Genomic DNA, 55165 nt, shown 5'->3' on the forward strand with positions numbered 1-55165 from the left:
CTCGATCACGAGCTGGCGGTCTTTCACGGGCTGGTGGCGCGGCCCGAGCGGCGCTGCCTGCTGATCGGGGCCGAGAGCCTCGTGTTCCTCTGCCCGCCCCGGATCGGGCTCGATCTCGCGCCGGGCACGCCGTTCTCGCTGTTTCCGATGGGAGAGGTCGGCTGCGTCTCGCAAGGGCTGCGCTGGCCCACCGCTGGCATCGATTTCGCGCCCGCGCGGCGGGTCGGGACGTCGAACGAGGTGACGGGGCCGGTGACGCTGCGCTGCGACGCGCCGCTGATGCTCGGCCTTGCGCCGCGCGCGGCGCTCGACGCGGTGATCGCGGCGCTGCTTGCCGCGCCGCGCGGCTGGCCCGCCCGCTAGGCGCGAGGTCAGCCCGGCGCGCGGGCTTGCGGGCTTTGCAAAGCCGCCTTCAGCCGTTATCTGCACGGACATCCCGCCACCGCGCCAATCGTCAGGAACCGCCAGTGACCGAAGCCTTCGAAACCCCCGGCCCCGTGGAGCGCGACTGGTCGGACGCGATCAGCCCGATCGACGAGATCATCGCCGACGCCCGCAACGGGCGCATGTTCATCCTCGTCGACCACGAGGACCGCGAGAACGAGGGCGATCTCGTGATCCCCGCACAGATGGCGACGCCCGACGCGATCAACTTCATGGCCACCCATGGCCGCGGCCTGATCTGCCTGTCGCTGCCGCGCGACCGGATCGACGCGCTGGGCCTGCCCTTGATGTCGACCAACAACTCCTCGCGCCACGAGACCGCCTTCACCGTGTCGATCGAGGCGCGCGAGGGCGTGTCGACCGGCATCTCGGCGCAGGACCGCGCGCTCACCGTCGCCGTCGCCATCGACGGCACCAAGACCGCCGCCGACATCGCGACGCCCGGCCACGTCTTTCCGCTGCGCGCCCGCGAGGGCGGGGTGCTGGTCCGGGCGGGCCACACCGAGGCGGCGGTCGATATCTCGCGTCTCGCGGGGCTCAACCCGTCGGGCGTGATCTGCGAGATCATGAAGGAGGACGGGACCATGGCCCGTCTGCCCGATCTCGTCGCCTTCGCGCAGCGCCACAACCTCAAGATCGGCACGATCAGCGACCTGATCGCCTATCGCCGCCGCCACGACAATCTCGTGAAGCTGCGCGACGAGCAGCAAATCCAGTCCGAATTCGGCGGCGACTGGACCTTGCGCGTCTATACCGACACCACGCAGGGCGCCGAGCATATCGCGCTCATCAAGGGCGACATTTCGGGCGACGCGCCGGTGCTGACCCGGATGCACACGCTCGACCCGATGCTCGACGTGGTGGGCACCGGCCCCAAGGGCCGGGCGCGCGAATTCGGCGATGCCATGCAGGCGATCGCCGACGAAGGCCGCGGCGTGCTGGTGCTCTTGCGCGATCTGCACATGAAGCTCGCCACCACCGAAGAGCATTCGCCGCACGTGCTGCGCCAATACGGTCTCGGCGCGCAGATCCTCTCCTCGCTCGGCCTGTCGAAGATCGTGCTGCTGACCAATTCCCCCAAACCCCGCGTGGTCGGGCTCGATGCCTACGGGCTCGAGATCACCGACACCCGCAAGATCTCGGAGATCGGATGATGGCCGGCCCCACCCACCACGCGCTCGCGCGTCCCGAATTCGACGACGGCCCGAAGATCCTCATCGTCGTCGCCCCCTATTACAAGGACATCGCCGACGGGCTCGTCGCCGGTGCCATGGCCGAGATCGAGGCCGCCGGTGGCAGCTACGAGGTCACGGAGATGCCCGGCGCGCTGGAGCTGCCCACCGCCATCGGCATCGCCGCGCGGATGGGCGAATATGACGGCTTCGTCGCACTTGGCTGCGTGATCCGCGGCGAGACCACGCATTACGACACCGTGTGCAACGACAGCTCGCGCGGGCTGACGCTTCTGGGGCTGCAGGGGCTGTGCATCGGCAACGGCATCCTGACGGTCGAGAATTACGAACAGGCCGCGGTGCGCGCCGACCCGGACGGCCAGAACAAGGGCGGCGGCGCGGCGGCGGCGGCGCTGCACCTGGTGGCGCTGTCGCGCCGGCTGGGGCGCAAGGACAAGGGGCTCGGCTTTACCGCCGACCGGCTGGGAGAGGGCTGATGGCCGAATCGAACACCCAAAAGCGCCGGATGCGTTCCGCCTCGCGCATGTATGCCGTGCAGGCGCTGTTCCAGATGGAGGCCTCCGAGCAGTCCGTCGACCGCGTCATGCGCGAATTCGAAACGCATCGCTTCGGCGCCGTCTACGAGGAAGGCGAATGGGAGGAGGGCGATCTGGCCACCTTCCGCGGCCTGATGGAGGGCGCGGTCGAGGAGCAGGCCGCGATCGACCAGATGACGCATCGCGCGCTGGTCGCGAAATGGCCGATCGCCCGGATCGACCCGACCTTGCGCGCGCTGTTTCGTGCCGCGGGCGCCGAGATGCTCGGCAAGGTGACGCCGCCCAAGGTGGTGATCGTCGAGTTCGTGGAGATCGCCAAGGCGTTCTACCCCGATGGCCGCGAGCCGAAGTTCGTCAACGCGGTGCTCGATCACATGGCGCGCGAGGCCCGGCCCGAGGCGTTCTGAACGCCCGGCCCCGATCAAGGCGCCGGATGCAATCGAAAGAGGGGCGTGGCCGATGGCCGCGCCCCTTGCCTTGTGGGCCGGTTCTTCTGGGGGAAAGCGCGGCCCGGCTGCCGGCGATCCGCGTTTCGGGCATCGCCCGGGGCGATGGCCGCGCCGGAAAGGTTCGGGCTGGGGAAAAGTGGCGGGAACCGCAGCGACCGTAGGGGTGAGAATTCCCGGGGACCTGTGTATACAGGTGGGCGCCAGGTAAACGAACCAGGGTCCGCACAGAGCCAGCTCCCGTGGAATTGCTTAAGGCCTCTGGAATTTGACCCCTTGGCACGAGAAGAGCAGAACCCGCCGCGACCACACCTAGGATCGCACGCCGGGCATGACAAGGGGCCGCGGCCGGTCTTTCGTGGCTTGCGGCGTGTTGCCCGATTGTTCATGATGGCGCCCATGCCGGATGATTGGGACGATTGGGACGAGAGCCCGCGCCGCGCGGCGGCCTTGCCCGAAGATGCGCTGTCGGCGGAGGCGCTGGCGCGCCCGCGCGCCGAGCCGCAGCCGGGCCAGCTTCTCGCGCGGGGCGTCTGTCGCCATCTGCTGGGCCATGGTTTCGTGACGGTCGAGGAGTTCGTGCCCGCGCCGGGGCTTCGGGTCGACGTGATGGCGATGGGGCCCAAGGGCGAGATCTGGGTGATCGAATGCAAATCCTCGCGCGCCGATTTCACCTCGGACCGCAAATGGCAGGGCTATCTCGAATATTGCGACCGCTATTTCTGGGCGGTGGACGACGCGTTCCCGCTGGAGCTTCTGCCCGAGGAGACGGGGGTCATCGTCGCCGACGGCTATGACGCGGAGATCGTGACCATGGCGCCCGAGGCCCGGCTCGCGGGCGCCCGGCGCAAATCGATGCTGCAGAAATTCGCGCGCCATGCCGCGCTGCGCTGGCACAAGGCGCGCGATCCGGCGATCAGCCTTTCTTCTTGACCGAGCGCGCGGCGCGCGCGGCGGCCATGATCTCCTCGGCGATGTCATCGGCCTCGTCGGGGTCGAAATCCATCGGGATCTCGGTCGCCCCGGCTTCGATGAACAGCCGCACCATGCCCTGATCGGTCGGGCCGATCTGCAGATTCGCCTCGATGTCGCGTTCGGTGTCGATGCCCATGTCGGTTCCTTTCAAAGCTGAACCTGTCCCTAGCGCCGCCGCGCCCGCCGGGCAAGACGGGCGACCTTGCGGCAAAGCGGGCCGCAAGGGCCGGGGAGGGGGTTGCAATCCCGCGCGCGCGGCGCTAATTCCGCCCCAGTGCCGCCTTAGCTCAGTTGGTTAGAGCGCTGGATTGTGGATCCAGAGGTCTCCTGTTCAAGCCAGGAAGGCGGTACCACCTCCCTCTCCCCCGGAATCGCGAAGATGTGACCGCATCGCCCTGACGCGGAATGCGGCGCACGCCCATATCTGCGGAGTGCGGCGCCACGCTGCCGCATCGTGGCCCGAGGGCCGCTTCCCCATGTTGGACGGACGGCCCGGACGGGCGCGTCACCGGCAATGCAGGGGAGGACGTGCATGACACATCGACATCATTGGCAGGACTGGATCTATGCGGCGATCGGCGCATGGCTGGTCGTATCGCCCTGGTTTCTGGGGATGGCGGGGGGCGCGCTTTGGGTGCTCGTGGCGCTCGGGGCGATCGTGGTCGCGCTGGCCGCCACCGCGATGATGCGCGAAAGCGCGCAGGACGGGGCCGATTTCGCGGTCGCCGTCTTCGCGGTGCTGATCGTGGCCACGCCTTGGGTGCTGGGCTTTTCCGGCACCGGCATCGCGGCCTGGAACCCGGTGATCTGCGGGCTGGTGCTCGCGGTCGCGGCGTTGTGGACCCACCTGATGCCGCATGAAGGCGGTCACGCCTGACACCGCCCGGCCGCGCGGGGCCTACTCCGCGCGGTCGATCTCGATGCTTTGCCGGAACGCGCCGTCGCGCGCGTAGACCAGCACCCGGTCGTCGGTCGTGACCACCGCGATCCAGTCGGCGCCTTGGGTGAACGCCATGGGCGCGGCCCCCTCGGGCAGGGCGATCCGCTCGGGCAGCGGCAGCGCCTCGGCATTCAGGCGGATGACAAGCGCCGCGATCAGCACTAGGAAGCCTGCGATCATCACGCCCGCCAGAGCGATCACCAGCCATTTGAGCCATTTCAGCTCGGGCGGGATCTTGACCGGGCCGTCTGTCTCGGGAGCCTGCATGGCCGATCTCTCCACTGTCGTCCGCTTCATCATCGCCGAAGATCCGCCGGCGCGTCTTGATAAGGCGCTGGCCCGCGATGTGCCAGAGGCGGCCACGCTGTCGCGGTCGCGCATCGCAAGGCTCCTGGCCGAGGGTGCGGTGCGGGTGGATGGCGTCGTGGCCACCGACGCCAAATCCGCCGTCGCCGAGGGGGCCGAGATCGAGATCACCGTGCCGCAGGCCGCCGAAAGCCATATCGGCGCGCAGGAGATTCCGCTGAGCGTGGTCTGGGAGGATCACGATCTCATCGTCATCGACAAGCCCGCGGGCATGGTGGTGCACCCCGCGCCCGGTTCGCCCGACGGCACGCTGGTCAACGCGCTGATCCATCATTGCGGCGACGATCTGTCGGGGGTGGGCGGCGCCAAGCGGCCCGGCATCGTGCACCGCATCGACAAGGACACCTCCGGTCTTCTGGTCGTGGCCAAGACCGACCGCGCGCATCAGGGGCTCGCGCTGCAGTTCGAGAAGCACACCGCCGAGCGGCACTACCTCGCGCTGTGCCACGGCGTGCCCGACCCCAACGACCCGCGGCTGCGCGGCGTGAAGGGGGCAAGCTTCGAGACCGGCTCGGTGCTCAAGATCCAGACCATGCTGGGCCGCCACCGCACCGACCGGCAGCGGCAGGCGGTGAGCTTCGATCAGGGCCGCCACGCGGTGACGCGCGCCAAGGTGGTGGAGGCTTTTGCGGGCGCGGCATTGGTCGAATGCCGGCTGGAAACCGGGCGCACCCACCAGATCCGGGTGCACATGTCGCATGTCGGGCACGCGCTGATTGGCGACCCGGTCTATGGCGGGCGGCGCAAGCTGTCGGAAAAGACCCATGGCGCGGCCGCGGTGACGCTGGCCGCCGGGTTCGGGCGGCAGGCGCTGCATGCGGCGAGCCTGGGCTTCACCCATCCCGCCACGGGCGAGCGGCTGCGATTCGACAGCCCGCTGCCCGCCGACATGGCGGAACTCCTCGCCGCGCTGCGCGGTTAGGGGCCGTAACGAAATTCACATATGATCGAGCCGTCCGCCTGCCCTCTCGCGCAGGGGGTGCGGTTCGGTTCATCATTGCACAAGGCTGATGCGATGGCGGTGCTTGCCCCTGCGGGGGCGAACCCGTATCGCTGACCGACCCAAGAGACATCCGAAAGGAGGGGCCCATGGCAGAGACCTATACGAATCTTCCCGCCCCGTCGCCGGAGCAGGGGCTGAACCGCTACCTGCAGGAAATCCGCAAGTTCCCGATGCTGGAGCCCGAGCAGGAATACATGCTGGCCAAGCGCTGGGTCGACCACGAGGACGCCAGCGCCGCGCACCAGCTCGTCACCTCGCATCTGCGGCTCGCCGCCAAGATCGCGATGGGCTATCGCGGCTATGGGCTGCCGCAGGCCGAGGTGATTTCCGAGGCGAATGTCGGCCTGATGCAGGCGGTGAAGAAGTTCGACCCCGAAAAGGGCTTTCGCCTCGCGACCTACGCGATGTGGTGGATCCGCGCCTCGATCCAGGAATACGTGCTGCGGTCGTGGTCGATGGTCAAGCTCGGCACCACCTCGGGCCAGAAGAAGCTGTTCTTCAACCTGCGCAAGGCCAAGGCGCGTCTGGGCGCGCTCGAAGAGGGCGACCTGCGCCCCGAGAACGTCAAGCGCATCGCCACCGATCTCGGCGTGACCGAGGACGAGGTCGTCTCGATGAACCGGCGCATGTCGGGCGGCGACGCCTCGCTCAATGCCATGGTCGGCTCCGAAAGCGACAGCGCCACCCAGTGGCAGGACTGGCTCGAGGATGACAGCGCCGACCAGGCGACCGATTACGAGGAGCGCGACGAGCTCGACGCCCGGCGCGAGCTGATGGCCGAGGCGATGGGCGTGCTCAACGAGCGCGAACGCGACATTCTCGTGCAGCGGCGCCTGCAGGACGAGGCGGTGACGCTCGAGGACCTGTCGGGGCAGTACGAGGTCAGCCGCGAGCGGATCCGCCAGATCGAGGTGCGTGCCTTCGAAAAGCTGCAAAAGCGGATGCAGGAGCTGGCGCGCGAGCGCGGAATGCTGGAACGCTCGTAAACGCGTTGCACTCGGGCGCCCGTGGATTACCCTTCCCCGCGAGACCGGGGAGGGGTTTTTTCTTTCCGGCAGGCAGGGAAAGACCGCGATGACCGAACCGATCCGCTGGGGCGTGCTGGGCGCCTCGAAATTCGCGCTGGGCGCCATGGCCCGCGCGATCCATTCCGCCGAAGGCTCGGAGTTCGCCGCGCTGGCCACCTCGTCGCCGGACAAGGCCGCACCGTTTCGCGCGTTCCAGCCGCGCCTCAGGCTGCATGCCGACTACCAGTCGCTGCTCGACGATCCCGAGATCGACGCGGTCTACATCCCGCTGCCGAACGCCATGCATGTCGAATGGACGCTCAAGGCGCTCGATGCGGGCAAGCACGTGCTGTGCGAAAAGCCGCTCGCCATGAAGGCCGAGGCGTTCGACGCGGTGATCGCCAGGCGCGACGCCACCGGGCTGATGGCGGCCGAGGCCTACATGATCGTGCATCACCCGCAATGGGTGCGCGCGCGCGATCTGGTGCAGGGCGGCGCGATCGGCGCGCTGCGCCATGTCGATGCGACGTTCAGCTTCAACAACGCCGCCCAGACCGACAACATCCGCAACAAGCCCGAAACCGGCGGCGGCGGGCTGCCCGATATCGGCGTCTATGCCTTCGGCTCGGTCCGTTTCGTCACCGGGCAGGAGCCGCAGACGATCCACCATGCCAATATCCGCTACGAGAACGACGTCGACGTCTATGCGCATGTCGCCGCCGGTTTCGAGGGATTCGACTATTCGGGCATGGTGTCGATGCGGCTGTTCCCGCGCCAGGAGGTGACGTTCCACGGCGAGGAGGGCGTGCTCAGGATGCTGTGCCCGTTCAACGCCAACACCTTCGGGCAGGCCGAGCTGACGCTGGAGACCGAGGGCAAGCGCGTGCTGCATGAACGCTGGCCGGGCGTCGATCATTACAAGCTCCAGGTCGAGGCCTTTACCGCCGCGGTCCATGGCGCCGATTACGCCTGCCCGCTGGAGTTCAGCCGGGGCACGCAGGCGATGATCGACATGGTCTATGCGGCGGGCGGTCGCGGGAACGGCTGACAGGGCCGGCGGTTGAACCGGGACACATCACCGGAGGCAACCGCGATGGCAGATCCCAGGACAATCCTCGTGCTCGGCGCGCATGGCGTGACGGGCCGGGAAATCGTGACACAGGCGGTGGCGCGGGGCCATCGCGTCCGCGCCGCCGAAATGGAATGGCCCGACGACGCGCCCCCGGCGGGGCCGAATGTCGAGCGCGTGACCGCGAACGTGATCGAGGACGATCTCGGCCCCGTCGTCGATGGGGTCGACGCGGTGATCTCTGCGCTTGGCGTGCCGGGCGATCCGGCGACTCTGCTGGACCCGCCGCCTCTCTACACCACCGGCACGCGCAACCTGATCGACGCGATGGAGGCGCGGGGCGTCTCGCGTCTCGTGACGATCTCGGCCAGCTTCGTCGTTACCCATGATCGCGGCCCCGCGCTGTTTCGCACCACTGCGATCCCGGCGCTGACCCGCGTGCTCCAGCAGATGCGCGACATGGAAGAGATGCTGCGCGCGAGCCGCCTCGACTGGACCGCGGTGCGCCCCGGCTGGCTGCTGCCCGAGCCCCTGACCGGCGATTACGTGGTGGTGCCCGACGTGATCCCCGAGGATCTGATCCGCACCCGCCACGCCGATCTGGCGCAGTTCATGCTGCATTGCACGGAGACGGGCGAGTGGTCGCGCCAGACCCCGGCCATCGCGCGGGCGGAGGCCGAGGCGCTGAGTTCGTCCTTCGAGGTGGTCAAGGAAATGCTGGCCTGACCGGCCAGATGAAACGGGCCGGGCGCGCGACGCGCCCGGCCCGCGGCAAGAAGGCTCAGCCCTCCATCTTCTCCAGCTCGTCGATCATGCCCTCGATCATCGACAGCCCCTTGTCCCAGAAGGCCGGGTCGGAGGCGTCGAGGCCGAAGGGCGCCAGAAGCTCCTTGTGGTGCTTTGAGCCGCCCGCCTTCAGCATTTCGAAATACTTCTCCTGGAAGTCCTCGCCGCCCTCTTCGTAGACCGCGTAGAGCGCGTTCACGAGCCCGTCGCCGAAGGCGTAGGCATAGACGTAGAAGGGCGAATGCACGAAGTGCGGGATATAGGCCCAGAAGCTCTCATAGCCCGGTGCGAAGTCGAAGACCGGCCCGAGGCTCTCGGCCTGAACGCTCATCCACAGCGCGTCGATGTCGTCCGGCGTCAGCTCCCCCTGCGCGCGCGCGGCGTGCAGCTTGCACTCGAAATCGTAAAACGCGATCTGGCGCACGACCGTGTTGATCATGTCCTCGACCTTGCCGGCGAGCAGCACCTTGCGCTCGTTGGTGTCCTTGGCCTTGGCGAGCAGCTTGCGGAAGGTCAGCATTTCGCCGAACACCGACGCCGTCTCGGCCAGCGTCAGCGGGGTGGAGGAGAGAAGCTCGCCCTGACCCGCCGCGAGGCGCTGATGCACGCCGTGGCCCAGCTCATGCGCCAGCGTCATCACGTCGCGCGGTTTGCCCAGGTAGTTCAGCATCACGTAAGGGTGCACGGTCGAGACGGTCGGATGCGCGAAGGCGCCCGGCGCCTTGCCCGGCTTCACCGCCGCGTCGGTCCAGCCCTCGTCGAAGAAGGGTTTCGCCAGCTCGGCCATGCGCGGGTCGAAATCGCCGTAAGCCTCCTCGACCATGGCGCGCGCCTCGTCCCAGCCGACGATCCGGTCGGTCTCCATCGGCAGCGGCGCGTTGCGGTCCCAGACCTGCATCCGCTCGAGCCCGAGCCATTTCGCCTTGAGCGCGTAGTAGCGGTGCGACAGGCGCGGATAGGCCGCGACCACCGCGTCGCGCAGCGCCTCGACCACCTCGGGTTCGACATGGTTGGCGAGGTGGCGCCCGGTCTGCGGCGTCGGCATGCCGCGCCAGCGATCCTCGATCTCCTTTTCCTTGGCGAGCGTGTTGTGCACGCGCGAGAACAGGCGGATCTGCGTCTTGAACACCCGCGCCAGCTCGCGCATCGCGGCCTCGCGCTTGGTGCGGTCCTGCTCGGTCAGAAGGTTGAGCGTGCCCTCGATCCCCAGCTCCTCGCCATCGACGGTGAAGGTCAGCCCGGCGATGGTCTCGTCGAACACCTTGTTCCACGCGGCGGCGCCGACGCTCGACTGGTCGTGCAGGAACTTCTCCAGCTCGTCGGAAAGCTGGTAGGGCTTCATCGCGCGCATCCGCTCGAAGACGGGGCGGTAGCGGTTCAGCTCCTGGCTCTGGCCGAGCAGGGTTTCGAGCCGATCCTCGTCGAGCCGGTTGAATTCCAGCCCGTAGAAGACAAGCGGGGTGGTATAGGCGGTGATCCGGTCCTGGCAGTCCGACATGAACTTGGCGCGTTCGCTATCGGTGGTCTGCTGGTAGTAGCGCAGCCCCGCATAGGACATGATCCGGCCCGCGACGATGTCGATGCGCTCGTAGCGCTGCACCGCCTCGAGCAGCCCGGCCGCGTCGAGTGTGGCGAGCTTGCCCTCGTAATCGGCGGCGAACGCAGCGCAGGCCTTTTCCAGCCAGTCGATGTCGTTCTTGATCTCGGCGCTGTCGGGCGCGGGGTAAAGATCGGTCAGGTCCCATTCCGGCAGGTTGCCCAAGGGGCGGCCCCCGGTCTCGGTCGCGGCGTCGAAGCGGGGCTGTCGGGTCATGATCTGGCCTTCTCGTGAATTCATGGATGAAAGAGATATGGGTAGCTCGGGGGCGTCTCAACCCGTGTCAGCCATCCATCGCGGCATCGGGCAGGGCGCGCGCCTTTTGAAACGTGGCCTGCGCCTCGTCGAGATCGCCCTCGGCGGCGGTCTCGACCCGCTGGTCGGCATTGACGGTAAAGCACAGATCGGCGCGCACCGGGTAGTGATCCGAGCCGATGCCGCCCAGCACCTCGAAATCGGCCATGGCGAGGCCCTGTTGCCACAGGATCTGGTCGAGCGGCCATTTCATCCACCACGAATTGGCGTCGAAGCTGGGCATCGGGCCGCGCCCGGCGCGCGGGTCGATCAGCCGCCCCAGCCGCAGCGTGCGGCGCGCGGTCCGCTCCCACGGCGTGGCGTTGAAATCGCCCGCCACCAGCGCTGGCAGCACGCCGTCACGCGCGCCCATCGCCGCCTCCAGCATGGTCGCGTCGCGCAGCGTCGAGGGCTGGCCCAGCTGCGGCGGGCGGGGATGCACGCCGAACACCCGCAGCTTGCCCGCAGGGTGCGCCAGCACCCCGTCGAAAAGCGGCGTGTCGGCGCCGAAGGGAAAGCGCATCTGCGCGCTGTCGAAGGGATGACGCGAAAACACGTGCATGCCGTAATAGGTGGCGTCGGAAGGGATGTCCTGTTCGTGGTGGGCGTAATCGGCGTCGAGCGCGGCGAGCGCCTCGTCCCACCATTCATTGGTCTCCAGCACGAAGAACAGGTCGGGGTTCTCGTCGCGGGCGAGCGCGATCACCTCACCGACCTGCCGGTTCGAGCGCTGGACATTGGCCACGATGACGCTGAGCCGTTCCTCGGGCGCGCAGCTCGCCTCGCCCGGATCCATCTTCGCGGCGAGCGGCTGGTAGGGCCAGAGCCGCCAGCCGTGATAGGCGAGTGCGGCGATGGCCAGCACCGTCATCCAGCGCGCGGCGCCGTGGCCGATGCCGCCCAGCGCCACCATGAGGGTCCAGACCAGCACGATGGCGGCGGCGAATTGCAGGCGCGGGAAATCGAGATAGCGCACCCACCACGCGTCGGTCTCCAGCAGCGGCAGCAGCGAGGCCATGGCGAGCAGGGCGAGGATGATCCCCGCGATCACGGCGGCGGCATGTCTCATGCGGCGCTGTCTCCCCCATAGGCGGCGAGCATGTCCCGAAGATCCTCCAGCGTGTTGATCTCGTCGAGCGGCTTGTCATGGCGCCAGCGCAGCATGCGCGGAAAGCGCAAGGCGACGCCGGATTTGTGGCGCGGGCTGGGCTGGATGCCTTCGAAGCCGATCTCGAAGACGTGCTCGGGTTTCACGTGACGCACCGGGCCATAGCGTTCGAGCGTGTTCTTGCGCACCCATGCGGTGATCTGGCGGAACTCGGCATCGGTCAGCCCGCTATAGGCCTTGGTGAAGGGCACCAGCCCGTTGCCGTCCTTCACCGCGAAGGTGAAATCGGTGAACATGTTGGCGCGCCGTCCCGATCCGGCCTGCGCATAGACCATGACGGCGTCGATGGTGAGCGGGTCGACCTTCCACTTCCACCAGTCGCCCTTCTTGCGCCCCGCCAGATAGGGGCTGTCCGCACGCTTCAGCATCAGCCCCTCGGCCATCAGCTCGCGCGAACGGGCGCGCTCGCGGGCGAGCTGGTCGAGGCTTTCGACCGGCACCAGAGGCGAAAGCCGGAACGGCGCCTCTGGCGGCAGGCCGCGGCCCAGCGCGTCGAGCCGGGCGCGCCGTTCGGCGAAGGGCAGGGCGCGGATGTCCTCGCCGTCCTGCTCCAACAGGTCGTAGCCCATGAGGATCGCTGGCGCCTCGGTCAGAAGCTTCTTCGGCACGGTCTTGCGGCCGATGCGCTTTTGCAGCGCGTTGAATGACAGCGGCACCTCGTCGCCCCAGCCCAGCACCTCGCCGTCGATCACCGTGCCCATGGGCAGGAAATCCTTCATGCGCGCCAGTTCGGGGAACCGGTCTGTCATCAGCTCTTCGCCGCGCGACCAGAGGTGATGATCGCCGCCGCGCAGGATCAGCTGGCCGCGGATGCCGTCCCATTTGCGCTCGGCCATCCAGTCGCCCGGATCGCCCAGCTCCTCGGGGTCGTCGAGCTGGTAGGCGAGGTAGAAGGGATAGGGGCGCGACAGGCTGGCGGTCGGGTCGGGCGCGTGGACGAGGCTGTGCCAAGTGATGTCGTCGGGCGTCCACGATCCCATCAGCCGATGCGTGAGCTCCGCCTCGTCGATGCCGGTGGCCTGCGACAGCGCCCTTGTCATCAGCTTCTGGCTGACGCCGACGCGAAAGCCCCCGGTGAGCAGCTTGGTGAACAACAACCGCTCGGTCGGGCCGAGCCTGTCCCATGCGGCGAGGATGCCCGCCTTGCGCGCGGCCTCGTCCTGTTTCGACAGGCGGCGGATCTCGCCGATCCAGTGGCTGAGCGGCCGGTCCTCCTCGGCCTCGGCGGGCGGCAGCACGAGCGAGATCGTCTCCGCCAGATCGCCGACGATGGGATAGGCCTCCTCGAACAGCCATAGCGGGATGCCCGCCCGCTCGGCGGCCCATTCGCGCAGCACGGTGGCGGTGATGGTGCGGCGCGGGCGGCGGCCCGAGAAAAGTGCGATGGTCCAGAGCCTGTCGGCGTCGGGCGCCTCGCGGAAATACTCGGCCATCGCCGCCACCTTCTTGGTGGTGCGGGTGGTCTGATCGACGGCGCGGAAAAGCTCGGCAAAGCGCTTCATGCCGTCTCGCCCTCGCTCTCGGCGTCGAAATTCTCGCCGGAGTACTCGGTCGAGACGATGGCGGCGTCATACCCTTCGCTCTCCAGCCAACGGCGAAAGACGGTCGTGTAGCCATGGGTGACAAAGATGCGCGACGCGCCTGTTTCGCGGATCGCGGCGTTCAGCCCCGGCCAATCGGCATGGTCCGACATGATGAAGCCCCGGTCCGCCGCCCGCCTGCGCCGCACGCCCCGAAGCGCCATCCAGCCGCTGGCAAAGGCAGTGGAGGCGGGCTTGCCCGGCAGGTTGAAGCGCCGCGACCACGGGCCGCCCAAGCCCGAGGGCGTGGCGACGACGAGCCCGCCCGCGAGCGATTTGAGATCGGTGTCGGGCGTCACCCGGATCGTGTCGGGCAGCTTGATGCCTTGGGCGCGCAGCACCGCGTTGGTGTTTTCCACCGCGCCATGGGTCAGGATCGGGCCGATCGAGGGATCGGCGAGCGTGAGGATCCGCTGGGCCTTGCCCAGCGCATAGGCGCCGATGAGCGAGAACCGCCCCTCTGCGGCGTTGGCGGCCCACCAGGCATTGAGATCGGCGGCCAGCGCGTCCTGCGGCGTCCATTTGAACACCGGCAGGCCGAAGGTGGATTCGGTGATGAAGGCGTCGCACTTCACCGGCTCGAACGGCGTGGAAAGCCCGTCATCGACGGTCTTGTAATCGCCCGAGGCGACCCAGACCTCGCCTTTGCGCTCGACCCGGATCTGCGCCGAGCCGGGGACGTGGCCCGCCGGGTGGAACGACACGGTGACATCGCCGATGCTGCGCGTCTCGCCATAGCGGATCGTGTCGAGGGAAATGTCGCCCAGGCGATGCCGCATCACCGGCGCGGCGATGTCGGTGGCAAGGTAGCGTCGCATCCCCTCATGCGCGTGATCGGCATGGCCGTGGGTGACGAGCGCGCGGTCGACCGGGTGCCACGGGTCGATATAAAAATCGCCCGCTTCGCAATAGATGCCCCGGTCGGTGAAGGTCAGAAGATCGGCCATGATCCCGAGGGTAGCGCGGGCGCCGGAACCGGGTAGGGCGTATTTGGGGAGTGATGAAAGGACAAGCGGCCCGCCCGGCCTTTCACCATTCCCAAAATACGCCGGGGGGCGGCGCAGCCGCGGGGGCAGCGCCCCCTCGCGGCTCAGGCCACTTCGCTCAGCGCGGGTTTGGGCGTGATGCCCAGCGCGTGGCAGACATCGCGCGTCAGGTCCGGCTTGTTGAGCGTATAGAAATGCAGATGCTCCACCCCGCCCGCGATCAGCTTGTCGCACAGCTCGGTCGCCAGCGCCGTGGCCAGAAGGTCGGCCTCGGCCTGATCGGCGGCGTGGTCGAAACCGTCGGCCACGACCTGCGGGATCGAGGTGCCGCACATGGCGGCGAATTTGCGCGCGCCCTTCCAGTTCTCGATCGGCAGGATGCCGGGGATGATCGGCGCGTCGATCCCCGCCTTCACGCAGGCATCGCGAAACCTAAAGAAGGTGTCCGCCTCGAAGAAGAACTGCGTGATCGCGCTATGCGCGCCCGCGTCGAACTTGCGCTTGAGGTGCTCGACATCGGCCAGCGCGTGACCGGCATCGGGATGCGGCTCGGGATAGGCGCCGACGCGGATGCGGAAATTGCCGCGCTTCGCCAGCGCCTCGATCAGCTCGACCGAGCCCGCGAAACCCTCGGGATGGGCGCGAAACCCGCCCGAGCCTTTCGGCGGATCGCCCCGGAGCGCGACGATCTCCGCGACGCCCGCCTTGGCGTAGCCGTCGACGATCTCCATCGTCTCGGCCCGGGTCGCGTCGACGCAGGTCAGATGCGCCGCGACCCGCAGATCGGTCTTCTTGTGGATCGCGTCCACCGCCTCATGCGTCAGCTTGCGGGTCGTGCCGCCCGCGCCATAGGTCACGGAGACGAACTCCGGTCCCATCGGCGCCAGCGCCTGCACCGTGTCCCAAAGACGGAATGAACCTTCGATGTTCTTCGGCGGAAAGAATTCGAAACTGACGGCGGGGCGGGTCATGGACGGTCTCCTATGGGCTGTGGACCTTGTCGCAGATGGGGGGACGTGAGACAAATTCATAACCCTCACGACAATGATGAGTTTCACTTGCACATCGAGTTCCGCCACCTGCGCACCATCAAGGCGATCCACGACACCGGCGGTCTGGCGCGGGCGGCCGACCTTCTGAACATCACGCAATCGGCGCTGAGCCACCAGATCAAGGGCATCGAGGATCAGGCCGGGGTCGAGCTCTTCGTGCGCCGCTCCAAGCCGCTCAAGCTTTCGGCGGCGGGGATGAAGCTTCTGGCCGCGGCCGAGGACATCCTGCCGCGCGTCGCTGATCTCGAGGCCGAGTTCGCCGGGCTGATCGCGGGCAAGTCCGGGCGCATGCATATCGCGATCGAGTGCCACGCCTGTTTCGAATGGCTGCTCCCGGTGCTGGAGCAGTTCCGTAAGGCCTGGCCCGAGGTCGATGTCGACATCCGCCCCGGTCTCGCCTTCGACGCGCTGCCGGCGCTGAGGCGCGAGATGGTCGATCTGGTGATCTCGTCGGATCCCGAGCCGCTGCCCGAGACCGATTTCACGCCGCTGTTCGATTACGAGCCGGTCTTCGTCGCCTCCTCGGCCAATCCGCTGGCCGCGAAGGACTTCGTCGAGGCGCGCGATTTCGCGGACCAGACGCTGATCAGCTACCCGGTGGAGCGGACCCGGCTCGATGTCTTCACCGAGCTTCTGATCCCCGCGCGGGTGGAGCCCGCGGCGATCCGGCAGGTGGAGCTGACGGCGGTGATCCTGCTGCTCGTGGCCTCCAATCGCGGCGTCGCGGTGCTGCCCGATTGGGTGGTGCGGCAGCTGCGGCACAACGCCGATTTCGTGACCCGGCCCCTGACCGCCCAGGGCAAGACACGCAGGCTTTTCGCCGCGACCCGCGCGGATGACACCGCGCGGCCTTACATCGCGCATTTCACCCGTCTGGCGCGTCAGGAGGCGGTGAAGCTGCAAAGGGGCTAGGCGGGCCGCCGCTTGGCCCCTTGCCGCGATGGCGCTGAGCGGCTATGGCCGCTTGATCCGTGACATCTCAGGGCCCCGAAGGGCCTGACAGCCCAAAGCCTCAGGAGGCCCCGATGGCCCGTTCCGCCAATCTCAACGTGATGATGAAGACCGCCCGCCGCGCCGGTCGCGCGCTGCTCAAGGACTTCGCCGAGGTCGAGCAGCTGCAGGTCTCGACCAAGGGGCCGGGCGATTTCGTCACCCGCGCCGACCGCCAGGCCGAGCAGACCATCCGCGAGGCGCTGATGGAGGCGCGGCCCTCCTATGGCTTCCTGGGCGAAGAGGGCGGCCCGGTCGAGGGCGAGGATCCGACCCGGCGCTGGATCGTCGACCCGCTTGATGGCACCACGAACTACCTGCACGGCATGCCGCACTGGGCGATCTCGATCGCGCTGGAGCACAAGGGCAAGATCGTCGCCGGCGTGATCTACGATCCGGTCAAGGACGAGATGTTCCACGCCGAGAAGGGCGAGGGCGCATGGCTCAACGAAGGCCGGTTGCGGGTGTCGGCGCGGCATCGTCTCGTCGAATCGATCTTCTCGACCGGCGTGCCCTGCGCCGGGCGCCGCACGCTGCCCGCGATGATCCAGGATCTCGCGCGGATCGCCCCCGAGGTCGCGGGGCTGCGCCAATACGGCTCCTCCGCGCTCAACATGGCCTATGTCGCCGCCGGGCGCACCGAAGGCTACTGGGAGCGCGAGACCAGGATCTGGGACATCGCGGCGGGCATGATCATCGCCACCGAGGCCGGGGGCTTCGTCGGTGCGATCCGCGAAGGCCACGATCCGCTGGAGCATGGCGACGTGGTCGTGGCCAATGCCGACATCTTCGAGAAATTCGCCAAGCTGGTCCGCGCCCGCGCGGCCTGATCCTCATGGCCGGGCGCCGGGTCACCGCGCCCGGCCATGAAGGGGCGGGCAGGGGGCGCGATGGCCGCTGCGGTATGCGGCGGCACCCCATGCGTGCGCGTCCAGAAGGCCGGGCCGCCCCGGCGCAGCCAGACCGGCAGCGTCAGCGCCAGACCGGCCGCGAAGCCGCCCGCATGGGCCCAGTAGGCCACCCCGCCCGTGCTCGCGTCCATGCCGATCCCGCCCAGCACCTGCAGCCCGAACCACACCACCAGCACCGCCCAGGCCGGGACCGGCACCAGCTTCAGGATCACGATCAGGAAGACGAGGATGTCGATCCGCGCGCGCGGGAACAGCAACAGATAACCGCCCATCACCCCGGCGATCGCGCCCGAGGCGCCGATGGTCGGGATCGGCGAAAAGGGTTCGGCCCCGAACTGCGCGAGATTGGCGGCCACGCCCGAGGCGAGGTAGAAGCCGAGATAGGCGCCATGGCCCATCTGCTCTTCGAGGTTGTCGCCGAAGATGAACAGAAACAGCATGTTGCCCGCAAGGTGCAGCAAGCCGCCATGCAAGAACAGCGCGCTGACCAGCGCCACCGGGTTCTCGGCCTGCGACAGCCGCGCCGGGATCATCGCCCAGTCGTAGTACAGCCGGGCGAGATCCGCGCCGGTGTCGAGCGTGACCACCATCCACAGATAGATCGCGACGTTGATCGCGATCAGGCTCCAGGTGACCCAGGGCCGCGCCTGCGCGGGGTTGTGGTCGCGGATCGGAAACATGCGGGGGGCCCTTGGCTCAAGCTCGGCGCGGCGCGGGCCGCGGCCGCAGCATGGCGCATGATCCGCCGCTCCGCCATGGCCCTTTGGCCGTGGCGCGCGTGGCTGGCCGCCCGAAGGCGGCCGGTTCGAGGCGCCGGGCACCGGCATCCCGTTGCGCTTGTGCTTTACCGTCCCGCTTGCGCGTCGTAAGCCTGCCTTCGGGCCCGCGTGGTGGAATGGTAGACACACGAGACTTAAAATCTCCTGCCCTCAGGGCGTGCCGGTTCGAATCCGGCCGCGGGTACCACGATACGGGCAGAGCAGAGGAGCGCCACATGACCGGTGTCACGCTGATTTCGACGGGCGGCACCATCGCCTCGCGCCATTCCGAGCAAGACGGCGCCGTCACCGCATCGCTCGCCGGCGCGGCGCTGATGGGCATGCTGCACGATCCGCTCGACGGGATCGATGTCCGGGTGCAGGAATTCCGCGAGCTCAACAGCTTCGCGCTCACCCTCGCGGATGCGCATGGGCTCGTTGCCGCGATCCGCACGGCTCTCGACGCGCCCGACTGCGCGGGCGTCGTCGTCACCCACGGCACCGACACGATGGAGGAAAGCGCCTATCTCGCCGATATCCTCGTGGCGGGGGACAAGCCGGTCGTGTTCACCGGCGCGCAGCGCCACGCGGGCGATCCCGACAGCGACGGGCCGCGCAACATCGCCGACGCGATCCGGGTGGCGGCGGCGCCGCAGGCCCGCGGCATCGGCGCGGTGATCCTGTTCGAGGGCGAAATCCACGCCGCGCGCGACGTGACCAAGGCGCATACCTCGCGCACCGACACCTTCCGCTCGCCCGGCGCGGGCAAGCTGGGCGAGGTCGATCTTGGCGAGGTGCATCTCTACCGCCATCCGGGCGCGCGCCGCATCGTCGCCGATGCCGGCCTGGCCGAGGGGGTCGAACTGCTGAAGCTCGGTCTCGGGGCCACGCCCGCCTTGCTGGAGTTCTGCGCGCAGTCCGGCGCGCCCGGCGTCGTGATCGAGGGCTTTGGCCGGGGCAACGCGCCTCGCGGCTTCGCGCCGGTCGTGGCGCGGCTGACGCAGGCCGGGGTGCCGGTGCTTCTGGCGTCGCGCTGCTTCGAGGGGCGCACGCGCGCGGTCTACGGGGCCGATAGCGGCGGCACCACGCTGGTCGAGGCGGGCGCGCTGATGACCGGCACGCTGCCGGGGCTCAAGTCGCGGCTGCTGCTGGCGGCGCTGCTGGGGCAGGGGGCGGGGCGGGACGAGATCGCCGCGGCGCTCCTGCGCGCCTAGCCCAGCGGAAAGGCCGCTTCGAAGCAAAAACCCTCCGGGTCGAAGTCGAAGCTGACGTCGGCCCCCAGCTCGGCCCGGAGCACCTGGCCGATCATCTTGGTGCCAAAGCCGCTCCGGGCCGGCGCCACCACCGGCGGGCCGCCGCGTTCGCGCCATGACAGGCGCAGCCGGTGTCCCGGCTCCAGCGCGACATCGACCTGCACATGGCCCGCGGCGCAGGACAGCGCGCCGTATTTCAGCGCGTTGGTCACCAGCTCGTGAAACGCCATGGAGAGCGACGTGGCCTGCCGCGCCGACAGCCGGATCTCGGGGCCGGTGACGCGCAGCCGCGCCGCGCCGCCCGCCTCGCGGCGCGTGAAGTCGAGCAGGTCGCGCAGCTCGGCCTCCGCGCCGTCATTGCCGGTGAGCGCGTCATGCGCCTGCGACAGCGCCTTCAGCCGCGACACGAACTGCTCGGCATCGGGGCGGGCAAGGGTCTGCCGGGCGATGCCCGCGACCACGCCGAGCGTGTTCTTCACCCGGTGGCGCATCTCGTCGAACATGACCCGAAGCTGCCGCTCGGCGCTTTGGCGGCGGGTGATGTCGCGCAGGATCACCGACCAGCTTTCCTGCCCCGGCAGGCCGGTCTCGCCGATCGGGGTGAGCGTCACCTCGAAGACCGATCCGTCGGCATGGCTGGCCTCGAACAGGATCTCCGCCGTTTCCGGCGCCTGCGCGACCGTGCGCGCGAACCAGCCGGGCTGGGCGTCGAAGGCGATCGCCTCGTCGACCGGGCGGCCCTGTGCGGCGGTCTCGTCGGGGCCCAGAAGCCGCGCGGCGCTGGCATTCCAGCTGCGCAACCGGCCCGCGCCGTCGACCCGCAGGATGGCGTTGGGCGACCGGCGCACGATCGCGGCCAGTTCGTCGGCCTCGCGCTTTGCGCGGCGCAGCTCTTCTTCATAGGCGCGCCGTTCACGCGCATCGAAGATGGTGTAGTCGAACCGGGTGAAGCCGCCATCCGCGTCGCGCCGCGCCACGCCGCTGATCAAGACCGGCAGGGGTGGCCCGTCCGCGACCTGCAGCGCGCAGGAAATCTCGCGCACGAAGCCCTGCAGCCGCATCATCGGCGCGAGGTGGGTTTCGTAATACATCCGCCCCGGCAGGGTAAGCATTTCGGGCAGGCTGCGCGGCGCGTCCCCGTTCCGGCCGCCGGGGTCGAGCCAGCCCGCCAGCGTGGCGTTGACATATCGCAGCCGCCCGTCAGGATCGGTCACCGCGATGCCGCAGGGCGCGTCCTCGATCAGCTCGGCGGCGGCATCGAGGTGGCGAGGCCCGGCACCGGCGGTCATCAGCCCTGTCCGAGATAACCGCGCATTTCCGTCACCACGATGTCCGGGACGGTCATGTGCGGGCAGTGGCCCGTGGCCGGGATCACCCGCAGGGTCGTGCCCGGCACGCTGTCGCGCATCCATTCCGCCACCGGCATCGGCACCAGCGCGTCGTCGTCGCAATGCAGGATCAGCGACGGGTGCCGCGCGCGCTCAAAGGCGCCGCGCTGGTCGGCGAAGAAGGTGACATGACCGAAATGCCGCGCGATGGCCGGGTCGGTGCGGCAGAAACTCCGGGTCAGCTCCTCGGCGGCGGGGGCGCCGGCGGGCTGGCCCGCGATGGTCGGCGCCATCTGCGCCGACCAGCCGAGATGGTTCTCGTCGAGAAAGCCCACCAGACCTTCGAGATCCTCGCACGAAAAACCGCCCCGGTAGCCCTGCGTGGCGTCATCGAGAAAGGACGGGCTGGGCGAAACCATCACCAGCCGCGACACGCGCTCCGGCGCGCGGGCGGCGGCGAGCAGCGCGATGCTGGCGCCGACCGAATGGCCGACCAGCACCGCGCCAGAGAGGTCAAGCTCGGCGAGGATCTCCCACAGATCCTCGGCATGGGCGTCGAGATCGGCGTAGCGATGCGGCGCATAGGCCGACAGGTCGGATTGCCCCATGCCGGTCAGGTCGTAGGTGACGACCTTGCGGCTGTCCTCGAAGGCCGGGGCGACCTGCCGCCACATCGTCCCGTCGCAGCCGAAGCCGTGAACGAAGACGATCGGCGCGCCGTCATCCTGCCCGGTCGTCACGACGTTGTTGCGCTCGGTCGCTGTCGTTTCCATGGCCTGCCTGTCCTGTCCCTGGGGCCATGTTAGGCCAGCCATGGGGGGAATTCCACGCCTCGCGCAGGGGAAAGGACCGATCGCGGCGGAGCGGGATCAGATCAGGCTCTGGTCGCGCGCCATCATCGCGGCATGGGTGCGGTTGCGCGCGCCGAGCTTGCGGCACAGCGTCTTGACGTGCAGCTTGACGGTCACCTCCTGGATGTCGCGGTCGATGGCGATCTCCTTGTTGGACTTGCCCTGCGTCAGCCCTTCGAGCACCTGCCGTTCGCGCGGGGTGAGCAGCCCGTCGGCGGCGGATTTCTCGTCCGGGGCGCTCATGAAGTCGATCGGGGCATAGGTTTCGCCCATCACCATGAACTTCACCGCGTTGACGAGCGAGCGGGCCGCCATGGTCTTGGGCAGGAAACCCGCCGCCCCGGCGGCGAGCGCGGCCTCGGCGATGCGGCGGTCGGCGCTGCCGGAGATCAGCGCCACCGGGTTGCCGCCCGCCGCCTCGAGCGCGCGGCGCAGCCCTTCGAGCCCCTGCATGCCCGGCATCATGTAGTCGAGCAGCACCAGCTCGAACGGCCCGTCGCGGCGCAGCGTGGCCATCGCCTCGCTGTGGCTGCCGGCCTGGGCCACCCGCATGCCGCCATCGTTCTCGAGATAGGTGGCCAGCATTTCCCGGACGAGATCATGGTCGTCGGCGATCAGGATGCGCATCTGGTTCTCCGCTTGCGGTTGTCGGCGTCTGTCCTAGTCATGCCTCAATATCCTTTCCGAAATCCGGTTATTTCGTGACGAATGGCCGATCCGAAGCAAATGACGATGCGTCCCGGCGTGTTGAATCGTGCAAGATCGGCGATCCTGTACAATTGGAGATAGAACGAAGATCGAACCTACCCCATCGCATAGGATACATGTGCGGATGCAACATGGTTTGAAAAGGCGCAACCGCGCAATCTTGCGGGACCGCAACCGAGGGGTGATTCGACATGTTCAAGGCCTTGAAACCCGCCCTGACCGCCCTCTTCGTGCTGGCCGCGCCGGGTCTCGCGGCGGCACAACCGGACGGGATCGCCCTGACGCTCAGCAGCCCCGAATTGGGGGTGACGTCGCTCGATCTTGCGGCGCTCGACGCCATGCCGCAGGAAAGCTTCGTCACCGGCACGATCTGGACCGATGGCGACGCGCAGTTCTCGGGCGTGCCGCTGGCGGCGCTGCTCGACCGGATGGGGGTCGACCCCGAGGCCGGCACGGTGGAGCTGGTGGCGCTCAACGACTACCGGATCGAGATCCCGATCGACGAGATCGACGATACCGCGCCGATCGTGGCGACGCGGGTGAACGGCGCGGTGATGCCGGTGCGCGAAAAGGGGCCCTACTGGGTGGTCTATCCCTATGATCTCGCGCCGCGCTACCGCACCGAGACGACCTTCGCGCGCAGCATCTGGCAGTTGGCGCAGGTGAACGTCGCGGACTGAACCCGCCGGGCTGCGCGGGCGGCCGTGGGGGAGGGCGTCGGGCCAACCGGCCGGGACCGCCTTTCGCGTGGTTGCGCCGACGCCGGGCTAAGGGCATCTTCGCGCCGAATCGGCCCGGGAGGACGCCCATGACCCATCTTCTCCATCGCTCCACGCGTATCCAGCCGCGCCGCGCCGTCGCGGCGCAGGGGCTCACCATCACCGACAGCGAGGGGCGCGATTACATCGACGCCTGCGGCGGTGCCGCCGTCTCCTGTCTCGGCCATGGCCACCCGGAGGTGATCGCGGCGCTGCACCGGCAGGCCGACACGGTTGCCTATGCGCATACCGGCTTCTTCACCACCGAGGCCGCCGAGGCGCTGGGCGACCGGCTGGTGGCCGACGCGCCCGACGGGATCGGCCATGCCTATCTCGTCTCGGGCGGCTCCGAGGCGGTCGAGGCGGCGCTCAAGCTCGCGCGGCAATACGCGACCGAGCGCGGCGAAGATGGCCGCCGCCACGTGATCGCCCGGCGCCAGAGCTACCACGGCAACACGCTGGGCGCGCTGGCGGCGGGCGGCAATGAATGGCGCCGGGCGCAGTTCAGGCCGCTCCTGATGGAGACGCATCACATCGCGCCCTGCTTTGCCTATCGCGAGCAGGAAGAGGGCGAGAGCGAGGCGGAGTATGCCGCCCGCGCGGCGGGCGAGCTGGAGGCCAAGATCCGGGAACTCGGCCCCGAAAGCGTCCTGGCCTTCGTGGCCGAGCCGGTGGTCGGCGCCACGGCGGGGGCGGTGCCGCCGGTGGGCGATTACTTCAAGCGGATCCGCGAGATCTGCGACCGGCACGGGGTGCTCCTGATCCTCGACGAGGTGATGTGCGGCATGGGCCGGACCGGCACGCTGCATGCCTGCGAGCAGGAGGGCATCGCGCCCGACCTGATGACCGTGGCCAAGGGGCTTGGCGGCGGCTACCAGCCGATCGGCGCGGTGCTGCTGAGCCAGAAGATCTTCGACGCGATCTCCGGCGGCTCGGGCTTCTTCCAGCATGGCCATACCTATATGGGCCACCCGATGGCGGCGGCGGCGGCCTTGGCGGTGCAGGAAGTGATCGCGCGCGACGATCTGCTCGCCAATGTGCGCGAGATGGGCGGGCATCTGCGCGACCGGCTGACCGAAGGCTTTGGCGCCCATCCGCATGTCGGTGACATCCGGGGGCGGGGGCTGTTCCAGGCGATCGAGCTGGTGGCCGACCGCGAGACCAAGGCGCCGTTCGATCCCGGCCTGAAGCTGCACGCCCGGATCAAGGCGGCGGCGATGGAAGAGGGGCTCATGGTCTACCCGATGGGCGGCACGATCGACGGGGTGCGCGGCGATCACGTGCTTCTGGCCCCGCCCTTCATCGTCGAGCGCGCCGATATCGACCGCATCGTCGCGCGGCTGGGCCGCGCCGTGGACCATGCGCTCGGAGAGATCGCATGAGCGATCTCGTCCCCCTGAGCGATGCCGACTGGCCCGGCGGCATCGCCGACATGCTGCCCGGCTTTGCCGGCCGGCTCGATATCTACCGCGTCATGGCGCATCACCCGCGGCTTTTGCGCGCGTGGTCCGACCTGCGCCAGCACGTGGTGGTCGACACCACGCTCGGGCTGGAGCGCAGCGAGGTGGTGATCCTGCGCACCGGGGTCCGGCACGGCTCGGATTACGAATGGGGCCACCATGTCAGCCGCGCGCGCAAGCTCGGCATGGCCGAGGCGCGCATCGCCTCGATCAAGGGCCCGCTGGAGGAGATGACGCCGGAGGACGCGACCCTCGCGGGGGCGGTGGACGCGCTGCTGGAGCGCTCGCGCCTTACGCCCGCGCAGCAGGCCGGGGTGGAGGCGCTGGTCGGGCGCGAGGGGATGTTCGACCTGATGGCGACGGTCGGGTTCTACACGGTGCTGGCCTTCATCGCCAACAGCGCGGGATTGACGCTCGACGCCAACATCCGGGCCGAATTGGAGAAAACGCCCGCGCCGTAACCTGTTGACAGCGACAGGCTGTTGACTTTCACGGGAGGGGCCGCAGGCTTAGGCGGACCAATCGCCAAGGCGACCAACGAAAATCAAGAGACCAATAGGGAGAGAGCCCATGAAACAGTATCTCGTCGGAGCCGCGACCGCGCTGACGCTCGCCGCGGGTGGCGCTGCCGCGCAGGACGGCCAGAAATTCATCTCGATCGGCACCGGTGGCGTCACCGGCGTCTATTACCCGACCGGCGGCGCGATCTGCCGCCTGGTGAACCGTGGCCGCGCCGATCACGGCATCCGCTGCGGCGTCGAATCGACCGGCGGGTCGGTCTACAACATCAACGCCGTGCGCTCGGGCGAGCTCGAATTCGGCGTGGCCCAGTCCGACTGGCAGTTCCACGCGATCGAAGGCACCTCGCAGTTCGAGGAGCAGGGCGCGTTCGAAGATCTGCGCGCGGTGTTCTCGGTCCATCCCGAGCCCTTCACCGTCGTCGCCCGCGCCGATGCCGGCATCGAGACCTTCGAGGATCTCAAGGGCAAGCGCGTCAATGTCGGCAACCCCGGCTCGGGCCAGCGCGGCACCATGGAGGTGCTGATGGGCGCCATGGGCTGGACCATGGACGACTTCCAGCTCACCTCCGAGCTGCAGGCCGCCGAGCAGAGCCAGGCGCTGTGCGACAACAACATCGACGCGATGGTCTACACCGTCGGCCACCCCTCGGGCTCGATCCAGGAGGCGACCACCGCCTGCGACGCGGTGCTGGTGGAGGTTTCGGGCGAGGCCGTCGACACGCTGGTCGGGGAAAACCCCTACTACCGCACCGCCACCATCCCGGGCGGCATGTATCGCGGCAATGACGAGGACACCGCGACCTTCGGCGTCGGCGCGACCTTCGTCTCCTCGGCCACCGTGCCCGACGACGTGGTCTACGAGACCGTGAAGGCGGTGTTCGAGAACTTCGACCAGTTCAAGGGCCTGCACCCGGCCTTCGCGAACCTGACCAAGGAAGAGATGGTCGCCGATGGTCTCTCCGCGCCGCTGCATGCGGGCGCCGAGAAATACTACCGCGAGGCCGGCCTGCTCGAATGAGCGGCGCGTCACGCTGAATGACCTGCCGGGGCGTATCATCGCGCGCCCCGGCCTTGGCCGTCCGGGGGGCGGTTTTTTCTGTTTCATCGATTGAGGGGGACGCGTCCGATGGCCGACCAGCGCGAGGACCGGGATGACCGGCAATATTCGGATGACGATCTTCAGGACCTCGTCACGAGCACGGATTCGGGCGCCCGCGCGCCGGTGAACCGGGCCACCGCGACGCTGATCGCGGTCACCGCGCTCACATGGTCGCTGTTCCAGCTCTGGATCGCGCAGCCGCAGCTGTGGTTCGGCGCCTACCTGCCGGTGCTCAACTCCTCGCAGACGCGGCCCATCCACCTGATGTTCGCGATCTTTCTCGCCTTTCTCGCCTATCCGGCCTTCAAGTCGAGCCCGCGCGACCGCATTCCGCTGATCGACTGGGGGCTCGCGCTCGTCGGTGCCTTCTGCGCCTTCTACGTCTTCTGGTTTTCCGACCACCTGGCCATGACCGCGCGCTCGGGCCTGCCGACGCAGGTGCAGGTGATCATCGGCTCGGTCGGCCTCGTGGTGCTGCTCGAAGCCTCGCGCCGGGCGCTGGGACCGGCGCTGACCATCGTCGGCTCGCTGTTTCTCGCCTATGCCTATTTCGGGACCGGCTGGCTGATCCCCGACCTGGTCGAGCATGAAGGGCTCTCCTTCACCTCGCTGATCAATGCGCAGTGGCTGGATACGGCGGGCGTCTTCGGCATCCCGCTCGGCGTCTCCACCGCCTTCGTGTTCCTGTTCGTGCTGTTCGGCTCGCTCTTGGACAAGGCAGGCGCGGGCAACTACTTCATCCAGCTCGCCTTCGCGGGGCTGGGCCACCTGCGCGGCGGCCCGGCCAAGGCGGCCGTGGTCGGCTCGGCCATGACCGGTCTCATCTCCGGCTCCTCGATCGCCAACGTGGTCACCACCGGCACCTTCACCATCCCGCTGATGAAGCGGGTGGGCTTCTCGCGCGAGCAGGCGGGCGCGGTCGAGGTGGCCTCCTCGGTCAACGGCCAGATCATGCCCCCGGTGATGGGCGCCGCCGCCTTCCTGATGGTCGAGTTCATCGGCATTTCCTATATCGAGGTGATCAAGCACGCCTTCATCCCGGCGGTGATCTCCTACATCGCGCTGGTCTACATCGTGCACCTGGAGGCGCTGAAACGCGGCATGCCGGCGCTTGGCGAAAGCAAGAGCTTCGCGGGAATGATCGTGAAATTCGCGATCGGCTTCGTCGTGGCCGGCGTCGCCTTCACCGCGCTGATCTATGGCGTCGACGCGCTTGAGGCAGCGCTGCCCTCGCTCACCGCGCCGATCATGATGCTGGTGCTGGCGGCGGTCTATCTGGGGCTGCTGCGGGTCGCGGCGAAACGCCCCGACCTGGCGCTGGACGACCCCTCCGACGAGGAGATCAGGCTGCCCACCGTGGGGGAGGTCTATGCGACCGGGCTGCATTACGTGCTGCCGATCCTGGTGCTGGTCTGGTTCCTGATGGTGGAGCGGCAGAGCCCGGCCAAGTCGGCCTTCTATGCGACCTGCCTGATGCTGATCATCATCGTCACCCAGCGTCCGCTCAAGGCACTGTTCCGCGGGCAGGGCGGCGAGATCGCGCATGAATTCGGCGCGGGCTTTCACGACCTGCGCGACGGCCTGATCGCGGGCGCGCGCAACATGATCGGCATCGGCGTCGCCACCGCGGCCGCCGGCATCATCGTCGCCACCGTCACCAAGACCCCGATCGGCACCGAGCTTGCCGGTCTCGTCGAACAGCTGTCGGGCGGCATCCTGATCCTGATGCTGGTCTTCGTCGGGCTGTTCTCGCTGATCCTCGGCATGGGGCTGCCGACCACCGCGAACTACATCGTGGTGTCGTCGCTGATGGCCTCGGTCGTGGTCAATCTCGGCGCGCAGGAGGGGCTGATCGTGCCGCTGATCGCGGCGCATCTGTTCGTGTTCTACTTCGGCATCATGGCCGACGTGACGCCGCCCGTGGGTCTTGCGAGCTTCGCCGCCGCCGCCGTGTCGGGCGGCGATCCGATCAAGACCGGCTTCACCGCCTTCTTCTACTCCCTGCGCACCGTCGCGCTGCCGTTCCTGTTCATCTACAACCCGGCGCTGATCCTGTACGGGATCGATCTCGGGACGTGGTTCGGCATCGGTCAGGCGGCGTTCATCTTCGTGGTGGCGACGATCGCGATGCTGCTCTTTGCCGCCGCGACGCAGGGCTATTTCCTCGCGCCGTCGAAGATCCACGAATCCGCGGCGCTTCTGGTGGTGGCCTTCACGCTGTTCGTGCCGGGCTTCTGGCTGAACCAGATCCAGAGCCCGTTCCAGACCTACCAGCCCGCCGAGTTCGAGACCGCCGTGGCCGAGGCCGATCCGGGCGACCGGCTGCGGCTCAGGATCGAGGGGCCGGACTTCAATTCGGGCGAGATCACCGAGACGACGCTGGTCATGGACATCACGGGCGATGGCGGCGCCGCCGAGCGGATCGACGCGTCGGGGCTGCTGCTGTTCCCCGAAGACGGCGTGGTGCGGCTCGACGAGCCGATGTTCGGCACGCCCGCGGCCGAAAAGCTGGCCGATTTCGACTTCTACGCCGACGCGCCGGTGCAGATCGCGCAGGTGCAGGCCCCGCGCGAGCGGATCAGCAAGTACGTGTTCTACATCCCGGCGCTTCTGTTGCTGGGGGTCGTGGTGCTGCTGCAACGCCGCCGCCAGACCGTTCCGGCCTTCTGAACCGATCCCGGGCGCGGCAGACCGCGCCCGGGACGCCCGACCCGCGGGGTCAGCCTTGCGTGCCCGCCGCCTGTGGGCCGCCTTGCGCGCAGATCCGTTCGAAGCCGGGGGTGCCCGGCGCCTGCAGCGCCGCGAGACGGCCATCGCTTTCGAACTGGCTTTCGGTCTCGACCGGCGCGCGCGGCCCCACAAGGTGCCAGCGCGCCCCGGTCACGGCCCGGCCGATCGCCTCGGCCTCGCGGTTGCGCGCGGAGTCGATGAGGGGAAACAGGTCATAGGCCAGCACCGGCACCCGCCCCGACAGGCGCAGCGTCACCGCGTCGATCCGGCCGACCGACCCCAGATAGAGCGATGGCGCGCCGTCGGGCATCGCGACCGGCCACAGCCGCAGCTGGGTGCGCGGCACCGTGCCGCGCGCCTTTTGCCAGGCCATGTCGGTGGCGATGCCGTCGAGCAGGATGGACGAGGCGGGGGGCAGGCCCTCGAAGGTCAGCTTCAGCACCTCGACCGCGTCGAGATCGTCGCCCGCATAGGTGCGGTTGCGCAGCCAGCCCAGCGCGCGCAGCAGCGTCGCCGGGTCGTCGAAGCCGATCAGCGCGAGATTCACGGGCTGCGCGGCATGCAGCGGCGTGTCGCCGGTGCGCGCCACCAGCGTCTCATCCAGCGCGCGGCAGGCCAGCGACAGCGGCAGCGGCGCGACCCGGTTGGCCGCCTGCGCCCGCCCGGTGAGCGAGCCGAGATTGACCGCGACGAACATCGCCAGCGCCAAAAGCCCGGCATAGGCCACGCGCAGCGGCAGCGCATGCCGCGCCCGGCGCAGGATCAGCGCGGTGCCCACCAGCAGCATCAGCGCCAGCCCGATCGACACCCAGTAGGGGCCGAGCCAGACCAGCAGCGGCTCTTCGGGCTGCAGCCCGAGCGCGGCGAGGCCGCGCGCCGACACATAGCCGATGGCCACGTATTGCGACACGGCCAGCACCGCGCCCAGCCCCGAGACCACGACATAGGTGCGCGGCCGCATGCCCCAGGCCCCGGCCAGCACCTGGCTCAGCGTGGCGATGGGCCAGATCAGCTGCGCGATCACCACGAAGGGCGCGCCGCGCCGCTCGAACAGGCTCTGGGCGCGGTGCATGGCGGCGGGGGCGGCGTTCATCCGTGCCAGCACCCGCGCCCCGGCGGTGCGGCCAAGCCAGAACGAGCCCTGCGCGCCGATCCACGCGCCCAGCATGCAGGCCAGGATCGAGGTCCATCCACCATCGGGGATCTGCGTGCCGAGATAGACATAGACCGGCTCGGTGGGCACGAAGACGCTGATCACCGGCAGCTGGTTGATCATCGTCGCCAGCAACAGCGCCGGTATGCCCCAGGACATCATGCAGTGACCCCTTTTCCGTGTCGCGCGACGGCATCGCGTCACCGAATGGATCTCTACAATCTCGGCGCGGCGCGCGCATCCCCCGCGCGGGGGCGGGCGGCGGAACGGTGCAGGCTTGCACAGGTCGGGGCGGCAGAAGACGGGGCTGCGGCATCGTCCGCGCCCGCGAAACCGGTGCCGTGACGATTGTAACGCCATGCAATAGACTGTATTTTGCCGACAAATCAGCGATGAATTGATGATAAGGATACGACATGTCGGAAAAACGCCGGATCGTTTCGTCGCGCCATCTCGCCGAAGGCGAGGGATGGGAGACCTCCGAGGTCGAATATGGCCTGATCATCGCCTACAACGCGTTTCACCGCTGGATGACGCGCTGCATGGCCGCCGCGGGCAACAGCGACCTGACGCCGCTCGAGATCCTCGTGCTGCACAACGTCAATCACCGCGGCAAGGACAAGCGGCTCGGCGATATCTGCTTCCTGCTCAACATCGAGGACAGCCACACCGTCAACTACGCGCTGAAAAAGCTGGTGCGGATGGAGCTGATCTCCTCCGAGAAGCGCGGCAAGGAGGTGTTCTACCGCACCTCCCCGGCCGGGCAGGCGCTGTGCGAGGCGTATCGGACGGTGCGGCAGCGCTGCCTGATCGACGGCATGAGCAATTTCGACCTGAGCGGAGACGAGCTGCGCGAGATCGCCTCCAGCCTGCGGTCGTTGTCGGGGCAGTACGACCAGGCCAGCCGCGCCGCCGCCTCGCTCTAGTTCGACATCAGCTCGGGCAGCACCGTGACGATGCCCGGAAAGATGCTGATCAGCGCCACGCCCAGGAGCAGCAGCAGGAAGAACGGAAAGGCCGCCATCGCGATCTTGAGGATGTCGAACTTGGTCATCGACTGGATCACGAAGAGGTTGAAGCCGACCGGCGGGGTGATCTGGCTCATCTCCACCACGATCACGAGGTAGATGCCGAACCACAGCGGGTCGATGCCCACGGCCGAGATCATCGGCATGATGATCGAGGTGGTCAGCACCACCACCGAGATTCCGTCGAGAAAGCAGCCCAGCACGATGAAGAACAGCGTCAGCGCGACCAGGAGCGCGGTGACCGACAGCCCCATCCCGCCGATCCATTCGGCGAGGTTGCGCGGCAGCCCGGTAAAGCCCATCGCCACCGACAGATAGGCCGCGCCCAGCAGGATAAAGGCGATCATGCACGAGGTGCGGGTGGCCGACATCAGCGCCTCGCCGAACAGCTTGATGCTGAACGACCCCGACGCCCAGGCGAGGATCACCGACAGCACCACGCCGAGCGCCGCGGCGTCGGTGGGCGAGGCGAGACCGGTGTAGATCGAGCCGATCACGCCGATGATCAGGAGCGCCACCGGGATCAGGTTCTTCGAGGCGGAGAGCTTTTCGCGAAAGCTGAACTGGCGCACCTCTTCGGGGATCAGGTCGGGGTTCATCCAGGCGCGCAGCCCGACATAGCCCGCGAAAAGCGAGATCAGCATCAGCCCGGGCAGGATGCCGGCGATGAACAGCCGCCCGATCGACTGCTCGGTCGCCACGCCGTAGACGATCAGGATGATCGAGGGCGGGATCAGAAGGCCCAGCGTCGCCGACCCCGCCAGCGTGCCGATGATCAGGCTCTCGGGGTAGCCGCGCTTGGTCAGCTCGGGTACCGACATCCGGCCGATCGTCGCGGCCGTGGCGGCCGAGGAGCCCGACACGGCGGCGAAGATCGCGCAGCCGAAGACGTTGACATGCAGCAATCGCCCCGGCGCGCGGGTGAGCCACGGCGCGAGCCCCGAGAACATGTCCTGTGACAGCCGCGATCGCAGCAGGATCTCGCCCATCAGGATGAACAGCGGCAGCGCGGTCAGCGCCCAGCTGTGCGAATGCCCCCAGAATGTCGTGGCCAGCACCAGCCCCGAGGGCGCGTTGGAAAAGGCGGTCATCGCCACGAAGGCGACGGCGCCGAGCGAAATGGCGACCCACAGCCCCGCGCCGAGGCACAACAGCATGACGCCGAGCAGGACCAGGGCGATCAACGGATCAGACATGTCACACCTCGTCCGGGCTGTTCAGGGTCGGTTTGCGCAGCCGGAAGAGATCGGCGAGCGTGTGCAAGAGCGCCACCAGCAGCAGCGCGAGCCCCACGGCCATCACGCTTTGCGGCACCCAAAGCGGCACCGGCACGATGCCGCTCGACACGTCGCCGTAATGAAAGCTCTCCAGCACCAGCGCCACGCCGTACCACAGCGCCAGCCCGACAAAGGCGGCCCCCGCCACCAGCGCGGCGGCCTCGGCCAGAAGCGTGCCGCCTTGCGGCAGGCGCTGCACGAAAAGGTTGACCCGCACATGCCCGCCCGAGCGCAGCGTGTAAGCCATCGCCAGAAAGGTCGACGAGGCAAGCATGAAGCCCGCGAAATCCGCATAGGAGGGGATCGTCGATGGCAGCAGGCCGGGGCTCAGCCGCCCGATCGCGTTGAGCACGATCTGCAGGCTGACCAGCAGGCAGATCGCGAGGATCAGCAATGCGCTGACCAGCCCCGCGGCCTTGTAAATTCTGTCGAGTAGGTTGTTCATGTCGGACGCCTCCCCTGTCCTGATGAGCATACGAAGCGACCGGCGGCGCGCCGCGCCGCCGATCCGAGCCGGAAAACTCAGTTCTCGTAGGCTGACATGACGCTCAGCGCGGCGTCGGAGGCGTCGGCCTTCCAGCTTTCGAGCATCTCGCTGCCGATGCCTTTCAGCCCGTCGAGCAGCGCGGCGCTGGGCTCGTAGACGGTGATGCCGTTTTCGGCCAGGGCGGCGGTCTGCTGCTCGGCCTCGGTGGCCGACATCTCCCAGCCGCGGGTCTCGGCGGTGGCGGCGGCGGCCAGAACGGCCTCCTGCGTCGCCTCGTCGAGCCGGTCGAAGACGCGCTGGTTCACCACCACGATGTTCTTGGGGATCCAGGCGTTGATCGGGCTGTAATGCGACACGAAATCCCAGGCGGTGGAGTTCACGCCGGTGGAGGGCGAGGTGATCATCGCCTCGACCTGCCCGGTCGAGAAAGCCTGCGGGATGTCGGAGGCCTCGACCTGCACCGGCGCGGCACCGGCCTTGGCCGTGAACTCCTCGAGCACGGCGTTGTAGGCGCGGAAGCGCAGGCCGTTGAGATCCTCGACCGTCTCGATTTCGCCGTTGGTATAGAGCCCCTGCGCCGGCCATGCGACGGAGAAGAGCGGCATGAGACCCTGCTCGGCCAGAAGCTCGGCGATCACCGGCTTCTGCGCCGCCCACAGCGCCTGCGCCTCTTCGTAGGAGGTGGCGAGGAAGGGCTGGCTGTCGAGCCCGTAGGCCAGATCCTCGTTCGAGAGCTGCGACAGGAAGAACTCGCCGATCGGCACCTGCCGCGAGCGCACGGCGTTCTTGATCTCGGCATGCGGGATCAAGGATCCGGCGGAATGGATCGTGATGTCGAGCCCGCCATCGGTGGCGGCGCGGACGTCGTCGGCGAACTGCATGATGTTCTGGGTGTGGAAGGTGCTGTCGCCGTAAGGCGTCGGCATGTCCCAGTTCTGGGCCGAGGCGGCGCCGGCGATGGTCATCGCGGCAAGGAAACCGAATGCGTGCTTCATGGTCTTCTCCCTGTTGGTCTGGCCGCCGAATCTCGACGATCACATAACGTTGACAATTTGTCAGCGTTCTGCTCATAAAGCAACACTTATTGGAATCGGAGGGGGCGCGGCGCAATTATGGCACAGAAAGCTTGGCAGTTCTGGGTGGACCGTGGTGGCACGTTCACGGACATCGTCGCGAAACGACCTGACGGGAGCCTGAAGACCCACAAGCTCCTGTCCGAGAATCCCGAGGTCTACCCCGATGCCGCCGTGCACGGGATCCGCGAAATCCTCGGTCTGGCATCCGGTGACGCGATCGCGCCGGGCACGATTTCGGCGGTGAAGATGGGCACCACCGTGGCGACCAACGCGCTTTTGGAGCGCAAGGGCGAGCGCACGGTGCTGTTCATCACCAAGGGGCTGAAGGATCTTCTGCGGATCGGCTACCAGAACCGCCCGCGGCTGTTCGATCTCAACATCCAACTGCCCGAGCTGCTTTATGACGATGTGATCGAGGTCGAGGAGCGGCTCGACGCGGATGGCCGCGTCGTCACCGCGCTCGACGAGGCGCAGGCCCGCGCGGCGCTCAAACGCGCCCACGAGGCGGGCTTTCGTTCCATCGCCATCGCGTTGATGCACAGCTACCGCTTCCCCGATCACGAAACCCGGCTGGGCGAAATGGCGCGCGAGGCGGGCTTTGGCCAAGTCTCGCTCAGCCACGAGGCCAGCCCGCTGATCAAGCTGGTGGGCCGCGGTGACACGGCGGTGGTCGACGCCTATCTCTCGCCGATCCTGCGCCGCTACGTCGACCAGGTGGCAAGCGCGCTCGACGCGGCACGCGGCGGCTGCGAGCGGCTGATGTTCATGCAATCCAATGGCGGTCTCACCGATGCCTCGCTGTTTCATGGCCGCGACGCGATCCTGTCGGGCCCGGCGGGCGGCGTGGTCGGCATGGTGCGCACGGCGGCCGATCTCGGGCTCGACCGGCTGATCGGCTTCGACATGGGCGGCACCTCGACCGATGTGTGCCACTATGCCGGTGAATACGAACGCTCCTTCGAGACCGAGGTGGCGGGGGTGCGGATGCGCGCGCCGATGATGTCGATCCACACGGTCGCGGCGGGCGGCGGCTCGATCCTGAGCTACCGCGACGGGCGGATGCAGGTCGGCCCCGAAAGCGCGGGCGCCAATCCCGGACCCGCCGCCTATCGGCGCGGCGGCCCGCTCACCGTGACAGACTGCAACGTGCTTCTGGGCAAGCTGCAGCCCGACCATTTCCCCGCCGTGTTCGGCCCCGAGGCCAACGAGCCGCTCGACGTCGACGCGGTGCGCGCGAAATTCGCGGCGCTGGCCGCCGAGATCGGCGGCGACCGCTCGGTCGAGGAGGTCGCCGAAGGCTTCCTGCGGATCGCGGTGGAAAACATGGCCAACGCGATCAAGAAGATCTCCGTGCAGCGCGGCTATGACGTGACCAAGTACACGATGAACTGCTTTGGCGGCGCGGGCGGGCAGCATGCCTGCCTCGTGGCCGACGCGCTGGGCATGGAAAGCATCTTCATCCACCCCTTCGCGGGCGTCTTGTCGGCCTTTGGCATGGGGCTGGCCGACATCCGCGCGATGCGCGAGCATCAGGCGGGCTGCGATCTCGCCGATCCCGACGCCGCCCGCCTGCTTGATGGGCTGAAGGCCGAGGCCGTGGCCGAGGTGTCGGGGCAGGGCGTGGCCGAGGCCGATATCGATGTCGCCGTGATCGCGCATATTCGCCCGCGCGGCGCGCAGCAGAGCCTCGAAGTGCCTTACGACGCGGCAGAGGAGATGACCCGCGCCTTCGTCGCCGCGCACAAGGAGCGCTTCGGCTTCGCGCCCGAGACCGGCGACCTGATCCTCGACGTGCTCGTGGTCGAGGCGATCGGCCGCACCGGCGAGGCGGTGAGCCTGCCCGATCCCGACGGGCAGGACCGCGCGGATGCGACCGTGCGGCTCCATGCGGGCGGTGACTGGCGCGACGTGCCGCTGGTCGACCGCACCCGGCTCGCGATCGGCCAGATCGTCACCGGCCCCGCGATCCTGACCGAGCCCACCGGCACCAACATGGTCGAGGCCGGCTGGCAGGCCGAGTGCAAGCCCGGCGGCAACCTGCTCCTGACCCGCGTCGAGGCGCTGGAGCGGGCCGAGGCGATCGGCACGCAGGTCGACCCGGTGATGCTCGAGGTGTTCAACAACCTGTTCATGTCGATCGCCGAGCAGATGGGTGCGACGCTCGCCAACACCGCCTATTCGGTCAACATCAAGGAGCGCTACGACTTTTCCTGCGCGATCTTCGACCAGAACGGCGACCTGGTGGCCAACGCGCCGCATGTGCCGGTGCATCTGGGCTCGATGTCCGAAAGCGTGCGGACCGTGCTGCGCGAGAATGCCGGGAAAATCCGCCCCGGCGACGTGTTCATGACCAACAACCCGTTCAACGGCGGCACGCATCTGCCGGACGTGACGGTGATCACCCCGGTCTTCGACGTGGCGGGCGAGCGCATCGTCTACACCGTCGCCTCGCGCGGGCACCACGCCGATATCGGCGGCAAGACGCCCGGCTCCGCCCCGCCCGACAGCCGCAGCATCGAGGAGGAGGGCGTCGTGATCGACAACTTCCTGCTGGTGGAGCAAGGGGCCTTGCGCGACGCGCAGGCGCGCGCGCTGCTCGGCTCGGGGAGGTACCCGTGCCGCAACATCGAGCAGAACATGGCCGATCTCGCAGCCCAGATCGCCGCCAACGAAACCGGCGCGACCGAGCTGCGCAAGATCACCGCGCAGTTCGGGCTCGACGCGGTTCACGCCTATATGGGCCATGTGCAGGACAATGCCGAGGAAAGCGTGCGCCGCGTGCTCGACGTGCTGCATGACTGCGCCTTCAGCTACCCGCTCGACAGCGGCGCGCATATCGATGTCGCGATCACCGTCGATCGCGCGGCGCGCAGCGCCCGTGTCGATTTCACCGGCACCTCCGCGCAGAGCGAGTTCAACTACAACGCCCCGCTCGCGATCTGCCGGGCGGTCGTGCTCTATGTCTTCCGCACGCTGGTGGGCAGCGACATCCCGATGAACGAGGGCTGCATGAAGCCCCTGGAGCTGATCGTGCCCGAAGGCAGCATGATCAACCCGCGCGCGCCGGCGGCGGTGATCTCGGGCAACACCGAGGTCAGCCAGTCGATCGCGGACGCGCTTTACGGCGCGCTGGGCGTGATCGCGGGCAGCCAGGGGACGATGAACAACTTCGTCTATGGCAACGACACGCATCAGAACTACGAAACCATCTGCGGCGGCACCGGGGCGGGGCCGGATTTCGACGGGGCGAGTGCCGTGCACAGCCACATGACGAACACCCGCATGACCGACCCCGAGGTGCTGGAGTCGCGTTTCCCGGTCCGGGTGGACGAGTTTTCGATCCGCGTGGGGTCCGGCGGCGCGGGGGCGCATCGCGGCGGCGACGGCATCGTGCGGCGGCTGCGCTTCGAGGAGGCGATGACCGTGACGACGCTGTCCTCGCACCGCCGGATTGCGCCGCATGGCGCCGCGGGCGGGGCGCCCGGCGCGACCGGCGAAAACAGCGTCGAGCGGGCCGATGGCCGCGTCGAGGCGCTGGGTGGCAATGACGAGGTGCAGCTCGAACCCGGCGACGTCTTCGTGATGAAGACGCCCGGCGGCGGCGGCTTCGGCGCGTTCTGAGGCGCGGCCCCTTCACGGCACCCGAAAGCCCGGCGCCCCGCGCGCCGGGCTTTTTCGTCTTCGACGGGCCTTGACGAAAAACCCGCCGGTCGGTGTGACCGACCGGCGGGAAAGAGGGGCCGAAAAGAGCCCGGACAGGGGGCGGGTTCAGTTCTTGTAGGCCACGATCTCGCCGGTGCGCAGCCGCTTGCCATAGGAGCCGAGCTCGCGGCGCACGATCTTCATCAGGAAGTACAGGCCAAGGATGTTGACCACCGCCATGGCGAAGATCGCGGCATCGGAGAAATCGATCACCGGGCCGAGATTGGCCGCCGCGCCGATCACCACGAAGACGCAGAAGATCAGCTTGAACACCAGCTCCTTGGTCCGGCCCTCGCCGAACAGGTAGGTCCAGGCCTTCAGCCCGTAATAGGACCAGCTGATCATGGTCGAGAAGGCGAACAGCACCACCGCCACCGCCAGCACGTAGGGGAACCAGCCGATGCCTTCGGCAAAGGCCGCCGAGGTCAGCGCCACGCCGGTGTTGCCGTCGACCGTGGCGATCGCCGTGCCCGCTTCGTCGAGCACGAAGCGCCCGGTCTGCGGGTCCATGATGAGCTGGCCCGAAATGGTGATGACAAGCGCGGTCATGGTGCAGATCACCACCGTGTCGATCAGCGGCTCCAGCAGCGACACGAAGCCCTCGGTGATCGGCTCCTTGGTCTTCACGGCCGAATGCGCGATCGCGGCGGAGCCGACGCCCGCCTCGTTCGAGAAGGCCGCCCGCTTGAAGCCCTGGATCAGCGCGCCGACGAGACCGCCCGCGACACCGAGCCCCGAAAAGGCGCCCTCGAAGATCTGGCCGAAGGCCCAGCCGATCTTGTCGTATTCGGCGATCAGGATGATCAGCGCGGCACCCACGTAGAGGATGCCCATGAAGGGCACGATCTTCTCGGTGACGCGGGCAATCGACTTGATGCCGCCGACGATCACCATGAAGACCACCGCCGCGAAGACCAGCCCGGTGATCCAGCCCGGGTAATCGCCGACGATGCCCGAGATCTGCGCATGCGCCTGGTTGGCCTGGAACATGTTGCCGCCGCCCAGCGCGCCGAGGATGCAGAAGATCGAGAACAGCACCGCCAGCACGCCGCCGCCCGGCAGGCCGAGTTCACGAAACCCCTTGGACAGGTAATACATTGGCCCGCCCGAGACGGTGCCGTCCTCGTATTCGTTGCGGTATTTCACGCCCAATGTGCATTCGGTGAATTTCGACGCCATCCCCAGAAGACCCGCGAGGATCATCCAGAAGGTCGCGCCCGGCCCGCCGATGCCCACCGCCACCGCGACGCCCGCGATGTTGCCAAGCCCCACCGTGCCCGACAGCGCCGTGGCCAGCGCCTGGAAATGGCTCACCTCGCCCGCGTCGTCTGGGTCGGAATAGTCGCCCTTCACCAGCCGGATCGCATGGCCGAAATAGCGAAACTGCACGAAGCCGAAATACAGGGTGAAGACGGTCGCCGCGACCACCAGCCACATCACGATCCACGGGAAATCCGTGCCGTAGAGCGGCGCGAAGATGAAATTGACGAAGGGCCCCGTGGTCTGGGCGAAGATCTCGTTGACGCGCGCGTCGAGCGTGGAGCCCTCCTGTGCCGCCGCGGGTGCGGCGAGCAGCGCCGCGCCGAGCGCGGCCATCATGGTCCGGGTCATGTCGCGGCTCCTCATTGCACCACCGTGACCGGCAGGTCGGCCGCCTTCACGAGATTGAAGGTCGAGGAGCCGAAGATGCGGCTCGAAAAGCCCCCTTCGGAGGAGCGGGCCACGATGATCTGCGCGGCCTTCTGCTCCTTGGCGATGGCGTTGAGCGTGTCGGCGACGTCGCCGTGCCGGACCTTGCCGACGGCCTTGAGCCCCAGCCCCTCCAGCTTGTTTACCGCCGGGTCGATCACGCGGGACATGACGGTGCTGATTTCCTCTTCGCGGCGCTTGTGGCGCTGCGCGTTCTCCTCGGCGGTCTGGAACGAGAAGGGCGACCATTCGATCACATAGGCGACCACGAGGTCGCAATCGCCGATGAGCCGGGCCTGCTTGATGGCAAAGTCGAGGGCGCGCTCCCCCGAGGCATGGCCGTCAAGACCGACTACGAGCCGGGTTGTCATAGAACCTCTCCTGTCATTCGCGGAGACGGCCTGTCACGCGGCCGCCGCCGGTGGTGTCGCTTGCGGGGCGCGGGGCCCCGTGCGTTCAGCATAGGAGGGCAGGGGCCGGGTGTCCTGTCTTTGTTTCCATACAATCCCCTATTGGCCCGCCGATGGGTGGCGGGCCGGGCCGTCGGTGCTGCGCCGCGCCTGCACCTCGGCCCCCAGATCGACGAGCGCCGGGCCGGGGTCGCGCGCGTCCAGCCGGGCGCGGATCATCTCGGCGGCGCGCGCGCCCATCTCGAAGCGGTTGGTGCGCACCGAGGTGATCGGCGGCTCGGCGGCGCGCATCATCTCCAGGTCGTTGAAACCGCAGATGCCCAGGGCCCCCGGCACCGGCACGCCCATGCGCATCGCCTCGAACAGCGCGCCCATGGCAAGGTCGTCATTGTTGCAAAACACCGCGTCGGTGTCGGGCCGCCGGGTCAGCAGCGCGCGCAACAGCGCAGCGCCGCGCCCGACGCTCGACGGCTGGTCGGTGGTTTCGGCCCGGTCCGCGTCATACAGCCCCGCCGCCTCGGCCTCGGCGCGGAACCCCGCGAAGCGGCGCTGCGTGCGCGGGTCCATCCGCGCGCCCAGGAAACCGGGGCGACGGTAGCCGCGCGCGATCAGGTGCCGCGTCGCCGCCGCGGCCGCATCGTGATGCGAAAACCCGACCATCATGTCGACCGGGTCGGGCCCCGTCTCCATGACCTGCACCAGCGGGCACCCCGCCCGGTCGAGCAGGCGGCGCGCGGCGGGGGTCTGGTCGATGCCCGCCACGATCAGCCCGGCCGGACGCTGGCGCAAAAACACGCCGAGCAGGTTCTCCTCGGTCGATGGATCGTAGCGGGTGATGCCGTATTGCACGTCGAACCGGCTTTCGCCGAGACGGTCGTAGATGCCCGACAGCACGTCGGTGAACACCGCGTTGGTGGCCGAGGGGATCAGTACGCCGATCACGTCCGAGCGCCCCGTCGCCAGCGCCCGCGCCGCCGGATCGGGGACATAGCCCAGATCGGCCACCGCCGCGTCGATCCGGGACCGGGTCTCGGGCTGTACCGTGTCGGGCCGCCTGAGCGCCCGGCTCACCGTGATCGGCGACACGCCCGCCCGCGCCGCCACCTCCGCCAGTGTCACCCGTTTCGCCATTCGCACTCCCCCTTGACGGATGACAGCGCTGTCACCTAATGATAGCGCTGTCATCGTAGCCCCGGCGGGCGGCTGCGACAAGGGAGGCGGCATGAACGAGCGGCGCGGACCGATTCTGGTGATGGGCGTGAGCGGCGCGGGCAAGAGCACCGTGGCGCGCGGTCTCGCGGCGCGTCTGGGCGGCGTCTATCTCGATGCCGACGACCTGCACCCCGAGGAGAACGTCGCCGCCATGTCGCGCGGCGAGCCCTTGACCGACGCGCTGCGCTGGGGCTGGCTCGATCTCGTGGCCGAGGCGATGGCCCGCACCGAACCCTTTGCCGTGGTCGCCTGCTCGGCGCTCAAGCGCGCCTATCGCGACCGGCTGCGCGCGCGGCTGGGCGAGTTTCCCATCGTCTATCTCGATGGCGATTACGATCTCTTGCGCGCGCGCATGTCGATCCGGGAGGGGCATTACATGCCGGTCTCGCTGCTCGACAGCCAGTTCGAGGCGCTCGAACCCCCATCCCCGGAGGAGGGCGCCATCGCCGTCTCCGTGGCCCCGCCGCCCGACGAGATCATCGCCGAGGCGGCGGAGCGGCTTTCATCCCGCCTGCAGGGAGGGCCCGACGGGTCCGGGCAGGCAGACACCACCCCGAGGAGGACCTCATGACCAAGACCTTCACCATCACGCTGGCGACCGCGCTGACCCTGTCGGGCGCCGCCATCGCGCAGGATCACAGCTTCCGCTTCCAGTCCTCGGACCCGGCGGGCAACCCCAACTTCGCGCTTCAGAAGGAATGGGCCGAAAGCGTCGGCGAGATGTCCGATGGCCGCATCGCGGTCGAGATGCTCCCCGTGGAATCGATCGTCGCCCATAACGAGACGCAGGACGCGATCGCCGCGGGCATTCTCGACGGCCACATCACCGACACCTCGTATTTCTCGGGCAAGGACCCGGCCTTCGGCCTGATCGCCAACCCGGTCGGCGCCTGGGGCGACCCGCAGCAGATGTTCGACTTCATGGAGAACGGCGGCGCCGACCTGATGAACGAGCTGGTCGAGCCCTACGGGCTGCACTTCATCGGCGCCACCACGCCGGGCCTCGAGGCCTTCGTCTCCAAGGTGCCGCTCGAGGGCGTCGACGATCTCAAGGGTCTGAAGCTGCGCGCCCCCGAGGGCCTCGTGCAGCAGGTCTTCGCCGCCGCCGGCGCCGCCCCGGTGAACCTGCCGGGCTCGGAGGTCTTCACCTCGCTCGACAAGGGCGTGATCGACGCGGCCGACTACACCGTGTTCTCGACCAACCAGGCGCAGGGCATGCACGACGTCGCCCCGCACCCGGTCTATCCGGGCTTCCACTCCATGCCGCTGGTCGAGGTCTCGATGAATCTCGACAGCTGGAACGCGCTGCCCGACGACCTGAAAGAGGTCATGGAGCAGTCGGTCAAGGAGTTCGCCCAAAAGCAGGTCTCGACCCTGAACGCCGCCGACGAGGCCGCGGTCGAAGAGGCCAAGGCGGGCGGCGAGGTCACCGTGCATGACTGGTCCGACGAGGAGCGCGCCAAGTTCCGCCAGATCGCCATGGGCGAATGGGAAAAGGTCGCCGCGCGGTCGGACAAGGCGCAGAAGGTCTATGACACGCTGACCGGCTACCTGAAGGACAACGGCCTGATCGCCGAGTAAGGCGTCAAGGCTCGCACGACACCAGGGACGCCCGGGCCGCAGGTCCGGGCGTCTTCGCAATCGCTATTCAACGAGGGACAGGGCCAGTGACCGAAGATCACGCCGACATCACGCCACCCCGCGACGAAGGCGCGCCGATCCCGGAGGCGGGCTGGCTCGGCCGCGTCGTCGACCGGGTCGGCATCGTCTTTGCCGTGGGCATCATCATCGCCATGCTGATCCTGATCCAGGAGGTGGTGCTGCGTTACTTCTTCAACCGGCCCACCATCTGGGCGCATGAAACCACCGTGTTCCTGTCGGGGATGGCCTTCGTCTTCGGCGGGCTCTACTGCACCGCGCGCGACCGGCATATCCGGGTCGTGCTGATCTATGACCAGCTCGGGCCGAAGCTGCGCCGCGTCTTCGACGTGGTGATCTCGGTCATCTGCGGCCTCGCCGCCGCGATGTTCACATGGGCCGGCTGGATCATGGTGTCGCGCGCCGCCTTCACCCCCGCCGGCGAGTTCCGGCTGGAGCGGTCGGGCAGCGCCTGGGACCCGGTCTATCCCGGCCTGATCAAGGTCTTTCTGATGGTGGTTCTGGGGGTGATGACCGTCCAGTTCGTGATCCTCGCCTTCAACTACGCGCGGGGACGCCGCTGATGGAATTCTTCGGACTGCTGCAGGGCCTGGGTATCGAAGGTGCCACCGGGCTGATGTTCGCGATGCTGCTGGTGCTTCTGGTCACCGGCATCCCGCTGGCTTACGTGACGCTGCTCGTGGCGCTGATCTTCGCGCTGGGCTGGTTCGGGCCGATGGCGGTGCCGCTGATCACCAGCCGCGTCTATTCCTTCGTCTCCAGCTTCGTCTTCGTCTCGGTGCCGATGTTCGTGCTGATGGCGGCGATCCTCGACCGCTCCGGCATCGCCCGCGACCTGTTCGACGCGATGCGCCTCGTCGGCGGCCGCCTGCGCGGCGGCATCGCGATCCAGACGATCCTCGTGGCCGTGATCCTGGCCGCGATGTCGGGCATCATCGGCGGCGAGGTGGTGCTTCTGGGCCTGATCGCGCTGCCGCAGATGCTGCGGCTGGGCTATGACAAGCATCTCGCCATCGGCGTGGTCTGCGCGGGCGGGGCATTGGGCACCATGGTGCCGCCCTCGATCGTGCTGATCATCTATGGCCTGACCGCCAACGTCTCGATCGGCGACCTGTTCACCGCGGCCTTCGTGCCCGGCCTGATGCTGGCGGGCTTCTACGTGGCCTACGTGCTGATCCGCGCCTATCTGAACCCGGCCATCGCGCCGGTGGTCGAAGGACCGCGCGCCACGACGACCGAGAAGCTGCGCCTTCTGAAAGGCCTGTTCCTGCCGATCCTCGTGGTGATCGGCGTGCTCGGTTCGATCTATGGCGGCATCGCGAGCGTGACCGAGGCTTCGGCCGTCGGCGTGCTGGGTGTCACGCTCTCCACCATGATCCGCGGCGAGTTCACGATCGAGCTGATGAAGGCGGCGGCGCTGCAGACGCTCCAGACCGTCGGCATGATCGTCTGGATCGGCATCGGCGCGACCGCGCTGGTGGGCGTGTTCAACCTGATGGGCGGGATCAAGTTCGTCTCGGCGATGATCACCGGCATCTCGGACGAGCCGGTCGTGGTGCTGTTGTTCATGATGGCGATCCTGTTCATCCTCGGCATGTTCCTCGACTGGGTCGGGATCGCGCTTCTGACCATGCCGATCTTCGTGCCGATCATCACCTCGATGGGCTACGACCCGGTGTGGTTCGGCGTGGTGTTCTGCATGAACATGCAGATGAGCTTCCTCTCCCCGCCCTTCGGGCCGGCGGCGTTCTATCTCAAATCTGTGGCGCCACCCGATATCAGTCTCGGCACGATCTTCCGCTCGCTGCTGCCCTTCATCGGCATGCAGGCGCTGGCGGTGGCGGTGCTGATCCTGTTCCCGGCGATCGCGATCTACTGACCGCGTCCGAACGCGCCCGACCGGGCGACGACCGGCCCGTCCCCTGCGATGCAGGGGGCGGGCCTTTTTCATGGGGCCCTGGTCCAGCCGCCGGAACGGGCAGGCCCGCTTCGAAGGCGCTGCGTTCGGCCCGCCTGCCGGCCCGGCCTCCGGGGGGGCGCTGCGCGCGCATGCGGCATTGACACGATGGCGGGCATGGGGGCTGATTGGAGGCAGGGCTGTCCTGTCCTGAGGGGGAGGGTAAGATGAATTCCGATACCATCGTCGCAAGGCGCGCCCTGATCCGGGCCTACCGGGCCTATCTCGATGCCGAGGACGATCTTGCGCAGGCGCTGGACCACGCGGCGGCCGTTCTGCCGGAACTGCGCCAGCACGGGCTGCGTCCGATCGGGGCGCCCGGGTCGCGCATTCGCCGGTTGACGGAGCTGCGCAGCCATTCGGTCGAGGTGCTCGACGTCATGCGCGACAAGCACCGCCGCGCCGTGATGCGGATCGCCGCGCGCAGCCGGGCGACGCAATCATCCGAGCCGCCTAAAGCGTTGCGATAATAGCCGCGCATGCCCTGCCGGGGCGGCTTTGGCAGGGCGCGCCCCGGCACCTCCACCGGGCGTGGTGGCGGGCGCGCCTGTCCTGTTTTTGAGCCTCGCCGACAGGTCGGCGGCGCGCGCCGGTTCCGCCGCGCCCCGGTTCCGCCGCGTCGTGGTGCCGCTTGATTCAGATCAAGGCGGCGCCGCGCCGGTCGCGCGAGGGATGGCCCATGGCGGGCCGATCCCCGCGCAGGGCCAGAAGGAGCAGATCATGACATGGATCATCACGGCGGCAGCGCTGTCAGCGGCGGCGGTGCTCGCGGCCTGCGCCATGCCGGAGCCGGAACCCGAACTGCCAAGCGGGCGGACGCTGTTCATGGAGAACTGCGCCTCCTGCCACGGCGCGGGCGGCAGGGGGGACGGCCCCATGGCGCGGGATCTGCCGCGCGCTCCGACCGATTTGACGCGGCTGAGCAGGCGTGGGCAGGCTTTCCCGACGGTGCATGTGATGTCCTATATCGACGGCTATTTCCGCCAGGACGACCCGGACCAGGTCATGCCGGAATTCTCGGAGCTGTTCACCGGCCCGACCCTGCATGTCGACACCGGTGACGGGCTGCTGACGCCGACGCCGCAGCCGCTCGTCGCGCTGTCCGCCTATCTGGAGGCGATCCAGGAGGGATGATCCAGATCAAGGCGCGCCCGGTGCGATGCCGCCAGCCTTGAAACCGGATGCGCGGCCCGCCCGCGCGCCCCAGGGAGGGAGGACACCTGATGCCCGGCATTCTGATGACAAGCGACCTGTCGGAGCGCAGCGGCCAGGCGCTCGGACGCGCGCGGCAGCTCGCGGCGGCGCTCGGAACGGATCTCGAAATCCTGCACGTGGTCGATGACACGCTGCCAAGCCGCATCGCCGAGGAAACGGCGCAGGCCGCGCACGAGCTGTTGACCCGCGACGCCGCGGGAGAGGGCAGGGTGGAGGTGACCTTCGGCCATCCATGGCGGCGCGTGGTTGATCGCATCCATCGCGGGCGCTTCGATCTCGTGGTGATGGGGGCGCATCGCGACCGCGGCATCGTCGACCTGTTCCGCGGCAGCGTGCTGCATCGTTGCGTGCAGATGTCCGACGCCCCTGTGCTGGTGGTGTCCGGCCGGCCCGCCGCGCCCTATGGCAGGATCATGGTCGGCACCGGCTTTGCCCGGCGCGACACCGATGCCGCAAGGCTGGCCGCCCGTCTGGCGCCGGGGGCGCCGGTGCGGATGGTCCATGCCTACCGCGTGCCGTTCGGCGGGTTCGGCTACCGCATGGACGACACCGGCGACATCACCAAGCGCGACCGCGACGAGCTCGAGGAGCCGATGCGCTTCCAGATGGAGCAGATGCGGCGCCGGCTGTCGCAAGACGGGGTCGAGGCGGACTGCGCGCTGCTCGAAGGGCGGACGGTCCCGGCGCTGATCAGCGCCGTGGCGCGCGACGGGATCGACCTGCTCGCCATCGGGCGTCACGGCGCCGAGGGCCACGTGCCGATGACCATGGGCCGCGTCGCCTCCGAGTTGCTGGCCTGCCTGCCATGCGACCTGCTGGTGCATCCGGGCCATCTTCCCCGCGAGGCGTGAACGGGGGGCTTGACCTGGATCAAGGACGTCCGGGACGGCGCGGCCTATCGTGACTTGCAACGGGCAAAGACCTGCGGGCCGGGCAATCACGCGCGGACAGCCGGTCGATGCCGCGGATGCCGGTGGTCCCGACATGCCGGCGCCGTGCCGCCGTGACCGGCATCACCCGCTATCGAAAGGAAGACACCGATGACCAACCGCACCATTGCCCTGTGCTTTACCGAACCCGAGAGCGCGGAAGCGCTTGCCCGGACGGGGGCCGCGCTGGCCCGCCGCCACGATGCGCATCTGCTCGGCCTTTACGCGCTGCCCGATCCCTTCGTGCATCTTCCGGCCTCGATCTACTTCACCGGCGAGGTCGTCACCCAGATCCGCGCCCGCCAGGGCGACGCCGCGCGCCAGATCGAAAAGGTCTTCCTGGCCGCCGCCGAAAGCGAGGGGGTGACGCCGGAATGGCGTTGCCTCCAGGCGCGGCTCGCGACGGTGGGCGAGCGCTTGTGCGAAAGCGCCCGCGCCGCCGATCTCGTTCTCGTCGCGCGCCCCGAAGACGAGGCCGCGGGCCGCCCGCAAGAGGAGCTGATCCGCAATCTGGGCCGCCCGGTGCTGATGATTCCGCCCGGTTACGCGCCCGCCGCGCTGGGCGCGTCGGCGGTGATCGGCTGGAGCACCACGCGCGAGGCCACGCGGGCGGCGCATGACGCGCTGTTGCTGCTCGACGCGCGGGCCGAGGTGGTGCTGCTCAGCGTCGACAAGGCACCCGGCGCGGACGAGGAGGATTACCCCGCCAACGACATGGCGGCGATGTTCAGCCGCCACGGCATGAACGCGACCGTGACCCACAGGGTGCCGGGCGACCGCCGTATCGCCGAGGTGATCGAGCGCGAGGCCTTCGAAACCGGGGCCAGCTTCATCGCGACCGGCGCGTTCGGGCATTCGAAGGCCTATGACTTCGTGCTCGGCACGGTGACGCGCGACCTGATGCGCCACGCCAAGCGCCCGGTCCTGTTCTCGAAATGACGCCATGCGGGGCCGCCGCCCGGCGGCGGCCCCGAGACAACTCCCGAAAGGAGACATTCATGTTCAAAAAGATCGTGGTTCCGGTGGATCTGAGACATCTCGACCAGCAGGAGCGGGCGCTTGCCGTGTCCGCCGATGCGGCGCGCCATTACGGCGCGGGGGTCACATATGTCGCGGCCACGCCCTCGGCGCCAAGCTCGGTCGCGCGCAGCCCGGAGGCGTTCGCGGACAAGCTTCGCGATTTCGCCGCGGCGCGCGCCGCCCAAGGCGGGTTCGACGCCGATGCCCACATGTTCATCGTCAACGACCTGACCGGCGATCTCGACCATTACCTTGCCGAGGAGATCGCGAAGCTCGACCCCGACCTCGTGATCATGGCCAGCCACCGGCCCGGCGCCGGGGATTATTTCTGGCCTTCCCATGGCGGGCGCGTCGCGACGCATGTGCCCGCCTCCGTGCTGCTCGTGCGCGAGGATGTCGGCCTCTCCGGCTGACCGGGCCCGGTCTCGCCCGCGGCTGGTGTCGGCGCCGCGCCGGAAGGGCGATCCGATGCCCGCGCGCGCGACCTTTTGCATCGCGCCCGGCTATCGCCGCCACCGCCGCGAGACGCCCCGCCCGAAGGAAACCGGGCGGGGCGCCGCATCAGAACATGAGGTTCGGAAGAACCATGCTGATGGCGGGGATGTAGGACAGCAGGATCAGCGCCAGCAACATCAGCAGGATCGTCGGCAAGGTGGCGCGGAACACTTCGCCGAGGCTCATCCGGGCCACGCCCATCGCGACGAAGAGGTTGAGCCCCACCGGCGGGGTCAGCATGCCCACCGAGAGGTTGACCAGCATGATCACCCCGAAATGGATCGGGTCGACGCCGAATTGCTGGGCGATCGGCATCATCAGCGGGCCGAGGATGATGATCGCCGAGGCGCTGTCGAGAAAGCAGCCCGCCAGCAGCAGGATCACGTTGAACAGCGCGATCACGAAGAACGGGTTGTCGGTGCTCGACAGCACGTAGGCCGCGAGATCGCCGGGCGCGCCGGTCGAGGCCAGCAGCCACGAGAAGGCCGAGGCGCCCGCCGTGATCAGCAACAGCGGACCCGAGATCAGCCCGGTGCTGCGCAACACCTTGAACGTTTCGGGCACGGAGATGCTGCGATAGACCACCGCGCCGACGAACCAGCCATAGAGACAGGCGGCGGCGGCGCTTTCGGTGGGGGTGAAGACGCCCGAATAGATGCCGCCCAGAAGGATCACCGGCAGGCCCAGCCCCCAGGCGGCGCGGCGCAGCGCGGCGAGAATGCTGCGCACCGAAGGGTAGGCGTCGCGCGGGTACCCCTTGCGCGCCGAGTACCATGTCGCGAAGCCGACCAGCAGCCCGCCGATCAGCAGCGCCGGCAGCAGGCCGGCGGCAAAGAGCTGACCCACCGAGGTGCCGGTGACCGAGCCATAGATGATCAGCGCGATCGAGGGCGGCACGATCGGGCCCAGCGTGCCCGCCGTGGCGATCAGACCGATCGAGAAGCGCCGGTCGTAGCCGGCCTCGACCATCGCCGGGAACAGGATCGAACCGATCGCGATCACCGTGGCCGGGCTGGAGCCCGAGATCGAGCCGAACATCAGGCAGGCCACCACCGCCGCGGCCGCGAGCCCGCCGGGCAGCCAGCCGATCAGCGCCCGCGCCAGCCCGATGAGCCGTTCGGACAGCCCGCCGATCCGCATCAGCTCGGCGGCGAGGATGAAGAAGGGAATGGACATGAGCGAGAAGTTGTTCATGCCCGAGAACATGCGCATCGGCACGAGGACGGGATCCATGCCGCCCCAGAAATAGAAGACGGCCGCCACGGCGAGCGCGAGCGCGGCGAAGATCGGCAGGCCGAAGATCAGCAGGCCGAAGAAGACGGGAACGAGAGCGCCAACCATGTCGGACCTCAGCTGGTTTTGATGTCGGCCTGCGGCGGCTCGTAGAGGCGCCCGCCCACGAGATCCCGCAGGACCAGCAGGTAGCGCAGCATCATGAAGAGGCCGGCAGAGGGAATGACGGCGTAGATGTAGCCGACGGGAATGCGCATGGCGGGCGACAGCTGGCCCATGCGCGAGGTGTTGAGCACCAGCTTGCCGCCATACCAGACCAGCATGGCGGCAAAGACCAGACCGAGGCAGGCCGCCCCGATCTGGAGGATCTTGCCGGTTCGGGGACCCGCGAAGGCATAGACCGCCTCGACGCTGATATGCGAGGCATAGCGGACCCCCATGCCCATGGTCAGAAAGCTCATGGTGATGAGCGAGTAGAGGATCAGCTCCTCCGACCAGAACAGGGAATGGTTGAACACGTAGCGCGCGATGACCTGCAGGATGGCGACGAGCGTGGCGACGAGGACGAGCCCCGTGACGAGAACGCTCTCGATCCGGTCGACGATGCGGTTGAGCCAGACGATCATGCTAACGGGTCCCCGATCCGGTCATTCGCCCTTGGCCGCCGCGAGGGCCTTGTCCATCAGCGCGTCCGAGACCTTGGGACGGAACTCCTCGTAGATCGGCTGCGAGGCCTCGACGAAGGCGGCGCGGCCTTCCTCGGACAGCTCGATGATCTCGATCTCGTCCGCGATGTCCTCGAGGATGCGCGCCTCGTCCTGGACGGTGAATTCGCGCGCCGCGTCGCGGCCCGTGATCATCGCCGCCTCGACCACGCTCTTGAGATCGTCGGGCAGGCTGTTCCAGGCCTGCAGGTTCATCACCGCCGCATAGGTGTGGTAGGCGTGGTTGGTGAGCGTCATGTAGTCCTGCACCTCGTGGAACTTCATCGAGGCGATGTTGGCCAGCGGGTTCTCCTGCCCCTCGACGACGCCCTGCTGCAGGCCGTTATAGACCTCGACATAGGCCATCGCGGTCGGGTTGGCGCCATAGGTGCGATAGGTGGAGAGGATCGTCGGCGCCTGCAGCGTGCGCATCTTGATGCCCTCGAGATCCCCGGGGCCGGCGATCGGGCGGATGTTGTTGGTCATGTTGCGGAAGCCCGCGCCCCACATGGCGATGCCGTGCAGGTTGTTGGCCTCCAGCGTGGAGAGCAGCTCGGTGCCGACCTCGCCGTCGAGCACGCGCTTCATCGCCTCGTCGCCCTCCATCAGGAAGGGCAGGTCGAACAGGTACATCTGCTCGTTGAAATTGGCGAGGTTGCCGGTCGGCGGAATCGCGATGTCGACCAGCCCCATCTGGGTCTGCTCGATGATCTCGACATCGCCGCCGAGCTGGGCTGCGGGGCGGATGCTGATCTCGATCCGGCCGTCGGAGTTCTTCTCGACCTCCTCCTTGAACACCACCGCGGCGCGCGCGTTGGGCGTGTCCTCGGTCAGCACGTGGGCGAAGGTGAACTCGAACTCCGCCGCCGTGGCCGCGGAGCCGAGCAGGGCGCTGGCCATGGCTAGCGAGATCGTGAGGGTGCGATAGGACATGTCGTCTCCTGTTGGTTCGTCTTGTTGTTGCTTGGTGGTGGTCGGGGTCAGAGCGGCGGCGGCCCGAGAAGCTCGGGGGCCGCCCCCAGCACCGCCTCGGCCCCGAGGCCGGCGGCGAGCAGCCGCTCCTCCTCGTGGGGCGGGGCGATGATCTGCAGGCCGGTGGGGATGCCGTTGCCGTCCAGCCCGGTCGGCAGCGTCAGGGCGCACCAGCCCAGAAGATTGACGATGGCGGTGTTGCGCAACGCCATCATGTTGGAGTGCCGGTAGGTCTCGGGATCGTCGAGATCGGCCAGAAGCGGCGCCGAGATCGGGACGGTCGGGGTGACCATCAGGTCGATGCCCTCGAAGGCCCGCGCCGCCGCGCGCCCGCTTTCGGAGAGGGTTTCGCGCCGCTGCAGGTAATCGGCGGCGGTGATCTCGCAGGCCTGGTCGACCCGCACCCGGACCGCCGGGTCGAGCCGCGCGATCCGCTCGGGGAAATGCCCTTCCAGAAAGCCGCGCAGCTCGGGCGCCCCCAGACCGCCCCGGCGGAAGATGTCGAGCACGCGGTCGAGATGCGGCAGCTCCACCTCCACCAGCCGCGCCCCGGCCCGCTCCAGCCGGGCGATGGCGGCGCGGGTGGTCTCGGCGATGACCGGGTCGATATCGTCCCAGACGAGATTGGTGACGATGCCGATCCGCAGACCGCCGGGCGCGCGGGGCGCGACGCGCGCGCGCCCTTCGACCGCGGCAAAGAGATAGGCCAGATCCGCGACCGTCCGGGCCAGCAGGCCGGGCGTGTCCATCGAGGGCGACAGCGGCACGATCCCGTCGCCAGACCAGCGGCCATGGGTGGTCTTGAGCGCGGTCTGGCCGGTGAAGGAGGCGGGAATGCGCACCGATCCGGCGGTGTCGGTGCCAAGCGCGGCGAGCGCGCTGCCCTGGGCGAGCGACACGCCCGCGCCCGAGCTCGATCCCCCCGCCGCGCGCGGCGCGCCCGGCGCCGACCACGGGTTCACCGGGGCGCCCCAATGTGGATTGGTGCCCAGGCCCCCGAAGGCGAACTCCACGGTATGGGTCTTGCCGGTCACGACGCAAAGCTGGTCGAGCAGGCGCCGCACGAGCGGCCCGGCCCGGCGCCACTCCTTCGGAAACTCGGTATCCGTGCCGGCAAAGACCGGCAGGCCCGGCACACCGTAGAGATCCTTGACCGAAACCGGCAGCCCCATCATCGGGCCGAGATCGGCGCCGGTCGCGATGAGCGTGTCGATGGCGCCCGCCTGCCGCGCGGCGCGCGCGCCGTCCCAGCACTTGTAGGCGTTCAGGCGGTCCTCCGTGGCAGCGTGGCGCGCCGTGGCTTCGGCCATGAGCGCGGCAGCGCTCAGCGTGCCGTCGCGCAAGCCGCGGGCGATATGTTCGAGCGAAGCCTGGAGCACCTGTCGTCCCCTCCTGCGGTTGATCCGGTGCCTCACCCTTATGCAGAGCCTGCCGCAAGGCTACTGCCCTGTGCGACAGCTCGATGCGCGGCAGGCGAGCGGGGCGTTGCCGCCGGACGTCATTATCTGTCTGAAACGAAATAATAAAACATGCGAAATGCAGGTTTTGCCGCGCCGCGCTGTTGTCGCTTCGGCAAAGCCCTGTTGCCGCCTGCGCGCTCGTGGTCGATCCCGAAATGCCTAATTTGGCACCGCACACACACAGCAAAGCGCATTGGAGACCGACTCTTGGCACATGATACCGAACGCCGGCTGAACGAGATGGGCATCATCCTGCCCCGGCGGCCGAAACCGATCGGCAACTACGTCCCCGGCGTGGTGGTGGGCAACATGCTCTACACCTCCGGCACGCTGGGCACGCAGCCGGACGAGAACGACAACGACGTGCTGCCCTATGTCGGACGGGTCGGATCGGACCTCACGATCGAGGAGGGCTATGCCTCGGCGCGGCTGATGGCGATCAACCACCTCGCCATGATGAAGGCGGTGCTGGGCGATCTCGACCGGGTGAAGCGGATCGTGAAGATGATCGGCTACGTCTCCTGCGCGCCTGATTTCTACGAGCCGCACAAGGTGCTCAACGGCGTCTCCGACCTGTTCGTCGCGCTATGGGGCGAAGAGAACGGCCGCCATGCCCGCGCGGCGCTGACCCAGCACGTGCTGGGGCTGAACGCCCCGGTCGAGGCCGACATCACGATCGAGCTTCACGCCTGATCGGCGCGCAGGCGGGCGAGCAGCGCGGCATCCGACGTCTCGCCCTCCGCGAAGACCGAAAGGATCGAGGCGATGAAGGCCTCGCAGGCGGGGGAGCGATGCTGCCCCCGCCGCACCACCGCATAGATGAAACGATGCTCGAAATCGTTGCAATCGAGGTTCAGCGGCACCAGCTGGCCGAGCGTCACCTCGCGCATCACCGCCTGCAGCGGCAGATAGACGATCGCGTTGTTGCGGATCGCGTGCCGGATCAGGAAATGGAACTGGTCGGCGACCACGATCGGGCGCGGCGTCACGCCGATCCGGGCGAAGGCGCGGTTGAGCAGGTGATGGATGCCAAAGCCCGAATCCGGCATCACGCAGGGCTCCTGGGCCAGATCGTCGAGCCGGAGCTTGCGCCCATCCGCCAGCGGGTGCTTGGGCGGCGCCAGCGCCAGAAGCGGCTGGCGCCATTGCCCGACCGTCTCGATCCCTTCATGGGTATAGTGGTCATAGACGAAGCCGATCTGCGACAGATGCTGCTCGACCGCTTCGAGCACCCGTTCGCGCCCCCGGATCCGCACCCGGAACTCGACGCCCGGATGCCGGGCGCGAAACCCGGTGATATGCGCCGACAGGAACGGATCGGTGATTCCCTCGACGGTGGCGATCGAAACGGTCCCGGCCTTGAGATCATACAGATCGGCGATGTCGCCCTTGGCCACTTCGATGCGGTTGAAGACCACGGCCAGATGATCGACGAGCAGCTTGCCCGCCTCGGTCAGTTCCACGCCCTCGGCGCGGCGATCGAGAAGCTGTCCGCCGAATTCATGTTCGAGCTTCACGATCTGCCGGCTGATCGCCGAAGGGGAGACATGCAGCCGTTCAGCCGCAAGGCGAATGGATTTGAAACGGGCCACATGAAGGAAATACTGGCCGGCTGTCAGGTTTATCATGGTGCTCTGGGCGTTCTGGATGGCTTTGTTGCGCGAAACCGGGGGCTCTCTTTCCCGGATGGGGGGCGCGACCTTTGTGACAGCTATGCCAAGGACGGTATAGCGGTTGGGCATTGCCACGCGGATCGAATGGCCCCGTGTTTCCTGGACGCCCTCGTGCCTCGGTTTCTGCTGTCGCTCGAACTCGAGGGACGACAGCATTCCGTTTCGCGCATGCCTGCGCTTCGCAGGACATCTCGATGTCATTGAACGCGTTCCGCCGGTCTTTTTCGCGCGTGCGGCGGGTCCAGCGCCCGATCCGTTCGCGCCCGGGCAGGTTGAAGGCGTTCTCGGGCGAGACCTTGTCCGCCATTGGTCGAGCGCATTGTCATGGCAGTTGTCGCGACGGCTCGTGGAGTGCTTGAGATCGTGGGCCTTCAGGAAAGCGGCCCGGTCCATGCTGACGAACCGGCTCTACGGCGACTGGAAGGGCGGGAGGGCCGAGGCGGTGTCACAGCCGCAGACGGCTGTAGCGCATGAAGCGATCCAGAGCGATGTGAGGCTCTGACTTCATTGGGTTTTCTGGAAAACCTGGCTGAGGCAATAGGATTGCAGTATAAGTAATTGATATAAATGTGTTTTATTGGATATCTTGGTATATTGTGTCAACCGCTTAGTGGGCAAAACCAACCATGTGCTTCAGCTTGTGTCTCATGGATATGGACGGTCCGGCATCACACCGAGATCGCGCTGGTGGCCCAAGGTGTCGGATCAAGGCTGGATCGAACGAGCCCAAGCCTGCTGCTGGAGCAAGAAGATGAGAGAGCTCTCATTCCGCGCGATCGGACCAGCAGGAGGCCGGCGATGTCATTCCCACGAGGCGGCGATTACCCCAAGAAGGTAAGTTGGCCTGTTCACCGGGGGATGAGGCAAATAGCCGACATTCGCTGCGATTGTGTCAATGGACCATCATGCAGGCTGCGTCGATCCGTTGAGACCACCGAATAAAGCGGGCATCGGTGTCTTGTTCCGGGGAGCGGGAGTCCCGGTTCGGCCGAGACCGCAAATTTT

At 68.1% G+C, this 55165-nt stretch carries 52 protein-coding genes, 2 tRNA genes, 1 other RNA gene and 3 pseudogenes (1 of these 58 running past the window's edge); 32 read left to right on the plus strand and 26 right to left on the minus strand.

Annotated elements, in window-relative coordinates; all coding sequences use genetic code 11:
* The 4 genes from LOKHON_RS07565 to nusB all read left to right on the plus strand — a co-directional run.
* Nucleotides 1-363, plus strand: the 3' portion of a protein-coding gene (locus LOKHON_RS07565) for a thiamine diphosphokinase (protein ID WP_017929015.1). 315 nt of this gene lie to the left of the window's left edge; only the last 363 of its 678 coding nucleotides appear in the window; the start codon falls outside the window, past its left edge; the stop codon is at nt 361-363.
* 104 nt (nt 364-467) lie between these two features.
* Nucleotides 468-1598: a 3,4-dihydroxy-2-butanone-4-phosphate synthase gene (gene ribB / locus LOKHON_RS07570; protein WP_017929016.1), complete on the plus strand. Its 1131-nt coding sequence runs from the start codon at nt 468-470 to the stop codon at nt 1596-1598.
* Entirely contained in the window at nt 1598-2113 is a 516-nt protein-coding gene (locus tag LOKHON_RS07575) for a 6,7-dimethyl-8-ribityllumazine synthase (RefSeq protein ID WP_026147538.1), read from the plus strand. Before ribB ends, LOKHON_RS07575 begins: the two co-directional genes overlap by 1 nt.
* Nucleotides 2113-2580 carry a transcription antitermination factor NusB gene (nusB, locus tag LOKHON_RS07580; protein ID WP_017929018.1) on the plus strand — a complete coding sequence of 156 codons (468 nt, stop codon included), beginning with the start codon at nt 2113-2115 and terminating at the stop codon, nt 2578-2580. Before LOKHON_RS07575 ends, nusB begins: the two co-directional genes overlap by 1 nt.
* Before the next feature lie 181 nt (nt 2581-2761).
* On the opposite strand, the gene ssrS is transcribed toward nusB, so the two are convergent.
* A non-coding RNA gene (ssrS, locus tag LOKHON_RS16670) (6S RNA) lies at nt 2762-2919 on the minus strand.
* A gap of 99 nt (nt 2920-3018) precedes the next feature.
* Here ssrS and LOKHON_RS07585 point away from each other — a divergent pair.
* Nucleotides 3019-3552 (plus strand): MmcB family DNA repair protein, encoded by a 534-nt coding sequence (locus LOKHON_RS07585; RefSeq protein WP_017929019.1) that lies wholly within the window; start codon nt 3019-3021, stop codon nt 3550-3552.
* On the opposite strand, the gene LOKHON_RS07590 is transcribed toward LOKHON_RS07585, so the two are convergent.
* Nucleotides 3536-3730, minus strand: coding sequence for a DUF6324 family protein (locus tag LOKHON_RS07590; protein WP_017929020.1), 195 nt, complete (start codon nt 3728-3730; stop codon nt 3536-3538). The genes LOKHON_RS07585 and LOKHON_RS07590 overlap by 17 nt on opposite strands.
* A 140-nt stretch (nt 3731-3870) precedes the next feature.
* Here LOKHON_RS07590 and LOKHON_RS07595 point away from each other — a divergent pair.
* Together LOKHON_RS07595 and LOKHON_RS07600 are read left to right on the plus strand one after the other, a co-directional pair.
* Nucleotides 3871-3947 (plus strand) — tRNA-His (locus tag LOKHON_RS07595).
* A 179-nt stretch (nt 3948-4126) separates the two neighbouring features.
* Complete coding sequence (locus LOKHON_RS07600; RefSeq protein ID WP_017929021.1) at nt 4127-4471, plus strand: SPW repeat protein; 345 nt, start codon at nt 4127-4129, stop codon at nt 4469-4471.
* A gap of 21 nt (nt 4472-4492) precedes the next feature.
* Here LOKHON_RS07600 and LOKHON_RS07605 read toward each other — a convergent pair whose 3' ends face one another.
* Nucleotides 4493-4801, minus strand: coding sequence for a DUF6476 family protein (locus LOKHON_RS07605; RefSeq protein WP_017929022.1), 309 nt, complete (start codon nt 4799-4801; stop codon nt 4493-4495).
* On the opposite strand from LOKHON_RS07605, the gene LOKHON_RS07610 reads away from it, so the two are divergent.
* The 4 genes from LOKHON_RS07610 (at nt 4800) to LOKHON_RS07625 (ending at nt 8705) form a co-directional block, all read left to right on the plus strand.
* A complete protein-coding gene (locus tag LOKHON_RS07610) occupies nt 4800-5822 on the plus strand; it encodes an RluA family pseudouridine synthase (RefSeq protein WP_017929023.1) in 1023 nt (340 codons plus the stop codon). The genes LOKHON_RS07605 and LOKHON_RS07610 overlap by 2 nt on opposite strands.
* A 167-nt stretch (nt 5823-5989) precedes the next feature.
* Complete coding sequence (gene rpoH, locus LOKHON_RS07615) at nt 5990-6889, plus strand: RNA polymerase sigma factor RpoH (RefSeq protein ID WP_017929024.1); 900 nt, start codon at nt 5990-5992, stop codon at nt 6887-6889.
* 88 nt (nt 6890-6977) lie between these two features.
* Nucleotides 6978-7958 carry a Gfo/Idh/MocA family protein gene (locus LOKHON_RS07620; RefSeq protein WP_017929025.1) on the plus strand — a complete coding sequence of 327 codons (981 nt, stop codon included), beginning with the start codon at nt 6978-6980 and terminating at the stop codon, nt 7956-7958.
* 45 nt (nt 7959-8003) lie between these two features.
* On the plus strand, nt 8004-8705 hold the full coding sequence (locus LOKHON_RS07625) for an NAD(P)-dependent oxidoreductase (protein ID WP_033315584.1): 702 nt from the start codon (nt 8004-8006) through the stop codon (nt 8703-8705).
* Between the two features lie 55 nt (nt 8706-8760).
* On the opposite strand, the gene LOKHON_RS07630 is transcribed toward LOKHON_RS07625, so the two are convergent.
* The 5 genes from LOKHON_RS07630 to metF form a co-directional block, all read right to left on the minus strand.
* A complete protein-coding gene (locus LOKHON_RS07630; protein WP_017929027.1) occupies nt 8761-10578 on the minus strand; it encodes a M3 family oligoendopeptidase in 1818 nt (605 codons plus the stop codon).
* Between the two features lie 67 nt (nt 10579-10645).
* Nucleotides 10646-11725: an endonuclease/exonuclease/phosphatase family protein gene (locus tag LOKHON_RS07635; protein ID WP_017929028.1), complete on the minus strand. Its 1080-nt coding sequence runs from the start codon at nt 11723-11725 to the stop codon at nt 10646-10648.
* A complete protein-coding gene (locus LOKHON_RS07640) occupies nt 11722-13326 on the minus strand; it encodes an ATP-dependent DNA ligase (RefSeq protein WP_017929029.1) in 1605 nt (534 codons plus the stop codon). The genes LOKHON_RS07635 and LOKHON_RS07640 overlap by 4 nt, the downstream gene beginning before the upstream one ends.
* Complete coding sequence (locus LOKHON_RS07645; protein ID WP_017929030.1) at nt 13323-14351, minus strand: ligase-associated DNA damage response exonuclease; 1029 nt, start codon at nt 14349-14351, stop codon at nt 13323-13325. The genes LOKHON_RS07640 and LOKHON_RS07645 overlap by 4 nt, the downstream gene beginning before the upstream one ends.
* Before the next feature lie 143 nt (nt 14352-14494).
* Complete coding sequence (metF, locus tag LOKHON_RS07650) at nt 14495-15361, minus strand: methylenetetrahydrofolate reductase [NAD(P)H] (RefSeq protein WP_017929031.1); 867 nt, start codon at nt 15359-15361, stop codon at nt 14495-14497.
* Between the two features lie 87 nt (nt 15362-15448).
* Here metF and LOKHON_RS07655 point away from each other — a divergent pair, with 87 nt between their 5' ends.
* On the plus strand, nt 15449-16354 hold the full coding sequence (locus LOKHON_RS07655; protein ID WP_017929032.1) for a LysR family transcriptional regulator: 906 nt from the start codon (nt 15449-15451) through the stop codon (nt 16352-16354).
* A 113-nt stretch (nt 16355-16467) separates the two neighbouring features.
* A complete protein-coding gene (locus LOKHON_RS07660) occupies nt 16468-17262 on the plus strand; it encodes an inositol monophosphatase family protein (RefSeq protein ID WP_017929033.1) in 795 nt (264 codons plus the stop codon).
* A gap of 143 nt (nt 17263-17405) precedes the next feature.
* Here the strand turns inward: LOKHON_RS07660 and LOKHON_RS15645 are convergent.
* Nucleotides 17406-18170 (minus strand): annotated as a pseudogene (locus LOKHON_RS15645) (rhomboid family intramembrane serine protease); the annotation flags it as partial.
* Between the two features lie 54 nt (nt 18171-18224).
* Between LOKHON_RS15645 and LOKHON_RS07665 the strand changes: the two are divergent.
* Both LOKHON_RS07665 and LOKHON_RS07670 read left to right on the plus strand, forming a co-directional pair.
* Nucleotides 18225-18309: transfer RNA gene (locus tag LOKHON_RS07665), tRNA-Leu, on the plus strand.
* A 28-nt stretch (nt 18310-18337) separates the two neighbouring features.
* Entirely contained in the window at nt 18338-19315 is a 978-nt protein-coding gene (locus tag LOKHON_RS07670; RefSeq protein WP_017929035.1) for an asparaginase, read from the plus strand.
* On the opposite strand, the gene LOKHON_RS07675 is transcribed toward LOKHON_RS07670, so the two are convergent.
* The 3 genes from LOKHON_RS07675 to LOKHON_RS07685 form a co-directional block, all read right to left on the minus strand.
* Nucleotides 19312-20643, minus strand: coding sequence for a sensor histidine kinase (locus LOKHON_RS07675; RefSeq protein ID WP_017929036.1), 1332 nt, complete (start codon nt 20641-20643; stop codon nt 19312-19314). The two genes, LOKHON_RS07670 and LOKHON_RS07675, sit on opposite strands and share 4 nt — an antisense overlap.
* Nucleotides 20643-21455, minus strand: a complete 813-nt coding sequence (locus LOKHON_RS07680) for an alpha/beta fold hydrolase (RefSeq protein ID WP_017929037.1) — start codon at nt 21453-21455, stop codon at nt 20643-20645. The genes LOKHON_RS07675 and LOKHON_RS07680 overlap by 1 nt, the downstream gene beginning before the upstream one ends.
* 96 nt (nt 21456-21551) lie before the next feature.
* Nucleotides 21552-22160 (minus strand): response regulator transcription factor, encoded by a 609-nt coding sequence (locus LOKHON_RS07685; RefSeq protein WP_017929038.1) that lies wholly within the window; start codon nt 22158-22160, stop codon nt 21552-21554.
* Nucleotides 22161-22432: 272 nt separating this feature from the next.
* Here LOKHON_RS07685 and LOKHON_RS07690 point away from each other — a divergent pair, with 272 nt between their 5' ends.
* From LOKHON_RS07690 to LOKHON_RS07710, 5 genes are all read left to right on the plus strand, one after another.
* Nucleotides 22433-22921 carry a putative pterin-binding protein gene (locus tag LOKHON_RS07690; RefSeq protein ID WP_017929039.1) on the plus strand — a complete coding sequence of 163 codons (489 nt, stop codon included), beginning with the start codon at nt 22433-22435 and terminating at the stop codon, nt 22919-22921.
* 128 nt (nt 22922-23049) lie between these two features.
* Entirely contained in the window at nt 23050-24381 is a 1332-nt protein-coding gene (locus LOKHON_RS07695) for an aspartate aminotransferase family protein (protein WP_017929040.1), read from the plus strand.
* Nucleotides 24378-24920: a carboxymuconolactone decarboxylase family protein gene (locus LOKHON_RS07700; protein ID WP_017929041.1), complete on the plus strand. Its 543-nt coding sequence runs from the start codon at nt 24378-24380 to the stop codon at nt 24918-24920. Before LOKHON_RS07695 ends, LOKHON_RS07700 begins: the two co-directional genes overlap by 4 nt.
* 109 nt (nt 24921-25029) lie before the next feature.
* The gene (locus LOKHON_RS07705) at nt 25030-25998 is read left to right on the plus strand and encodes a TAXI family TRAP transporter solute-binding subunit (RefSeq protein ID WP_017929042.1); all 969 of its coding nucleotides are present in this window, start codon (nt 25030-25032) and stop codon (nt 25996-25998) included.
* Nucleotides 25999-26106: 108 nt separating this feature from the next.
* The gene (locus tag LOKHON_RS07710) at nt 26107-28749 is read left to right on the plus strand and encodes a TRAP transporter permease (protein WP_017929043.1); all 2643 of its coding nucleotides are present in this window, start codon (nt 26107-26109) and stop codon (nt 28747-28749) included.
* Nucleotides 28750-28798: 49 nt separating this feature from the next.
* Here the strand turns inward: LOKHON_RS07710 and LOKHON_RS07715 are convergent, their stop codons facing one another.
* Nucleotides 28799-30124, minus strand: a complete 1326-nt coding sequence (locus LOKHON_RS07715; protein ID WP_017929044.1) for a VTT domain-containing protein — start codon at nt 30122-30124, stop codon at nt 28799-28801.
* 254 nt (nt 30125-30378) lie between these two features.
* Between LOKHON_RS07715 and LOKHON_RS07720 the strand changes: the two genes are divergently transcribed.
* On the plus strand, nt 30379-30888 hold the full coding sequence (locus LOKHON_RS07720) for a winged helix DNA-binding protein (protein WP_017929045.1): 510 nt from the start codon (nt 30379-30381) through the stop codon (nt 30886-30888).
* Here LOKHON_RS07720 and LOKHON_RS07725 read toward each other — a convergent pair.
* The 3 genes from LOKHON_RS07725 to LOKHON_RS07735 form a co-directional block, all read right to left on the minus strand.
* Entirely contained in the window at nt 30885-32186 is a 1302-nt protein-coding gene (locus tag LOKHON_RS07725; protein ID WP_017929046.1) for a TRAP transporter large permease, read from the minus strand. The two genes, LOKHON_RS07720 and LOKHON_RS07725, sit on opposite strands and share 4 nt — an antisense overlap.
* Before the next feature lies 1 nt (nt 32187).
* Nucleotides 32188-32712, minus strand: coding sequence for a TRAP transporter small permease (locus tag LOKHON_RS07730; RefSeq protein ID WP_017929047.1), 525 nt, complete (start codon nt 32710-32712; stop codon nt 32188-32190).
* A gap of 77 nt (nt 32713-32789) precedes the next feature.
* On the minus strand, nt 32790-33749 hold the full coding sequence (locus LOKHON_RS07735; protein ID WP_017929048.1) for a TRAP transporter substrate-binding protein: 960 nt from the start codon (nt 33747-33749) through the stop codon (nt 32790-32792).
* Between the two features lie 117 nt (nt 33750-33866).
* On the opposite strand from LOKHON_RS07735, the gene LOKHON_RS07740 reads away from it, so the two are divergent.
* Nucleotides 33867-37451, plus strand: coding sequence for a hydantoinase B/oxoprolinase family protein (locus LOKHON_RS07740; protein ID WP_026147539.1), 3585 nt, complete (start codon nt 33867-33869; stop codon nt 37449-37451).
* A 147-nt stretch (nt 37452-37598) separates the two neighbouring features.
* Here LOKHON_RS07740 and LOKHON_RS07745 read toward each other — a convergent pair whose 3' ends face one another.
* The 3 genes from LOKHON_RS07745 to gntR all read right to left on the minus strand — a co-directional run bounded on the left by LOKHON_RS07745 (nt 37599) and on the right by gntR (nt 40762).
* Complete coding sequence (locus LOKHON_RS07745; protein WP_033315585.1) at nt 37599-39143, minus strand: alanine/glycine:cation symporter family protein; 1545 nt, start codon at nt 39141-39143, stop codon at nt 37599-37601.
* 11 nt (nt 39144-39154) lie between these two features.
* Nucleotides 39155-39592 (minus strand): universal stress protein, encoded by a 438-nt coding sequence (locus LOKHON_RS07750; RefSeq protein WP_017929051.1) that lies wholly within the window; start codon nt 39590-39592, stop codon nt 39155-39157.
* A gap of 138 nt (nt 39593-39730) precedes the next feature.
* A complete protein-coding gene (gene gntR / locus LOKHON_RS07755) occupies nt 39731-40762 on the minus strand; it encodes an HTH-type transcriptional regulator GntR (RefSeq protein WP_017929052.1) in 1032 nt (343 codons plus the stop codon).
* A gap of 91 nt (nt 40763-40853) precedes the next feature.
* Between gntR and LOKHON_RS07760 the strand changes: the two genes are divergently transcribed.
* From LOKHON_RS07760 to LOKHON_RS07800, 9 genes are all read left to right on the plus strand, one after another.
* Nucleotides 40854-41414, plus strand: coding sequence for a gluconokinase (locus LOKHON_RS07760; RefSeq protein WP_017929053.1), 561 nt, complete (start codon nt 40854-40856; stop codon nt 41412-41414).
* The gene (locus LOKHON_RS07765) at nt 41411-42424 is read left to right on the plus strand and encodes a TRAP transporter substrate-binding protein (protein WP_017929054.1); all 1014 of its coding nucleotides are present in this window, start codon (nt 41411-41413) and stop codon (nt 42422-42424) included. The genes LOKHON_RS07760 and LOKHON_RS07765 overlap by 4 nt, the downstream gene beginning before the upstream one ends.
* Nucleotides 42425-42510: 86 nt before the next feature.
* Nucleotides 42511-43065, plus strand: a complete 555-nt coding sequence (locus tag LOKHON_RS07770) for a TRAP transporter small permease subunit (protein ID WP_017929055.1) — start codon at nt 42511-42513, stop codon at nt 43063-43065.
* Nucleotides 43065-44381 carry a TRAP transporter large permease gene (locus LOKHON_RS07775; protein ID WP_017929056.1) on the plus strand — a complete coding sequence of 439 codons (1317 nt, stop codon included), beginning with the start codon at nt 43065-43067 and terminating at the stop codon, nt 44379-44381. Before LOKHON_RS07770 ends, LOKHON_RS07775 begins: the two co-directional genes overlap by 1 nt.
* Nucleotides 44382-44626: 245 nt before the next feature.
* On the plus strand, nt 44627-44929 hold the full coding sequence (locus tag LOKHON_RS07780; RefSeq protein ID WP_017929057.1) for a hypothetical protein: 303 nt from the start codon (nt 44627-44629) through the stop codon (nt 44927-44929).
* A 250-nt stretch (nt 44930-45179) separates the two neighbouring features.
* Nucleotides 45180-45593, plus strand: coding sequence for a c-type cytochrome (locus LOKHON_RS07785; protein WP_026147541.1), 414 nt, complete (start codon nt 45180-45182; stop codon nt 45591-45593).
* Between the two features lie 89 nt (nt 45594-45682).
* Entirely contained in the window at nt 45683-46525 is an 843-nt protein-coding gene (locus LOKHON_RS07790) for a universal stress protein (protein WP_017929059.1), read from the plus strand.
* A 189-nt stretch (nt 46526-46714) separates the two neighbouring features.
* Nucleotides 46715-47542, plus strand: a complete 828-nt coding sequence (locus LOKHON_RS07795; protein ID WP_017929060.1) for a universal stress protein — start codon at nt 46715-46717, stop codon at nt 47540-47542.
* A 59-nt stretch (nt 47543-47601) separates the two neighbouring features.
* Nucleotides 47602-48036 carry a universal stress protein gene (locus LOKHON_RS07800; RefSeq protein ID WP_017929061.1) on the plus strand — a complete coding sequence of 145 codons (435 nt, stop codon included), beginning with the start codon at nt 47602-47604 and terminating at the stop codon, nt 48034-48036.
* Between the two features lie 148 nt (nt 48037-48184).
* Here the strand turns inward: LOKHON_RS07800 and LOKHON_RS07805 are convergent, their stop codons facing one another.
* The 4 genes from LOKHON_RS07805 to LOKHON_RS07820 are packed head-to-tail and all read right to left on the minus strand — an operon-like array spanning nt 48185 to nt 52406.
* On the minus strand, nt 48185-49459 hold the full coding sequence (locus LOKHON_RS07805) for a TRAP transporter large permease (protein ID WP_017929062.1): 1275 nt from the start codon (nt 49457-49459) through the stop codon (nt 48185-48187).
* A gap of 8 nt (nt 49460-49467) precedes the next feature.
* A complete protein-coding gene (locus tag LOKHON_RS07810; protein ID WP_017929063.1) occupies nt 49468-49977 on the minus strand; it encodes a TRAP transporter small permease in 510 nt (169 codons plus the stop codon).
* A 21-nt stretch (nt 49978-49998) separates the two neighbouring features.
* Nucleotides 49999-50988, minus strand: a complete 990-nt coding sequence (locus tag LOKHON_RS07815; RefSeq protein WP_017929064.1) for a TRAP transporter substrate-binding protein — start codon at nt 50986-50988, stop codon at nt 49999-50001.
* Nucleotides 50989-51035: 47 nt separating this feature from the next.
* A complete protein-coding gene (locus LOKHON_RS07820) occupies nt 51036-52406 on the minus strand; it encodes an amidase (RefSeq protein WP_017929065.1) in 1371 nt (456 codons plus the stop codon).
* Between the two features lie 288 nt (nt 52407-52694).
* Between LOKHON_RS07820 and LOKHON_RS07825 the strand changes: the two genes are divergently transcribed.
* The gene (locus LOKHON_RS07825) at nt 52695-53180 is read left to right on the plus strand and encodes a RidA family protein (protein WP_060490108.1); all 486 of its coding nucleotides are present in this window, start codon (nt 52695-52697) and stop codon (nt 53178-53180) included.
* Here the strand turns inward: LOKHON_RS07825 and LOKHON_RS07830 are convergent.
* From LOKHON_RS07830 to LOKHON_RS16455, 3 genes and pseudogenes are all read right to left on the minus strand, one after another.
* Nucleotides 53171-53950, minus strand: a complete 780-nt coding sequence (locus LOKHON_RS07830) for a LysR family transcriptional regulator substrate-binding protein (protein WP_245631440.1) — start codon at nt 53948-53950, stop codon at nt 53171-53173. The genes LOKHON_RS07825 and LOKHON_RS07830 overlap by 10 nt on opposite strands.
* A 36-nt stretch (nt 53951-53986) precedes the next feature.
* A pseudogene (locus LOKHON_RS16675) lies at nt 53987-54229 on the minus strand (helix-turn-helix domain-containing protein); the annotation flags it as partial.
* A gap of 33 nt (nt 54230-54262) precedes the next feature.
* Nucleotides 54263-54568 (minus strand): annotated as a pseudogene (locus LOKHON_RS16455) (IS3 family transposase); the annotation flags it as partial.
* Nucleotides 54569-55165 lie beyond the last annotated feature (597 nt).

It is taken from the genome of Limimaricola hongkongensis DSM 17492 (assembly GCF_000600975.2).
Lineage (GTDB): Bacteria > Pseudomonadota > Alphaproteobacteria > Rhodobacterales > Rhodobacteraceae > Limimaricola > Limimaricola hongkongensis.

Bases quoted from the DNA above. Each gene is read 5' to 3' on its own strand.
- LOKHON_RS07575 (WP_026147538.1), top strand. From the start codon at position 1,598: ATGGCCGGCCCCACCCACCACGCGCTCGCGCGTCCCGAATTCGACGAC.
- LOKHON_RS07685 (WP_017929038.1), bottom strand. From the start codon at position 22,160: ATGCGCATCCTGATCGCCGACGACCATGATCTCGTCCGGGAAATGCTG.
- LOKHON_RS07785 (WP_026147541.1), top strand. From the start codon at position 45,180: ATGACATGGATCATCACGGCGGCAGCGCTGTCAGCGGCGGCGGTGCTC.
- LOKHON_RS07585 (WP_017929019.1), top strand. From the start codon at position 3,019: ATGCCGGATGATTGGGACGATTGGGACGAGAGCCCGCGCCGCGCGGCG.
- LOKHON_RS07775 (WP_017929056.1), top strand. From the start codon at position 43,065: ATGGAATTCTTCGGACTGCTGCAGGGCCTGGGTATCGAAGGTGCCACC.
- gntR (WP_017929052.1), bottom strand. From the start codon at position 40,762: ATGGCGAAACGGGTGACACTGGCGGAGGTGGCGGCGCGGGCGGGCGTG.
- LOKHON_RS07740 (WP_026147539.1), top strand. From the start codon at position 33,867: ATGGCACAGAAAGCTTGGCAGTTCTGGGTGGACCGTGGTGGCACGTTC.
- LOKHON_RS07810 (WP_017929063.1), bottom strand. From the start codon at position 49,977: ATGATCGTCTGGCTCAACCGCATCGTCGACCGGATCGAGAGCGTTCTC.
- LOKHON_RS07625 (WP_033315584.1), top strand. From the start codon at position 8,004: ATGGCAGATCCCAGGACAATCCTCGTGCTCGGCGCGCATGGCGTGACG.
- LOKHON_RS07590 (WP_017929020.1), bottom strand. From the start codon at position 3,730: ATGGGCATCGACACCGAACGCGACATCGAGGCGAATCTGCAGATCGGC.
- LOKHON_RS07715 (WP_017929044.1), bottom strand. From the start codon at position 30,124: ATGATGTCCTGGGGCATACCGGCGCTGTTGCTGGCGACGATGATCAAC.
- LOKHON_RS07800 (WP_017929061.1), top strand. From the start codon at position 47,602: ATGTTCAAAAAGATCGTGGTTCCGGTGGATCTGAGACATCTCGACCAG.
- LOKHON_RS07720 (WP_017929045.1), top strand. From the start codon at position 30,379: ATGTCGGAAAAACGCCGGATCGTTTCGTCGCGCCATCTCGCCGAAGGC.
- LOKHON_RS07730 (WP_017929047.1), bottom strand. From the start codon at position 32,712: ATGAACAACCTACTCGACAGAATTTACAAGGCCGCGGGGCTGGTCAGC.
- LOKHON_RS07745 (WP_033315585.1), bottom strand. From the start codon at position 39,143: ATGACCCGGACCATGATGGCCGCGCTCGGCGCGGCGCTGCTCGCCGCA.
- LOKHON_RS07805 (WP_017929062.1), bottom strand. From the start codon at position 49,459: ATGGTTGGCGCTCTCGTTCCCGTCTTCTTCGGCCTGCTGATCTTCGGC.
- LOKHON_RS07610 (WP_017929023.1), top strand. From the start codon at position 4,800: ATGGCCGATCTCTCCACTGTCGTCCGCTTCATCATCGCCGAAGATCCG.
- LOKHON_RS07680 (WP_017929037.1), bottom strand. From the start codon at position 21,455: ATGGAAACGACAGCGACCGAGCGCAACAACGTCGTGACGACCGGGCAG.
- LOKHON_RS07750 (WP_017929051.1), bottom strand. From the start codon at position 39,592: ATGACAACCCGGCTCGTAGTCGGTCTTGACGGCCATGCCTCGGGGGAG.
- LOKHON_RS07790 (WP_017929059.1), top strand. From the start codon at position 45,683: ATGCCCGGCATTCTGATGACAAGCGACCTGTCGGAGCGCAGCGGCCAG.
- LOKHON_RS07620 (WP_017929025.1), top strand. From the start codon at position 6,978: ATGACCGAACCGATCCGCTGGGGCGTGCTGGGCGCCTCGAAATTCGCG.
- LOKHON_RS07765 (WP_017929054.1), top strand. From the start codon at position 41,411: ATGACCAAGACCTTCACCATCACGCTGGCGACCGCGCTGACCCTGTCG.
- LOKHON_RS07600 (WP_017929021.1), top strand. From the start codon at position 4,127: ATGACACATCGACATCATTGGCAGGACTGGATCTATGCGGCGATCGGC.
- LOKHON_RS07690 (WP_017929039.1), top strand. From the start codon at position 22,433: ATGTTCAAGGCCTTGAAACCCGCCCTGACCGCCCTCTTCGTGCTGGCC.
- LOKHON_RS07795 (WP_017929060.1), top strand. From the start codon at position 46,715: ATGACCAACCGCACCATTGCCCTGTGCTTTACCGAACCCGAGAGCGCG.
- LOKHON_RS07675 (WP_017929036.1), bottom strand. From the start codon at position 20,643: ATGACCGCCGGTGCCGGGCCTCGCCACCTCGATGCCGCCGCCGAGCTG.
- LOKHON_RS07605 (WP_017929022.1), bottom strand. From the start codon at position 4,801: ATGCAGGCTCCCGAGACAGACGGCCCGGTCAAGATCCCGCCCGAGCTG.
- LOKHON_RS07695 (WP_017929040.1), top strand. From the start codon at position 23,050: ATGACCCATCTTCTCCATCGCTCCACGCGTATCCAGCCGCGCCGCGCC.
- LOKHON_RS07710 (WP_017929043.1), top strand. From the start codon at position 26,107: ATGGCCGACCAGCGCGAGGACCGGGATGACCGGCAATATTCGGATGAC.
- rpoH (WP_017929024.1), top strand. From the start codon at position 5,990: ATGGCAGAGACCTATACGAATCTTCCCGCCCCGTCGCCGGAGCAGGGG.
- LOKHON_RS07815 (WP_017929064.1), bottom strand. From the start codon at position 50,988: ATGTCCTATCGCACCCTCACGATCTCGCTAGCCATGGCCAGCGCCCTG.
- LOKHON_RS07645 (WP_017929030.1), bottom strand. From the start codon at position 14,351: ATGGCCGATCTTCTGACCTTCACCGACCGGGGCATCTATTGCGAAGCG.
- nusB (WP_017929018.1), top strand. From the start codon at position 2,113: ATGGCCGAATCGAACACCCAAAAGCGCCGGATGCGTTCCGCCTCGCGC.
- LOKHON_RS07760 (WP_017929053.1), top strand. From the start codon at position 40,854: ATGAACGAGCGGCGCGGACCGATTCTGGTGATGGGCGTGAGCGGCGCG.
- LOKHON_RS07635 (WP_017929028.1), bottom strand. From the start codon at position 11,725: ATGAGACATGCCGCCGCCGTGATCGCGGGGATCATCCTCGCCCTGCTC.
- metF (WP_017929031.1), bottom strand. From the start codon at position 15,361: ATGACCCGCCCCGCCGTCAGTTTCGAATTCTTTCCGCCGAAGAACATC.
- LOKHON_RS07700 (WP_017929041.1), top strand. From the start codon at position 24,378: ATGAGCGATCTCGTCCCCCTGAGCGATGCCGACTGGCCCGGCGGCATC.
- LOKHON_RS07670 (WP_017929035.1), top strand. From the start codon at position 18,338: ATGACCGGTGTCACGCTGATTTCGACGGGCGGCACCATCGCCTCGCGC.
- LOKHON_RS07735 (WP_017929048.1), bottom strand. From the start codon at position 33,749: ATGAAGCACGCATTCGGTTTCCTTGCCGCGATGACCATCGCCGGCGCC.
- LOKHON_RS07630 (WP_017929027.1), bottom strand. From the start codon at position 10,578: ATGACCCGACAGCCCCGCTTCGACGCCGCGACCGAGACCGGGGGCCGC.
- LOKHON_RS07705 (WP_017929042.1), top strand. From the start codon at position 25,030: ATGAAACAGTATCTCGTCGGAGCCGCGACCGCGCTGACGCTCGCCGCG.
- LOKHON_RS07660 (WP_017929033.1), top strand. From the start codon at position 16,468: ATGGCCCGTTCCGCCAATCTCAACGTGATGATGAAGACCGCCCGCCGC.
- LOKHON_RS07780 (WP_017929057.1), top strand. From the start codon at position 44,627: ATGAATTCCGATACCATCGTCGCAAGGCGCGCCCTGATCCGGGCCTAC.
- LOKHON_RS07640 (WP_017929029.1), bottom strand. From the start codon at position 13,326: ATGAAGCGCTTTGCCGAGCTTTTCCGCGCCGTCGATCAGACCACCCGC.
- LOKHON_RS07725 (WP_017929046.1), bottom strand. From the start codon at position 32,186: ATGTCTGATCCGTTGATCGCCCTGGTCCTGCTCGGCGTCATGCTGTTG.